The sequence below is a fragment of the Rhizobium sp. R339 genome (assembly GCF_002211395.1).
In the GTDB taxonomy this organism is placed as follows: domain Bacteria; phylum Pseudomonadota; class Alphaproteobacteria; order Rhizobiales; family Rhizobiaceae; genus Rhizobium.
On sequence record NZ_LOKV01000025.1, the window covers coordinates 338,775 to 392,601 of the forward strand.

General features: G+C 62.4%; 57 protein-coding genes, 1 tRNA gene and 1 pseudogene (2 of these 59 only partly in view). 25 read left to right on the forward strand and 34 right to left on the reverse strand.

All coding sequences use genetic code 11. From position 1 onward, the window contains the following. Together ATY76_RS26630 and rpmB are read right to left on the reverse strand one after the other, a co-directional pair. A protein-coding gene (locus ATY76_RS26630; RefSeq protein WP_088677642.1) for a VUT family protein crosses the window boundary here: on the reverse strand, positions 1–543 show its 5' portion. It extends 93 nt beyond the left edge of the window; the window shows 543 of its 636 coding nt (coding positions 1–543); it begins with the start codon at positions 541–543; the stop codon falls past the left edge of the window. A 112-nt stretch (positions 544–655) separates the two neighbouring features. Then, on the reverse strand, positions 656–955 hold the full coding sequence (gene rpmB / locus ATY76_RS26635; protein ID WP_004679586.1) for a 50S ribosomal protein L28: 300 nt from the start codon (positions 953–955) through the stop codon (positions 656–658). A 239-nt stretch (positions 956–1,194) separates the two neighbouring features. On the opposite strand from rpmB, the gene ATY76_RS26640 reads away from it, so the two are divergent. Together ATY76_RS26640 and ATY76_RS26645 are read left to right on the forward strand one after the other, a co-directional pair. After that, a complete protein-coding gene (locus tag ATY76_RS26640; protein WP_088677643.1) occupies positions 1,195–1,974 on the forward strand; it encodes a DUF3108 domain-containing protein in 780 nt (259 codons plus the stop codon). Positions 1,975–2,004: 30 nt separating this feature from the next. Beyond that, positions 2,005–2,895: an EamA family transporter gene (locus ATY76_RS26645; protein WP_088677644.1), complete on the forward strand. Its 891-nt coding sequence runs from the start codon at positions 2,005–2,007 to the stop codon at positions 2,893–2,895. Between the two features lie 2 nt (positions 2,896–2,897). Here ATY76_RS26645 and ATY76_RS26650 read toward each other — a convergent pair whose 3' ends face one another. Together ATY76_RS26650 and gloB are read right to left on the reverse strand one after the other, a co-directional pair. Further along, on the reverse strand, positions 2,898–3,320 hold the full coding sequence (locus ATY76_RS26650) for a cupin domain-containing protein (protein WP_088677645.1): 423 nt from the start codon (positions 3,318–3,320) through the stop codon (positions 2,898–2,900). Continuing rightward, entirely contained in the window at positions 3,320–4,090 is a 771-nt protein-coding gene (gene gloB / locus ATY76_RS26655; protein WP_088677723.1) for a hydroxyacylglutathione hydrolase, read from the reverse strand. Before gloB ends, ATY76_RS26650 begins: the two co-directional genes overlap by 1 nt. 53 nt (positions 4,091–4,143) lie before the next feature. On the opposite strand from gloB, the gene ATY76_RS26660 reads away from it, so the two are divergent. From ATY76_RS26660 to ATY76_RS26675, 4 genes are all read left to right on the forward strand, one after another. After that, entirely contained in the window at positions 4,144–4,920 is a 777-nt protein-coding gene (locus ATY76_RS26660; protein WP_088677646.1) for a class I SAM-dependent methyltransferase, read from the forward strand. 92 nt (positions 4,921–5,012) lie between these two features. Beyond that, complete coding sequence (gene hisC, locus ATY76_RS26665; protein WP_190233740.1) at positions 5,013–6,110, forward strand: histidinol-phosphate transaminase; 1,098 nt, start codon at positions 5,013–5,015, stop codon at positions 6,108–6,110. Continuing rightward, complete coding sequence (locus ATY76_RS26670; RefSeq protein WP_088677648.1) at positions 6,107–7,033, forward strand: prephenate/arogenate dehydrogenase family protein; 927 nt, start codon at positions 6,107–6,109, stop codon at positions 7,031–7,033. Before hisC ends, ATY76_RS26670 begins: the two co-directional genes overlap by 4 nt. Before the next feature lie 7 nt (positions 7,034–7,040). After that, a complete protein-coding gene (locus tag ATY76_RS26675) occupies positions 7,041–7,460 on the forward strand; it encodes a GNAT family N-acetyltransferase (RefSeq protein WP_088677649.1) in 420 nt (139 codons plus the stop codon). A gap of 12 nt (positions 7,461–7,472) precedes the next feature. Here the strand turns inward: ATY76_RS26675 and ATY76_RS26680 are convergent, their stop codons facing one another. Next, on the reverse strand, positions 7,473–8,489 hold the full coding sequence (locus tag ATY76_RS26680; protein ID WP_088677650.1) for a DUF2125 domain-containing protein: 1,017 nt from the start codon (positions 8,487–8,489) through the stop codon (positions 7,473–7,475). A gap of 49 nt (positions 8,490–8,538) precedes the next feature. On the opposite strand from ATY76_RS26680, the gene ATY76_RS26685 reads away from it, so the two are divergent. Then, positions 8,539–9,069, forward strand: a complete 531-nt coding sequence (locus ATY76_RS26685) for a gamma-glutamylcyclotransferase (protein WP_088677651.1) — start codon at positions 8,539–8,541, stop codon at positions 9,067–9,069. A 216-nt stretch (positions 9,070–9,285) separates the two neighbouring features. Here the strand turns inward: ATY76_RS26685 and ATY76_RS26690 are convergent, their stop codons facing one another. From ATY76_RS26690 to ftsE, 4 genes are all read right to left on the reverse strand, one after another. Then, positions 9,286–10,083 carry a 1-acyl-sn-glycerol-3-phosphate acyltransferase gene (locus tag ATY76_RS26690; protein ID WP_088677652.1) on the reverse strand — a complete coding sequence of 266 codons (798 nt, stop codon included), beginning with the start codon at positions 10,081–10,083 and terminating at the stop codon, positions 9,286–9,288. 87 nt (positions 10,084–10,170) lie between these two features. Beyond that, positions 10,171–10,887, reverse strand: coding sequence for a YdcF family protein (locus tag ATY76_RS26695; RefSeq protein ID WP_190233741.1), 717 nt, complete (start codon positions 10,885–10,887; stop codon positions 10,171–10,173). A 67-nt stretch (positions 10,888–10,954) separates the two neighbouring features. Continuing rightward, positions 10,955–11,968 carry an ABC transporter permease gene (locus ATY76_RS26700; protein WP_088677653.1) on the reverse strand — a complete coding sequence of 338 codons (1,014 nt, stop codon included), beginning with the start codon at positions 11,966–11,968 and terminating at the stop codon, positions 10,955–10,957. After that, complete coding sequence (gene ftsE, locus ATY76_RS26705; protein WP_088677654.1) at positions 11,961–12,620, reverse strand: cell division ATP-binding protein FtsE; 660 nt, start codon at positions 12,618–12,620, stop codon at positions 11,961–11,963. Before ftsE ends, ATY76_RS26700 begins: the two co-directional genes overlap by 8 nt. 205 nt (positions 12,621–12,825) lie before the next feature. Here ftsE and ATY76_RS26710 point away from each other — a divergent pair, with 205 nt between their 5' ends. From ATY76_RS26710 to ATY76_RS26720, 3 genes are all read left to right on the forward strand, one after another. Continuing rightward, a complete protein-coding gene (locus ATY76_RS26710) occupies positions 12,826–13,476 on the forward strand; it encodes a hypothetical protein (RefSeq protein ID WP_088677725.1) in 651 nt (216 codons plus the stop codon). Between the two features lie 133 nt (positions 13,477–13,609). Continuing rightward, positions 13,610–14,152, forward strand: coding sequence for a hypoxanthine phosphoribosyltransferase (gene hpt, locus ATY76_RS26715; RefSeq protein ID WP_038691597.1), 543 nt, complete (start codon positions 13,610–13,612; stop codon positions 14,150–14,152). Positions 14,153–14,321: 169 nt separating this feature from the next. Next, positions 14,322–14,681 carry a response regulator gene (locus ATY76_RS26720; RefSeq protein ID WP_010028815.1) on the forward strand — a complete coding sequence of 120 codons (360 nt, stop codon included), beginning with the start codon at positions 14,322–14,324 and terminating at the stop codon, positions 14,679–14,681. A 103-nt stretch (positions 14,682–14,784) separates the two neighbouring features. On the opposite strand, the gene ATY76_RS26725 is transcribed toward ATY76_RS26720, so the two are convergent. The 4 genes from ATY76_RS26725 to argH all read right to left on the reverse strand — a co-directional run bounded on the left by ATY76_RS26725 (position 14,785) and on the right by argH (position 20,636). Then, entirely contained in the window at positions 14,785–17,436 is a 2,652-nt protein-coding gene (locus ATY76_RS26725) for a TIGR02302 family protein (RefSeq protein WP_088677726.1), read from the reverse strand. Between the two features lie 166 nt (positions 17,437–17,602). Beyond that, entirely contained in the window at positions 17,603–18,871 is a 1,269-nt protein-coding gene (lysA, locus tag ATY76_RS26730; RefSeq protein WP_088677655.1) for a diaminopimelate decarboxylase, read from the reverse strand. A gap of 12 nt (positions 18,872–18,883) precedes the next feature. Further along, entirely contained in the window at positions 18,884–19,078 is a 195-nt protein-coding gene (locus ATY76_RS26735; protein ID WP_003582619.1) for a lipoprotein, read from the reverse strand. Positions 19,079–19,232: 154 nt separating this feature from the next. Continuing rightward, entirely contained in the window at positions 19,233–20,636 is a 1,404-nt protein-coding gene (gene argH / locus ATY76_RS26740; protein WP_088677656.1) for an argininosuccinate lyase, read from the reverse strand. A 26-nt stretch (positions 20,637–20,662) separates the two neighbouring features. Here argH and ATY76_RS26745 point away from each other — a divergent pair, with 26 nt between their 5' ends. Next, positions 20,663–21,325, forward strand: coding sequence for a TlpA disulfide reductase family protein (locus ATY76_RS26745; RefSeq protein WP_088677657.1), 663 nt, complete (start codon positions 20,663–20,665; stop codon positions 21,323–21,325). A gap of 211 nt (positions 21,326–21,536) precedes the next feature. On the opposite strand, the gene ATY76_RS26750 is transcribed toward ATY76_RS26745, so the two are convergent. From ATY76_RS26750 to ATY76_RS26785, 7 genes are all read right to left on the reverse strand, one after another. After that, positions 21,537–22,418: a 3-hydroxybutyryl-CoA dehydrogenase gene (locus ATY76_RS26750; protein ID WP_088677658.1), complete on the reverse strand. Its 882-nt coding sequence runs from the start codon at positions 22,416–22,418 to the stop codon at positions 21,537–21,539. 137 nt (positions 22,419–22,555) lie between these two features. Further along, a complete protein-coding gene (locus tag ATY76_RS26755) occupies positions 22,556–23,485 on the reverse strand; it encodes an electron transfer flavoprotein subunit alpha/FixB family protein (protein ID WP_088677659.1) in 930 nt (309 codons plus the stop codon). Between the two features lie 25 nt (positions 23,486–23,510). Next, entirely contained in the window at positions 23,511–24,260 is a 750-nt protein-coding gene (locus ATY76_RS26760) for an electron transfer flavoprotein subunit beta/FixA family protein (RefSeq protein WP_088677660.1), read from the reverse strand. 185 nt (positions 24,261–24,445) lie between these two features. Beyond that, positions 24,446–25,231 carry a rhomboid family intramembrane serine protease gene (locus ATY76_RS26765; RefSeq protein ID WP_088677661.1) on the reverse strand — a complete coding sequence of 262 codons (786 nt, stop codon included), beginning with the start codon at positions 25,229–25,231 and terminating at the stop codon, positions 24,446–24,448. A 36-nt stretch (positions 25,232–25,267) separates the two neighbouring features. Continuing rightward, positions 25,268–25,846, reverse strand: a complete 579-nt coding sequence (locus ATY76_RS26770; protein ID WP_088677662.1) for a cob(I)yrinic acid a,c-diamide adenosyltransferase — start codon at positions 25,844–25,846, stop codon at positions 25,268–25,270. Positions 25,847–26,254: 408 nt separating this feature from the next. Beyond that, entirely contained in the window at positions 26,255–26,458 is a 204-nt protein-coding gene (locus tag ATY76_RS26780) for a twin transmembrane helix small protein (RefSeq protein WP_088677727.1), read from the reverse strand. Between the two features lie 14 nt (positions 26,459–26,472). After that, positions 26,473–27,306 (reverse strand): SDR family oxidoreductase, encoded by an 834-nt coding sequence (locus ATY76_RS26785; RefSeq protein WP_088677664.1) that lies wholly within the window; start codon positions 27,304–27,306, stop codon positions 26,473–26,475. Positions 27,307–27,382: 76 nt separating this feature from the next. On the opposite strand from ATY76_RS26785, the gene ATY76_RS26790 reads away from it, so the two are divergent. Then, positions 27,383–28,306 carry a YihY/virulence factor BrkB family protein gene (locus ATY76_RS26790; protein ID WP_088677665.1) on the forward strand — a complete coding sequence of 308 codons (924 nt, stop codon included), beginning with the start codon at positions 27,383–27,385 and terminating at the stop codon, positions 28,304–28,306. Here the strand turns inward: ATY76_RS26790 and gluQRS are convergent. Next, positions 28,271–29,152: a tRNA glutamyl-Q(34) synthetase GluQRS gene (gene gluQRS, locus ATY76_RS26795; RefSeq protein ID WP_088677666.1), complete on the reverse strand. Its 882-nt coding sequence runs from the start codon at positions 29,150–29,152 to the stop codon at positions 28,271–28,273. The two genes, ATY76_RS26790 and gluQRS, sit on opposite strands and share 36 nt — an antisense overlap. Here gluQRS and ATY76_RS26800 point away from each other — a divergent pair. Together ATY76_RS26800 and ATY76_RS26805 are read left to right on the forward strand one after the other, a co-directional pair. After that, positions 29,151–29,843, forward strand: coding sequence for a DNA-3-methyladenine glycosylase (locus ATY76_RS26800; RefSeq protein ID WP_088677667.1), 693 nt, complete (start codon positions 29,151–29,153; stop codon positions 29,841–29,843). The genes gluQRS and ATY76_RS26800 overlap by 2 nt on opposite strands. Positions 29,844–29,954: 111 nt before the next feature. Further along, positions 29,955–30,512, forward strand: a complete 558-nt coding sequence (locus tag ATY76_RS26805; protein ID WP_004671754.1) for an HNH endonuclease — start codon at positions 29,955–29,957, stop codon at positions 30,510–30,512. A 10-nt stretch (positions 30,513–30,522) separates the two neighbouring features. Here ATY76_RS26805 and ATY76_RS26810 read toward each other — a convergent pair whose 3' ends face one another. Next, positions 30,523–31,038, reverse strand: coding sequence for a disulfide bond formation protein B (locus ATY76_RS26810; RefSeq protein WP_088677668.1), 516 nt, complete (start codon positions 31,036–31,038; stop codon positions 30,523–30,525). Between the two features lie 125 nt (positions 31,039–31,163). Further along, complete coding sequence (locus ATY76_RS26815; protein WP_088677669.1) at positions 31,164–31,754, reverse strand: YqaA family protein; 591 nt, start codon at positions 31,752–31,754, stop codon at positions 31,164–31,166. 200 nt (positions 31,755–31,954) lie between these two features. Here ATY76_RS26815 and ATY76_RS26820 point away from each other — a divergent pair, with 200 nt between their 5' ends. Next, positions 31,955–32,242 (forward strand): hypothetical protein, encoded by a 288-nt coding sequence (locus ATY76_RS26820; protein ID WP_245310086.1) that lies wholly within the window; start codon positions 31,955–31,957, stop codon positions 32,240–32,242. A gap of 43 nt (positions 32,243–32,285) precedes the next feature. Here ATY76_RS26820 and ATY76_RS26825 read toward each other — a convergent pair whose 3' ends face one another. Further along, positions 32,286–34,034: a cation:proton antiporter gene (locus ATY76_RS26825; RefSeq protein WP_088677671.1), complete on the reverse strand. Its 1,749-nt coding sequence runs from the start codon at positions 34,032–34,034 to the stop codon at positions 32,286–32,288. 214 nt (positions 34,035–34,248) lie between these two features. Between ATY76_RS26825 and ATY76_RS26830 the strand changes: the two genes are divergently transcribed. Further along, positions 34,249–34,533, forward strand: a complete 285-nt coding sequence (locus tag ATY76_RS26830) for a hypothetical protein (protein ID WP_088677672.1) — start codon at positions 34,249–34,251, stop codon at positions 34,531–34,533. 148 nt (positions 34,534–34,681) lie between these two features. After that, positions 34,682–34,969, forward strand: a complete 288-nt coding sequence (locus ATY76_RS26835) for a hypothetical protein (protein WP_088677728.1) — start codon at positions 34,682–34,684, stop codon at positions 34,967–34,969. 145 nt (positions 34,970–35,114) lie between these two features. Here the strand turns inward: ATY76_RS26835 and ATY76_RS26840 are convergent. Continuing rightward, positions 35,115–35,199 (reverse strand) — tRNA-Leu (locus ATY76_RS26840). A 126-nt stretch (positions 35,200–35,325) separates the two neighbouring features. After that, on the reverse strand, positions 35,326–36,621 hold the full coding sequence (locus tag ATY76_RS26845) for an MFS transporter (protein ID WP_088677673.1): 1,296 nt from the start codon (positions 36,619–36,621) through the stop codon (positions 35,326–35,328). Between the two features lie 129 nt (positions 36,622–36,750). Between ATY76_RS26845 and ATY76_RS26850 the strand changes: the two genes are divergently transcribed. Then, positions 36,751–37,335 (forward strand): TetR/AcrR family transcriptional regulator, encoded by a 585-nt coding sequence (locus ATY76_RS26850; RefSeq protein ID WP_088677674.1) that lies wholly within the window; start codon positions 36,751–36,753, stop codon positions 37,333–37,335. A 2-nt stretch (positions 37,336–37,337) separates the two neighbouring features. Here the strand turns inward: ATY76_RS26850 and ATY76_RS26855 are convergent. After that, positions 37,338–37,484: pseudogene (locus tag ATY76_RS26855) on the reverse strand (class I SAM-dependent methyltransferase); the annotation flags it as partial. A gap of 39 nt (positions 37,485–37,523) precedes the next feature. After that, positions 37,524–38,504, reverse strand: a complete 981-nt coding sequence (locus ATY76_RS26860; protein WP_088677675.1) for an aldo/keto reductase — start codon at positions 38,502–38,504, stop codon at positions 37,524–37,526. 223 nt (positions 38,505–38,727) lie between these two features. Between ATY76_RS26860 and ATY76_RS26865 the strand changes: the two genes are divergently transcribed. Continuing rightward, the gene (locus tag ATY76_RS26865) at positions 38,728–40,359 is read left to right on the forward strand and encodes an AMP-binding protein (protein ID WP_088677676.1); all 1,632 of its coding nucleotides are present in this window, start codon (positions 38,728–38,730) and stop codon (positions 40,357–40,359) included. Positions 40,360–40,363: 4 nt separating this feature from the next. On the opposite strand, the gene ATY76_RS26870 is transcribed toward ATY76_RS26865, so the two are convergent. The 3 genes from ATY76_RS26870 to secA form a co-directional block, all read right to left on the reverse strand. Beyond that, positions 40,364–41,641, reverse strand: coding sequence for a GNAT family N-acetyltransferase (locus ATY76_RS26870; protein ID WP_088677677.1), 1,278 nt, complete (start codon positions 41,639–41,641; stop codon positions 40,364–40,366). After that, positions 41,642–43,057, reverse strand: coding sequence for a lipopolysaccharide biosynthesis protein (locus tag ATY76_RS26875; RefSeq protein WP_088677729.1), 1,416 nt, complete (start codon positions 43,055–43,057; stop codon positions 41,642–41,644). Positions 43,058–43,235: 178 nt separating this feature from the next. Then, positions 43,236–45,950, reverse strand: coding sequence for a preprotein translocase subunit SecA (gene secA / locus ATY76_RS26880; protein WP_088677678.1), 2,715 nt, complete (start codon positions 45,948–45,950; stop codon positions 43,236–43,238). 243 nt (positions 45,951–46,193) lie between these two features. Here secA and ATY76_RS26885 point away from each other — a divergent pair, with 243 nt between their 5' ends. The 4 genes from ATY76_RS26885 to mutT all read left to right on the forward strand — a co-directional run bounded on the left by ATY76_RS26885 (position 46,194) and on the right by mutT (position 49,641). Next, positions 46,194–47,075: a peptidylprolyl isomerase gene (locus tag ATY76_RS26885; protein ID WP_088677679.1), complete on the forward strand. Its 882-nt coding sequence runs from the start codon at positions 46,194–46,196 to the stop codon at positions 47,073–47,075. A 112-nt stretch (positions 47,076–47,187) separates the two neighbouring features. Then, on the forward strand, positions 47,188–48,429 hold the full coding sequence (gene argJ / locus ATY76_RS26890) for a bifunctional glutamate N-acetyltransferase/amino-acid acetyltransferase ArgJ (RefSeq protein ID WP_088677730.1): 1,242 nt from the start codon (positions 47,188–47,190) through the stop codon (positions 48,427–48,429). Next, complete coding sequence (locus ATY76_RS26895; protein ID WP_088677680.1) at positions 48,410–49,216, forward strand: GNAT family N-acetyltransferase; 807 nt, start codon at positions 48,410–48,412, stop codon at positions 49,214–49,216. Before argJ ends, ATY76_RS26895 begins: the two co-directional genes overlap by 20 nt. 11 nt (positions 49,217–49,227) lie before the next feature. Then, positions 49,228–49,641: an 8-oxo-dGTP diphosphatase MutT gene (gene mutT / locus ATY76_RS26900; protein WP_088677731.1), complete on the forward strand. Its 414-nt coding sequence runs from the start codon at positions 49,228–49,230 to the stop codon at positions 49,639–49,641. Between the two features lie 145 nt (positions 49,642–49,786). Here the strand turns inward: mutT and ATY76_RS26905 are convergent, their stop codons facing one another. Together ATY76_RS26905 and ATY76_RS26910 are read right to left on the reverse strand one after the other, a co-directional pair. After that, on the reverse strand, positions 49,787–50,395 hold the full coding sequence (locus ATY76_RS26905) for an NAD(P)-dependent oxidoreductase (protein ID WP_088677681.1): 609 nt from the start codon (positions 50,393–50,395) through the stop codon (positions 49,787–49,789). Between the two features lie 28 nt (positions 50,396–50,423). Further along, positions 50,424–51,092: a protein-disulfide isomerase gene (locus tag ATY76_RS26910; protein ID WP_088677682.1), complete on the reverse strand. Its 669-nt coding sequence runs from the start codon at positions 51,090–51,092 to the stop codon at positions 50,424–50,426. A 94-nt stretch (positions 51,093–51,186) separates the two neighbouring features. Between ATY76_RS26910 and ATY76_RS26915 the strand changes: the two genes are divergently transcribed. Further along, complete coding sequence (locus ATY76_RS26915) at positions 51,187–52,068, forward strand: LysR family transcriptional regulator (RefSeq protein ID WP_088677683.1); 882 nt, start codon at positions 51,187–51,189, stop codon at positions 52,066–52,068. Between the two features lie 68 nt (positions 52,069–52,136). Here ATY76_RS26915 and ATY76_RS26920 read toward each other — a convergent pair whose 3' ends face one another. After that, positions 52,137–53,168: a carbon-nitrogen hydrolase family protein gene (locus ATY76_RS26920; protein ID WP_088677684.1), complete on the reverse strand. Its 1,032-nt coding sequence runs from the start codon at positions 53,166–53,168 to the stop codon at positions 52,137–52,139. Between the two features lie 202 nt (positions 53,169–53,370). Here ATY76_RS26920 and ATY76_RS26925 point away from each other — a divergent pair, with 202 nt between their 5' ends. Next, on the forward strand, positions 53,371–53,827 hold the 5' portion of the coding sequence (locus ATY76_RS26925; protein WP_088677685.1) for a helix-turn-helix domain-containing protein. Its footprint extends 440 nt past the window's final position; the window shows 457 of its 897 coding nt (coding positions 1–457); its start codon is at positions 53,371–53,373; its stop codon lies beyond the right edge, outside the window.

Consider the following 53,827-nt stretch of genomic DNA (forward strand, 5'->3'; position numbering starts at 1 on the left):
GAAATCGCCGATCGCCCAGGAGATCCAGCGCGGCGCTTCTGCTGCGAAGACGCCGAGGATAGGCGCCGATTCGAGCGCGAAAGGATCGTTCGGGCCAAGGACGACGAAAAACGCAGCGAAGGAAAGCGAGAAGAACATCACGGTATCGAGCGCCGAGCCGATCAGCGAGCCGACGAGCGGTGCGCGCCACCAGGCCTGGCGGCGAAGGCGGTTGAAGACGGCGATATCGAGCAGTTGGCCTGCGAGATAGGCCGAGCCGGAAGCGATGGCGATGCGCGGCACCGAAGTGAAAAAAGAGAGGCTGACGCCGACGACGAAACCGGCGAAGACGACCTTGCGGGCTGCCCGCGGGCCGAACTGGCGGTTGGTCAGGTCGGTGATCAGGAAGGCGATCGGATAGGAGAAGGCGCCCCAGGTTAGGATATCGGCGAGATTGATGCCGGCGACTTCGGCGTTCAGCGGAAACTGGACGAGGAAGTTGGAGGCGACGACGACAAGCGTCATCAACGCAACATAGGCAATGGTATAGCGGGTCTTCAGCATTTTTTTATCCTGGGTGATGCCACCAGTTGGAGAGACGGACCGGCAAAGCAAAAGGCTTGACCGGAGTTCATCCGTGCAAGCCTTTCGAAGCCGTATGAAGAAGCGCAGAAGCTTAGGCAGCAACAGCCGCTTCGGCAGTCTTCTTGACGATCTGACGGCGCAGCAGGCGTGCGCGCATCGACAGCTCGTTTTCGCTGGCCTTCAGCAGGAAGGCATCGAGGCCGCCGCGGTGCTCGACGGAACGAAGAGCAGCAGCCGAAACGCGAAGACGATAACGCTGGTTGAGAGCGTCGGAAATCAGCGTTACCTGGCACAGGTTCGGCAGGAACCGGCGCTTGGTCTTGTTGTTGGCATGGCTGACATTGTTACCAGTCAGGACGGCCTTGCCGGTCAATTCGCACACGCGGGACATGGAACACCTATTCTTGTTTTTCTCGGGCCATCGGACTGCCATCCCCGGCAAAACCGGGCTCGCAATCCAACAGGCATGATTGGAAAGTTGCGGTTCTATAGTCAGAGAGCCTGCTCGCGTCAAGCCAAACCTTGGCCTTTCCCGCAATTCTGTCAAAAAGCTGCTGTTTTCTTCCCTTTCGGGCAGGAGTATAGAGCGTGTCGGCAAAGGCTGCCGCGCGGTTGGACAAGGCTACACACATGGCTCATTCGGGCAGACGCATTTTCATTTCCGCCATTGCCGCGCTCCTTGCCATACCGGCATCGGCCGCCGAGATCCAGCACCGGACGGTCTACCGGGTGACGCTTGCCGGCCTGCCGATCGCGCGCGCCGCGTTCCTGACGCAGATCGAGGACGATCGCAGCTACAAGATCGCCGGCGACATCAAATCCTCAGGCCTTGCCGATCTCGTCACGACCATCTCGGCAAAGACCAGCGTCACCGGCGTCGTCCGTAACGACCGGCTGCAGGCGCTGAAATATTCGCTCTACTACAAGAAAGGCAAGAAAGCCCGCGTCTACGAGGTCAGCTATCGCAACGGCGATATCATCTCGGCGACGACGACCCCGCCGCCGAAGCGGCCGAAGAACTGGATCGACGTTACGCCGCGCGACATGCGCTCGGTGCTCGACCCGATCTCCGGCCTGGTCTTCACCGGCGATACCAAGGTCTGTTCGCAGACGCTGCCGATCTTCGACGGCGAGACGCGCATGGACCTGGTGCTCTCGCCGAAGGGCGACGAGGATTTCTCGACCGACGGCTTCAAGGGCAAGGCGGTCGTCTGCGGCGTGCGCTTCGTGCCGCGTTCCGGCTACAAGAAGGGCCGCAAGGACATCGACTATCTCAGCAAAAGCGACCGCATGGAGATCTGGTTTGCCAAGTCGGATGCGGCAAATGTATATGCTCCTGTCTATGTGCGCATTCCGACCGAATATGGAATGGTGACGATTACCGCCGTCAAATATGGCAGCGTCGGCTGACGGAGCTTTCGCCTCCGTGGAGGAGGACAGGTGAAGCTTCGTGCGACGGCGGTCGGTTTTACCGCAATTCTGATGTGGTCGTTCCTGGCGCTGCTCACAGCGGCCTCGGGAAAGATGCCGCCGTTCCAGCTCTCGGCCATCTGCTTTGCGATCGGCAGCGTTCCCGGCATTCTGGTGCTCATCCTCAATCCTTCGCGGCTGGCGCTGCTGAAGCAGCCGGCCAAGGTCTGGGTGACGGGCATCGCGGGGCTCTTCGGTTACCATTTCCTCTATTTCACCGCGCTCAGAAACGCGCCGGCGGTTGAGGCAGGGCTGATCGCCTATCTCTGGCCGCTCTTGATCGTCGTCGGCTCGGCGCTGCTGCCGGGAGAGCGGCTGCGCTGGTATCACGTGGCGGGCGCGCTTGCCGGGCTTTGCGGCACCTTCCTCATCGTCGGCCGCAACGGCATCGATTTCGACGGAGCCTATGCCCTCGGTTATGGCGCCGCCTTCCTCTGCGCCTTCACATGGTCCGGCTATTCGCTGCTGACGCGGCGTTTCGACGCCGTCTCCACCGACGTCGTCACCGGTTTCTGCCTTGCGACATCAATTCTGTCCTTGTTCTGCCACCTCGGCCTCGAGGTGACCGTCTGGCCGGAGACGGGCTTCGAATGGGTCGCCGTCATCGGGCTCGGGCTCCTGCCTGTCGGGGCTGCCTTCTATGCCTGGGATCACGGCGTCAAGAACGGCGATATTCAGATCCTCGGCGCGGCGAGCTATGCCGCGCCGCTGCTTTCGACGCTGATCCTGACGCTGTTCGGATTTGCCGAGCCGAGCTGGCGGATCGCGCTCGCCTGCCTGCTCGTCACCGGCGGTGCGGTGCTGGCCGCTCAAGAAATGTTCCGCCGCAAGACCCGGGTGCAGCCGGCTGCGGCGCAATAGCCTCAGCCGCCGGGTTTCCAGCCGGGCGGAGCCATCTCGAAGCTCGAAAATTCAAAGCCGGGCGAGACGGTGCAGCCGACCAGGGTGAAGTCGCCCAAGGTTTCGGCCGATTGCCACCAGTTGGCGGGAATGATCGCCTGCGGCCGCTCGCCGGCGGAAAGACCGGTTCCGAGCGTCAGGGTCTCGCTCGTCGTTCCGTCTTCCGAGCGGTGCAGCGCCAGCGGCGCGCCGGCATAGTAATGCCAGACCTCGGCCGCGTCATGGACGCGGTGCCAGTGCGAGCGCTGTCCCGCCGTCAGCAGATAATAGATTGCCGTCGAATGGCCGCGCGCGCCTCCCGAGGTATCGCGGAAGGTCTGCACGTACCAGCCGCCTTCCGGGTGCGGTTCCATGCCGAGCGCGCGGATGATCTCCTCAGGAGACATCAAAAATTGTCCTTGCGCTTGCGAATCTCGGCAAAGACTTCCTCGTTGGTCTTGCCTTCCATGATCAGATTGCGGCGGATTGCCGGATCGGCGGCGCGCAGGAAGGGGTTGGTTTCCTTTTCCAGCCCGAGCGTCGTCGGAATGGTGAATTTGCCTTCCGCGCGCAAGGCTTCGATCTCGGCGGCGCGGGTCTTCAGACGCTCATTGTCGGGATCGACCGTCAGCGCGAAGCGGGCATTGGAGAGCGTGTATTCGTGTCCGAAATAGATCGCGGTCTCATCCGGCAGCACGGCGAGCTTCTGCAGCGAATGCCACATGTCGGCGGCGGGGCGTTCAAACAGGCGGCCGCAGCCGAGCGCAAACAGCGTGTCGGCGGCAAAGAGCAGCTTGTCGTCGGCGAAGTGATAGCAGATGTGGCCGGCGGTGTGGCCGGGTGTTTCGATGACATTGACCGTATGGTCGCCGAAGAGAAACCTGTCGCCATCGGCCATCGTCCGGTCGAGGCCGGGAATGGCGACCGCCTCGTTGATCGGGCCGATGATCTCGCAGCCGAATTGCTGCTTCAGCGCCAAATTGCCGGCCACGTGATCGGTGTGGTGATGGGTAGTAAAGATATGGGTGATCTTCCAGCCGCGGCGCGTCGCCGCTTCCAGGATCGGGCCTTCCTCGGGGGCGTCGATCGCCGCGGTAAAGCCCGTCTCCACGTCGTGCACGAGAACGCCGAAATTGTCGGTGCGGCAGAGAAAAACGTCTAATTCCAAAGGTTTCATCTTCAAATAATCCTTTGTCATGCGAGTCTTGCGGGAATGTAGAGGGTCCGGCCTTGAAGTCCAACCGCCCGCTGATAACATTTATCGCAATGCACGCCGATATCGTCGACCTACGTCAGTTCTACCATTCCGACCTCGGCCGTCTTGCCGAGCAATCGATCGCCATGGCGCTCTCCTCGCTCTGGGTGCGGCTGCCGCAGGAGCGTCTGGTCGGCCTCGGTTATGCCGTGCCTTTCCTCGACCGGTTCCAGGCCGATACCGAGCGCACCTTCGCTTTCATGCCGGCCGGGCAGGGCGCGGTGAACTGGCCGATGGGCTCGCTGTCGTCGACGACGCTGGTCTTCGATGAGGAGTTGCCGCTGCCGGATTCCTCGATCGACCGGGTGCTGATGGTGCATTCGCTGGAATTTGCCGAAAGCCCGCGCGAGACGCTGAAGGAGCTCTGGCGGGTGCTGGCGCCGGGCGGCCGGCTGATCATCGTCGTGCCGAACCGGCGTGGGGTCTGGGCGCGCATGGAGCATACACCCTTCGGTTCGGGCCGGCCCTATTCGCGCGGCCAGCTGACGCATCTGCTGCGGGAGACGAATTTCACGCCTGGGGCGACGGCCGAGGCGCTATTCTTTCCGCCTTCCAAGCTCAGGACGATCCTGCGGCTTCGCCGCGCCTTCGAGCGGATCGGCCGGACGCTGTGGCCGGCCTTTTCGGGTGTCATCATCGTCGAGGCGCAGAAGCGGCTCTATCAGGGGCTGCCGGTGGCGGCGCGCGCGTCTCGCCGCGTCTTCGTGCCGGTTCTCGCACCGCATGGTGTGCCGACGACGCGCAGCCGGTGACCCCGCTCCCGGCTCTCGACAAGAACCACATTCCGCTTTAATGCCACTTGGTCATTTTCCGGAAAATCCAAGGTCGATCCATGAGCGTTGAGATGAGCAAGCCCGTTCCGCGTCCCGGTATTCTCGATATCGCATCCTATGTGCCGGGCAAGGAACATGCGCCGGGTGTTGCCCGCGTCTACAAGCTCTCCTCCAACGAAACGCCGCTCGGCGCCAGCCCGAAAGCGATCGAGGCGGTCAAGGCGGCTGCCGAAAATCTCGGCCGTTATCCCGACGGGCAGGCAGTCGAACTGCGCGAGGCGATCGCCGCCGTGCATGGCCTCAATCCGGCAAACATCCTCTGCGGCAACGGCTCGGACGAATTGCTCGGCCTGCTCTGCCATGTCTATCTCGGCCCGGGCGACGAAGGCATCATCACCGAGCACGGCTTCCTCGTCTATAAGATCCAGATCATGGGCACGGGTGCTGCGCCCGTCGTCGTCAAGGAGAAGGACTATACCGTCGATGTCGACGCGATCCTTGCCGCGGTGACGGAAAGGACGAAGATCGTCTTCATCGCCAATCCCGGCAATCCCACGGGCACCTATGTTCCCGTCAGCGAAATCCGCCGCCTGCAGGCTGGCCTGCCGAAACACGTCGTCCTCGTGCTCGATGCGGCCTATGCCGAATATGTGCGCCGCAACGATTACGAAGCCGGCATTGAGGTCGTCTCTTCGAGCCCCAACGTGGTGATGACCCGCACCTTCTCGAAAGCCTACGGCCTGGCGGCGCTGCGCGTCGGCTGGATGTATGCGCCCGCCGAGATCGTCGACGCCATCAACCGCGTCCGCGCCCCGTTCAACCTGAATGCAGCGGCGATCGCTGCCGGTGCCGCGGCCATCCGCGATCAGGCCTTCGTCCAGCAGGCCGTTTCCTTCAACCAGATGTGGGTGGAGACGCTCACCGAGGCGCTGGAAGCGATCGGACTGAAAGTGACGCCGTCGGTCGCCAATTTCGTTCTCATCCATTTCCCCGACATCGACGGCAAGCGCGCGGCCGATGCCGACGAACTGCTGACGAGCCGCGGTTACATCCTGCGCGCCGTGCGCAGCTACGGCTTTTCCAATGCGTTGCGCATGAGCATCGGCCCCGAAGAGGCCAATCGCGGCGTCATCGCAACGCTCCGCGAATTCATGGGACGGCAGGCATGAGCGTGCTGTTCGACCGGATCGCGCTGATCGGCATCGGCCTGATCGGCTCTTCGCTCGCCCATGACATCCGGCGGCTCGGGCTTACGAAGGAGATCGTCGTCGCCACGCGTAGCGCCGATACGCTGAAGCGTGCGGAAGAGCTTGGCCTCGGCGATCGCTATACGACCTCCTCGGCAGAGGCGGTGCGGGATGCCGACCTCATCATCGTGTCGGTGCCGGTCGGCGCTTCGGAAAGTGTCGCGAAGGAAATCGCCGGGAGCCTGAAGCCGGGCGCGATCGTCACCGATGTCGGCTCCACCAAGGCTTCCGTCATCGCGCAGATGCAGCCGCATATGCCTGATAACGTGCATTTCATCCCCGGCCATCCGCTGGCCGGCACGGAAAAGTCCGGTCCCGATGCCGGCTTCCCCGGCCTCTTCGAAGGCCGCTGGTGCATCTTCACGCCGGTCGCAGGCACCGACGAAATGGCGCTGAAGCGGTTGCGCGGCTTTTGGCAGGCGCTTGGCTCGAAGGTCGACGAGATGGATGCGGAACACCATGACAAGGTGCTGGCGATCGTCTCGCACCTGCCGCATATCATCGCCTACAACATCGTCGGCACCGCCGACGATCTGGAGACGGTGACGGAATCGGAAGTCATCAAGTATTCGGCCTCCGGTTTTCGCGATTTCACTCGTCTCGCCGCCTCCGATCCGACCATGTGGCGCGACGTCTGCCTGCACAATCGCGATGCGATCCTCGAAATGCTGGCGCGCTTCTCGGAAGATCTCGCCTATCTCCAGCGGGCGATCCGCTGGGGCGAGGGCGACAAGATTTTCGAACTCTTCACCCGCACCCGCGCCATCCGCCGCTCGATCGTCCAGGCCGGCCAGGACGTCGACGCACCGGATTTCGGCCGCCCCCACCCGCTGGACAAGAAGTAGCCGCGCGATGGTGGAGGTGGCGAGCGCGAGCCAGGCGGATATCGATTGGCTGGTGCGCGAAGATGCCAATGCGGGCAAGGCATGGATATCGCGATGCGTGGCGCTCGGCGAATATCTCGTGGCCAGGGAGGCCGGCGAGATCGTCGGCTTCCTGCGCTTCTCCCGTTTCTGGGGCAGGGTTCCCTATATGGAAATGATCCGCATCCAGCCTGCCTATCGCCGGTTGGGTGTCGGCACGGCGCTGTTTCTTGCCTGGGAAGAGGCGATGCGGGTCGAGGGCGCCCGCATGCTGATGACGTCGAGCGAATGCGACGAGAGCCGGCCTCAGGACTGGCATCGCCGCAACGGATTTACCGAAACCGGCGCCATCGAGCTGCCCGGTCTGCAATCGGTGCCCGAGGTTTTCTTCATCAAGCACATCGGCTGAAAGCGGAGCCTGTCAGATCGGCGGTATCCGGCCAAGCGGGATGAAGCCGCTGACGGTGGCGTTGCCATGATCGACGACGAGATCGACCGAGACCTTGTCCTTGCCGCCGGCAAGCGACTGCAGGAGCTTCGTCGCCGTGTTAACGGTCGATGCAATGTCGGGGAAGGCCTGTTTCAGGCTATCGCCCCAGGGCCCGAGCTGTTCGATCTCCAGCTTGAATTTTCCGGAGAGAAAACCCTGTTCATCAAAGGAGAAGGGGCCACTGAGCGTCATCACCTTGCCGTCGCCGATATTGGCGACGATGCGGCGCAGCTCGCCGGCGGAGCCGTTGAGGCCGTTCGGATCGCTGCCGTCGATCAGCCCGGCCTTGCCGGCGACGGTGAGATCGATGCTGGCGGAGAGTTTCGGGAAGATCTGCGGCCAGTCCTTGATCGCGGTGTTTGCATTCTCCACGGAGATCGCTCCGTCGAGATCGGCTCCGTTCTGGCGCAGATGAATTTCGGTGCGGGCCGCATCGAAGTTGACGGTCTGGCCGGTGAACGAGGAAACCGCCGTCGCCTTCAGGCCCTCGATGACCGTCGAGCTGCGGTCGATGCCTTTCAGCCTGGTTGCGAGGCTCGCCTGGAGGTTCGTCCATTGCGCCGAGATCGTCAGGCCGTTTGTCGTGCGGATTTCGGCCGGCGAATCGAGTTCCCAGACGATATTGCCGGGCGCATAGACTTGGGCTGCCGAGCGCAGTGCGCCGAAGGTCGCGGAGACGCCGTTGACATTATCGTCGACATCGACCTTGGAGCAGAACAAGCCGATGCGGAAGGGATAGCCGCGGAATTCGATATCGGCGCATTCGCCGCTGACGCCCGCCTGGTCGCGCGGCGCTATCGCTTGCAGCACCGTCGTCTTCAGCGCCGATGCGGCATAAAACCAGCCGCCGGTATAAATCGCGATCGCCAGGAGAATGGCGCCGCCCAGCAACCAGAATTTCTTGCTACTGCCAGATTCGCCGCTGCCGGATCGGCTTGACGCTGCCATGATGTTCTCCAATGGTGAATCGCAAAGTGATTCCGGTCTGGCGTGCGATATGGACGAATTTTGGGTGTTTGGCTACGGCTCGCTGATGTGGAATCCGGGCTTCGAGTTCCTGGAACGGGCAGAAGCTCTGGTGCATGGTTACAGGCGTTCACTTTGCGTGCGCTCCTTCGTCCATCGCGGCACGCGCGACAATCCGGGCCTCGTTCTCGGCCTCGACAGGGGCGGCGCCTGCCGTGGCATGGCATTCCGCATTGCGCCCGAGAAATGGGACGAGGTGATCGATTATCTGCGCGCCCGCGAGCTCGTCACCAACGTCTATCTGGAACGCCGGGTGCGATTGCAGTTTGCCGGCGGCCGCAGGGTGGAGGCGGTGACCTACATTGCCGATCGCGGCCATGAGCAATATGCCGGTACGCTCGACGCGCTTGCGGCGGCGCGGGTGGTGAACGAGGCCAAGGGGCAATCCGGCCCGAACGATGCCTATGTCTTCAATACGCTTGCTCATCTGAAGCAGATGGGCATCCGGGACCATTGGCTGGAGCAGGTCGTCGACGAAGTGGAGCGGCTGCGCGCCGCCTAGAGCATGTCGCGATCTCTCAGATTCGCTTCCCGCGCTTTAGGTCTTTATTTTCTCGCATGTCGTTATCGCAAAACCGCAGCACACTTTTGCGCAACATGCTTTAGAACAGGATGATTTTAGGCCCGTTGGTCCAAAATCTGAATCCTGTTCTAAATTAAAGAGTTAGAGCATGATGTCGTCCGAAAACCGGTTACACTTTTCGGCATCATGCTCTAGTCACGCCGTGGCGGCGTTCACCTTGCGCAGTTCGGCCAGCCTTTTGACTGCCGTCGGCGGCAAGGGCAGATGCGGATTGCGTTCGACGGTATCGATGAGAAGCTCGTCGCTCGCCCGTTCCGTGACTTCGATCAGGTGGGCGAAGAAGGCGTCCGGATCCATGCCCGGCATGATCGGCGGCAGGATCCTCACCTTGAAATGGCCGGGATAACGGCGGATACTCCGCCGCGGCCAGAAGAGGCCGGGATGCATGGCGATCGGCACCACGGGAATGCCAAGGTCGCGGTACATGCGGGCGATGCCGTATTTATAGACAGGCTCCGCGCCCGGCGGACGGCGGGTGCCCTCGGGATAGATGATGAGCTGGCGGCCGGTGGCAAGCTCTTCCTTCGTGCGTTTCAGCACTTCCACCATCACCTTGCCGCGGGCGCCGCGATCGACCGGGATCATGCGCTGCTTCTTGGCATACCAGCCGAAGAGCGGAATCCACATCAACTCGCGCTTCAGGATGTAGACCGGGTCCTTGAGCCGGGGCAGCAGCGCATAGGTATCCCAGAAGGATTGATGCTTCGGCGCCAGGATGTAGCTGCCGTCTGGCAGGTTCTCCAAGCCTTCGATCTCGAAGGTCGTGCCGACGATGACGCGCATCAGCCAGTGATTGGAGCGCGCCCAGTTTTTCGGGATTTCATAGGCGGTCAGACGCGGCACCAAGAAATAATAGGGCGACAGCACGATCATCCGGATGATGAGGTTGGCATAGAAGATCGTGTTGAAGAGGATGGAACGCAGGGCGATCATGAAATTTTCCCGAGGCATGCTCACGCGACCGGCCTACACGATATTGCCCGTTATAAAAAGCGTTTGATGATGCCCGGATGTAAAACCTCAGTCGGCGGCGGAGACGCTGGCCGAGCGCAGCCCGGTGTGACGGCCGAAGCCGGTGATATTCCGGGCGCCGGCCAGGAGCACCTTCACATATTCGGCGAGCATGACGCGCATCGCGTTCGGATCGGTAAACCAGTTGCGGGTCTTCAAATCCGAATTGACGACGGGATAGGGGATGAACTCGATGTCGGGATCGACATAGGAGAGTTCGGCGAGGCTGCGCGGCATGTGGTAATTGTTGGTGACGACGAGGACGCTTCTGTATCCCCTCGCATGGATCCAGTTGGAGGCTTCTTCGGCATTGCCGATCGTGTCGATGGCGTCGTGGCCGATATCGACGCAGCAGGAGAAAAGATCGGCCGAGCCCTGCGTCATCCTGCGGATCTGCGCCGGCGTCGTCGTCGGGTGGACCCCCGAGATCAGCAGCCGTTTGCCGGCGCCCTTCTGCAGCAATTCCACGGCTTGGTCGATGCGCTGATAGCCGCCGGTCAGCACCACGATCGCATCCGCCTTGGGTTCGGCGGGCGGCTTCAGCGTCGTCACCGAGTCGGCAAAACGCAGGAAGCCGCCGAACACCAGGGCGATCGCCAGCACGCAGGCAAAGCCGCCCCAGCGCAGCAGGCGGCGGATGGGGCCGCGCCGCGGCGGCAGACCAGCCGGGCGCTGAAGCTCCGGGTCCTGCCGAATCGGGTTGCGTGTCGTATGGCCCATGGTCATGAATCGTGATTATACGCTGATTGCGGCGCAGAACAGACGCTGACATGACAAAACGGCATGGTTGCGATCAACTTGCGATGCCGTCAGTCCGCGTCGGGTCCGAACGCAATGTATCGATTTCGTAGATCGTCCGCATGACGGTCAGCCGCGCGGTGAAGGTCGTGAGCAGCGCGATGACGATCATCGTCGCGAAGATGCCGGCATAACCGAGCACACCGACGGAGAAGGTGCCGAAAAGTGCCGTCGCCTGGTCGGTTTCAGGGGTCGCCAGCGTGCGGCTCTGCCAGAAGCCTGCGGTGGCGAAGAAGAGCGCGGCAAGCGCGCTGCCGATCGCTGAGCCCTTGAGGCTGATCTTCAGGAAATGCTTCTGGAATTCGGTGGCGACGAAGGAGCTTTCAGCGCCGACGAAATGCAGCACTTCGACGATGTGGCGGTTGCCCGAGAGCGCGCCGCGCGTGGCGAAGACGACGGTCAGCACCATTGCCGAGAAGACCAGCAGCAGGATGCCGGTGCCGATCAGCACCGTCGTATGCGCCATGGAGACCAGCCGGTCGACCCAGGTGCGGTGGTCGTCGAGGCTCGCCTGCGGGATGCTCTCCTTGAGCAGTCCCCTCATTGCATCGAAATCCGGCGGATTGCTCTCGTCGATGGTGATGACGACGAGGCGGGGAACGGGCAGATCCTTGAGATCGAGACCCGGGCCGAGCCAGGGTTCCAGCAGGCGGGCGGTCGCCGCCTCGTCGACGATCTGGCCGCTCTTGGTGCCGACAAAGGTCAAGGCCAGGTCGCGCGCCTGCGTCAGCGCCTTTTCCATGTCGAGATTGTCGTCCGGCTTGATCTGGATGGTGATCTCGCGGGAAATCTGGCTCTCCCAGCTTGCCGCGGTCGAGCGCACCATGCTGACGCCGCCGAGCGTCAGGCAGGCGAGGAAAGCCATGATCGATATGACCACCATCAGGGCGTTGCCCTGGATGTTGGAAGGCGGCAGGATCGGCGCCGTCGGGCGCACGCGCATTTCCGGCCGTTTCTGCTGGTTTTGCGCCGGCGCCTTGTCTCGGTCTCTGGATGGGGGCTCAGTCATAGATATCGAGGTGCCCTCCCGAAAGGATCATACGGCGGGCTTCCACCTGCTCCATTAGCGCCAGATCGTGAGTGGCGATCACCACGGCGGTGCCGAGCCGGTTCAGCTCGAGGAAAAGATTGAGCAGGCGCCGGGCCATGGGTGGGTCGACATTGCCGGTCGGCTCGTCGGCGAGCAGCACTTCCGGCCGGTCCATCAGCGCCCGGGCGATCGCGGCACGCTGCTTTTCCCCGCCGGAAAGCACGGGCGGCAGGACGTTGATGCGTTCGCCGAGACCGACCCATTTCAGGAGTTCGATGACGTCGGTCTTGTAGGAGCTTTCTTCCTTGCCCCGCACCCGTAAGGGCAAAGCGACATTCTCATAGGTGGTGAGATGGTCAAGCAGGCGGAAATCCTGGAAGACAATGCCGACGCGGCGGCGTAGCAGCGGCAGTTCAGGGCGGGGGATTTCGGAAATGTCGCGCCCGAACATGCGGATCAGGCCGCGCGTCGGCTGCAGCGACATGAAGAGCAGCCTGAGCAGCGACGTCTTGCCGGCGCCCGATGGGCCCGTCAGGAACTGAAAGGATTTCTTCGGAATGTCGAAGGTCAGGTCCCGGAGGATTTCCGGGCCCATGCCATAGCGCAAACCGACATTCTCGAAGTGGATCAACGGGTGCTCAGTCTATTCTTGGTTTCACCGCGCGACTTGTTAACCAACACCGTTAACAGCCGGTAAATTTTGCCGGAAAGACGCCCGTTTGATGGCAATCTTTGCGAAGCATTAACCATTAAAATTTACGACTGAGGAGGATTCGTTTCAATGCCAAGATTTCGACCGGCATCGAAACCATGTGGACATCTGCGAGGCAGCCACCATGGAAGCATCCTCCTTCAGCCGCCGGACACCGGGCCAGGCCTATGATTTCCTGCCGCCGGAACCCGCACGCCGCCAATACCGCACCGCACGCCCTGCCGATATTTCCGACGCCGAGTTCGTCACGGTCGGCAAAGTCCGGCCGAGGGAATTCAACGCAAGGACTTATAACGACAATCGCAGACGCACGGCCGCCGCAGCCGGTACGCAGCCGACGCTTCTACCAATAATGGCTTCGGCTCTGCGGGCGGTGGAATCCTGGCTGCAGCGCGCGTCGCTGCGCAGCTTCGCGGTCTTGGTGCTCGCGCTTGCCGCGCTCGTCTTCGGGCTTGCCGGCGGCTTTTCCGGCCTTTCCGCCGAGGGGGCCGCTTCCGGAGCGCCGCTGCATTTCACCCATGTGACCGTGACGCCGCGTGATGCCAACGGCATGCGCGTGCTTGATATAAACGGCATCATCGAAAACGAAAGCGGCACCACGCAGACGGTGCATCCGATCCGCGCCGATCTCGTGACCGACGAACGGCTGACGGCAAGCATCGTCATCGAACCGCCCGCCGACGTCGTCTATGCCGGCCAAAGCCGGGGTTTCTCGGCCCGCGTCCAGCATGCCGGCGGCAAGATGCCGGAGGTCAGGCTTTCCTTTCTGCCATAGCGCCGCGGGAGGCGTGACGGCCGGCTTACGGCCGCAAGTCTGCATGAATCGCGTTAATTTCATGCCGAGCGAGGCTGTTTCAGGCTCGCATATGTGCTAACGGCTTACCCTTCTTTTCATGGAGCAAGCCCTTATGCCTGTCGTGCGCGGAAAAAACATCGAGCCGCTCTTCACCGCCGAGCAGATCGCCGAGCGCAATCATTCGATGGCGCGGGAGATCGCCAACGGTCCGACCAAGGACCTGCTGGTCATCGCCGTACTCAAGGGCTCCTTCATCTTCGCCGCGGACCTGATCCGCGCCCTGCATGACACCGGGCTTGCCCCGGAGGTCGAGTTCATCACCCTGTCGAGCTACGGCAGCGGCACCGTTTCCCAGGGTGTGCGCATCGTCAAGGATATCGACAGCGACGTGCACGGCCGCGACGTGCTGCTGATCGACGATATCCTTGAATCCGGCCGGACGCTGCTTTTTGCCAAGGAATTGCTCTTCGAGCGCGGCGCACGCAACGTCACGATCGCCGTGCTGCTCGACAAGCGCGTCAAGCGCAAGGAAAAGCTGGAAGCCGATTATGTCGGCTTCGAATGCCCCGATTATTTCGTCGTCGGCTACGGCATGGATGTCGCTTATGCCTTTCGCGAATTGCCCTTCGTCGGCGTGGTTACCGGCGACGCCTGAATTATCGGGAGCACCGCAGCGTCTTCGCACGTCTGAAAAGACGCGTGGCGCTGTGCTGTCGCCCGAGACGGGTTATTAACCATTCCGTCCATCGCTTCGCCATCTTTACCGATCGAAAAGGAAAGTCTGGTGATTTCCGTCGCGGGGCTGAAGACGGAGCAATGCACATATGGCAAGAATTCTGATTACGGAAGACGAGGACTCCCTGCGGTCTTTCGTAGCCCGGGCCTTGCGGCTCGACGGTCACGAGACCGATGAAGCGGCCGACGGCGCCGAAGGGCTGGAGAAGCTGAAGGACGGGGTCTACGATCTGCTGCTGTCGGATATCCGCATGCCCGTGATGGACGGCATCGAGCTCGCTCATCAGGCAAAGGACGCGTTTCCTGCTTTGAAGATCCTGCTGATGACCGGCTATGCCGAACAGCGCGAGCGCGCCGATGACCTCGCGGAAAAGATCATCGACGTCGTCGCCAAACCCTTCGCGCTTCCCGATATACGCAAGGCTGTCGCCCGGGCGCTCGTCGCTTAACGCATTTTCATTTCTCGGAATTCACGCGTAACCCCGAAAATCGTCCAGGATTTTCGGGGTTACGCGCGTCAAAACTTGATATCCTTTGCTTGATGACGCAGGCCTACTGGATATCCAGAAGCCGTTCGAGATATCGCCGCTCCATCTCCTGCGGAGGATTGTTGCCGAGCTTTTCGCGAATCGCGTCGAGGATTTCGCGCGCCCGCTGGACGTCGATTTCGTCGGGCACCTTCACGCCGTCGTCGTCGATATAGCCCTTGCTCATGCGTGGCCGTCCAAGCGGGTCGCGGCCGTTCTGATCGCCCTGGCCGACCTGCCCGTTCGGGCCCTGTCCCTGCTGGCCCCGCTGCGCCTGCATCATCTGGTTCATCATGTCGCGGGCGCCCTGGCGAAGGGCTTCCAGCGCGCGGCCCTGGTTTTCGACGGCCGTGTCGCCGCGGCCCTGGCCGAGCTCGCGGCCGGCGCCGTCCATCTCGCGTTGGGCCTGGCCGAAGCCCGGGCCGGGCTTCATGCCCATTTCGCCGAGTTTCTTCTGCAATTCGCCTAGCTGCTTGCCGAGCGCATCCTGCTGGGCGCGCAGCTGTTTCAGCGCCTCCCTCAGCTGCTCGGCCGTCATCTGGTCGGAAGGCTGCTGGCCCTCGCCTTGCTGACCTTGCTGCTGGTCCTGCGGCTCGCCGTTCTCGCCCGGTGTCATCTGGTCGAGGAGCGGGTCGTTCTCGCCCATATCGGATTCGCCGCGCTGCATGCGATCCTTGAGCTGCTGATCAAGGCGGAAGGTCTCTTCCATCAGCTTCTGCTGATCGCGCAGGATCTCGCCGAGCTTGTCGATCTGCTTGCGGGCTTCGCTGTTTTCCTGGCCCTGCTGACCCCGCTGCGGGCGGCCGGCCTGCAGGTTGTTCATCATGCGCTGCAATTCGGAGAGCATCTGCTGGGCCGCGTCGCGATTGCCGGAGCGGGCGAGATTCTCGATCTGGTCCATCATCCGTTCCAGATCCTGCTGGCGCAGGATATTCTGCGCATTCTGGTTCGGCTGCATTGGGGCGTTCTGCATGCGCTGGGCAAGCTCGGTCATGTAATCCTGCATCGCCTTGCGCAGCTCGTCCATCAGCTTCTTGATCTCCTCGTCGGACGCGTTGCGGTTCAAGGCATCGGCAAGCTTCTGCTGGGCCTCGCGCAGCTTGCGTTCGGCCAGCGAAAGATCACCATCCTCCATACCAAGCGCGATTTCCCAGAGATATTGAGCCGTATCCTTCAGCGCATCCTCGGTTTTTGCGAGCTTCATGCGGGCCAAGGCGGATTCCAGCAGCAGATAATTGGTGAGCTTGGGAATGGTCTCCTCAGGGCGAATGGTCAGCGCCTCGTTCAGCGCGATTGCCTGCGGCATCTTGCGCGTGTCGAGCGCGAAGACCTGTCGTTCCTCTGCAACGGCCGCGGCAAGTGGCTCGTTAAAGGGCCGCGAGGGCAGGATCATCTCATGCGGCGGGCTGCGGCCGGTCTGGCCGGCGGCATCCTTGGCGACGAGGGTGATGCGCACGCGCTTGCCGGCAAGCGGATGTTCGGTCAGGTTTCGGCTGGTCACGCCCTTGGCGTCGCGGGCGTTGCGGCGGGGGATATCCAGCCGGTATTCCGGCAGCGGGTAGAGCGGCGTCGCCGTCGGATCGGCTTCGACCGGCACGATTTCCGCATGGGCCTCCTGAACGCCGTAATCGTCCTTGACGGTGAAGCCGATTTCGAGCGCGCCGTTGACGCTCGGCTTCGGCATGCCGTCGAAGGCAATTTCCGGCGCCTTGTCGGGCAGTACGTCGAAGCTCCAACGGCGGCCATTAACCTCGAGCGCGCCGTTTTCCTCGAGCTTCATCACATGCGTCTGCGCGACGAGGGCATTGTTGGCCGGTGCGCCGGTCGCCGGCTGCTCCACGGCGGGCGCCGCTGCCTGCGGCGGCTTTGTGTCCGCCTGCACGGGGATATCTCGCGCCTCGCCGTTCGCCCTGCGGAAAACAACTTTTTCGGCCGTCTTTCCGCCGCTGACGCGCACGGTGAGGCCCGAAAATTGCGGAATGCCGATCGCCGCCTGCTCGCTGCCGTCGGCTGTGAGATAAACCGGCGCACGGCCGGTATAGGAGGGCGGCGTCACCCAGGCGTCGATGCGCACCGCCGGATCGACCGTCACCTGTTCGGGGGCCGCCTGCAGGGCGTCGCCCACCGAGCCGCCGTTGATCGACAGTGAATAGCCGAAGGCCGTGACGACAAGCAGTGCCGGAATGGCGCGAAGGGCGAAGCGGTCATGCGCGGCGATATCGGGTCTCGGCATGCCGGCATCGAGGGCCACGATCTTCTCGGCCATGCGTGCCTGGTGCTCGCGCCAAAGCGCCCGGGCGAAGGGCGTATCGAAGGCCGGATCGTCTTCCTGGACGGTGACCGGCTGGTGCGGCAGGCCGTTGCGCTCTTCCAGCATGCGGTCCGCTTCGGCGACCCTCGGCCAGCGCATATTGCGGAAGGGGACGAGCGAGACGAGGAAAGCGGCGGCGAAAGCGATCAGCAGCAGGATGCGCATCCAGTCCGGCACGCTGCGGAAGAGGCCGAACCAGGAGGCGGAGAGATAAAAAGCGATGACCGAAAGGGCCGGCATCAGCGGCGGCAGCAGTTGCTCGAAGAAGAGCACGATGCGCGCCAGCAGGCGCTTCGTCGTTACCAGCCGGGCAAGCGAGGGGCGGAGCGCGAATGCACCTTTCTTCTGCCTCGTAGGGCTTGTCATCGGTCCGGTCTCCGCGATCTGGCGTTCTGATACAGAGGGCGCTTCCGGCGATTGCGGGGCAATACGCTCATGATTGACAAGGATAACACTCTTTGTGGCGAAGGCGAGGGCGAGCGGCCGGTAATACCGGCTTTTCACGTTTGTTCGCCAAAAAGTGATGGCCTTGTCAGTCGAGCCAGGCCGGAACCGAATCGAGACCGATCAGTTCGGCGTAGGTTCTGCGCGGGCGAATCGTATGGAAATCGCTGCCCTTGACCAGAACTTCGGGCACCAGCAGGCGGCTGTTATAGGTGCCTGCCTGCACCGCGCCATAGGCGCCGGCGGTGCTGACGGCGATCAGATCGCCGGGCTTCGGCATCGCCATTTCACGGTCGAGCGCCAGATAATCGCCGGTTTCGCAGACGGGGCCGACGACGTCGGCGCGGATGCGCGGTGCATTGGCCGCCGAGATCGTGACCGGACGGATCTCGTGATAGGCCTCATAGAGGGTCGGGCGAATGAGATCGTTCATCGCGCCGTCGACGATGACGAAGGTCTTCTCGCCGCCGTCCTTCACATAGAGGACCTCGGTCACGAGGATGCCGGCATTGCCGACGATCAGGCGGCCGGGCTCGGTGATGATCTTGCAGTTGAGGCCGCGCAGCTGGTTCTTGACGATCGCCGCATAGGCATCGGGCAGCGGCGGCGGGTTGTTGTCGTCCTTGTAGGGGACGCCGAGGCCGCCGCCGATATCGACGTGGTGGATGGTGTGGCCATCGGCGCGCAGCGTCGCGACGAGGTCGCTGAGCAGCTTGAAGGCGTCATCGAAGGGCTGCAGCTCGGTGATCTGGCTGCCGATATGCATGTCGATGCCGGTGACTTCGATGCCCGGCAGCTTGGCGGCATGGGCATAGATGGCGCGGGCGCGTTCCCAGGAGATGCCGAACTTGTTTTCCTTCTTGCCGGTCGAGATCTTCGAATGCGTCTTCGCGTCGACATCCGGGTTGATGCGGAACGAGACCGGCGCTTTCTTGCCCGCGCTGACGGCGCGCTGGTTGAGGATCTCGAGCTCGGGTTCGGATTCGACGTTGAAGCAGTAGATGCCGGCCTCAAGGGCGAAATCCATCTCCTGCGGCGTCTTGCCGACGCCGGAAAACATGATGCGGCCCGCAGGAATGCCGGCGGCAAGCGCGCGGCGCAGCTCGCCTTCCGAGACGACGTCGATGCCGGCGCCGAGGCGGCCCAGCGTCTTCAGCACCGCCTGGTTCGAATTCGCCTTCATCGCGTAGCAGACCATGGAGTCGACATCGGCGAAGGCTTCGGAGAAGACGCGGTAATGGCGCTCCAGCGTCGCGGTGGAATAGACGTAGAAGGGTGTGCCGACCGCCTTGGCGATCTCGGGAACGGGGACGTTCTCGGCGTGAAGGATGCCGTCGCGGTAATCAAAATGGTTCACGGGATGTGCGCCTTAAAGAAGAGGATCAAGAAGGAAGGGCTTGTCGACAGTGCCCGGCTGTTTCGTCGGTTTCGAAACGTCGCCTTCCTTCGTTGCCGCAGCACTCGGCGGATCGAGGTCGCCTTTGCGTCCGCATCCGGCAACGGCAAGGCCGATGACGGCGAGCACCGCCGTCAGGCGGATGAGGTGCGGCAAGCTCTTCTGCATGGATATCCTCTTATACGAGATATGGCGGACATCACTCATTTCGAATGATGGGGATCTTCATAGCGAAGTTTATCCGCCTTGTGCACCCTGATTGTTGGACGGTCCTGCCGGCCTTGCGGGAGGGGCGAGGCGCGCTCGCCCCGCCCGACATTTCTCAGTTGCGGGCGCGCCAGAAGGCGATCTGCTTGCGCACCTCGGAAGGCGCCGTGCCGCCGAAGCTCTTGCGGCTGGCGACGGATGCTTCCACCGTCAATACGTCATAGACCTTGTCGGTGATCGCGGAATGGATCGCCTGCAGGTCGGGCAGCGGCAGTTCGGCCAGGTCGCAGCCCTTGCTTTCGGCCAGCGCCACGGCGCGGCCGGTGACGTGATGGGCATCGCGGAAGGGCAGGCCCGCTTCGCGCACCAGCCAATCGGCAAGGTCGGTCGCCGTCGAGAAGCCGGAGCCGGCGGCAGCCTTCATGCGCGCGGTGTTGACGGTCATGTCGCGCACCATGCCGGTCATGGCGGCGATTGCCAGCTCCAGGCTCTCGGCCGCGTCGAAGACCTGTTCCTTGTCTTCCTGCATGTCCTTGGAATAGGCGAGCGGCAGGCCCTTCATGATTGTCAGCAGCGCGATCAGCGAGCCGTTGATGCGGCCGGTCTTGGCGCGCACCAGTTCAGCCGCATCAGGGTTCTTCTTCTGCGGCATGATCGAGGAGCCGGTCGAGAAGGCGTCGGAGAGACGCACGAAACCGAACTGCGGCGTCGACCAGATGACGATCTCTTCCGCCAGGCGCGACAGGTGCATGCCTGCAATCGCGGCGATCGACAGGAACTCGATGGCGAAGTCGCGGTCGGAGACCGTGTCGATGGAGTTGCGGGTCGGCTCGCGGAAGCCCAGAGCCCTGGCCGTCATATGGCGGTCGATCGGATAGCCGGTGCCGGCAAGGGCGGCAGCGCCGATCGGGCTTTCGTCCAGGTGCTCGATGGCGTGGCGTACACGCGAGCGGTCGCGCCCGAACATTTCGACATAGGCCATGCAGTGATGGCCGAAAGTGACCGGCTGGGCGGTCTGCAGGTGGGTGAAGCCAGGCATGACGCTTTCGGCATGTTCCTCGGCGCGGTCGAGGAAGGCGGCGATCAGGCCGGTGAGCATCCGCTCGGTTTTCTGCAGCTCTTCCTTCACCCAGAGGCGGAAGTCGAGCGCCACCTGGTCGTTGCGCGAGCGGGCGGTGTGCAGCCGGCCGGCCGCCGGTCCGATCAGCGTCGCCAGGCGCGCCTCGATGTTCATGTGGATGTCTTCGAGCCGGCGCGAGAATTCGAAATTGCCGCTTTCGATTTCTGACAGGATCGTGTTTAGCCCGTGAACGATCTTGTCCTTATCGTCCGACGAAATGATCCCCTGATGGGCGAGCATCGTCGCGTGGGCGACGGAACCGCGGATATCCTGTGCGAATAGCTTCTTGTCGAAACCGATCGAGGCATTTATCTCCTCCATGATCGCGTCCGGGCCGGAGGCGAAGCGCCCACCCCACATCTGGTTGGAGGATTTGGTGTCCGTGTTGCTCTCGGCCATGGAAGATGCCCGTCCTGGAGAATGAAATGACGACGAAAAAACCCTTCGGCCTACCGTCCGTAAAACTGATCGCAATCGCCGCCGTCGCAGGCGTCGTTGCGGGCGCGGCAGCGGTATACGTGAAGGAGACGGGGATTGGCAATGGCATCGGCAGTAGCGCTTCGGCCGAATGCCCGCTGGCGAAGGAGCGCGCCGCCAATCTGACGCCGCTGATGAAGGGGCAGGTTGCCGCCATGGTGGCGGCCAACGAGCCGCGCAAGCTGACGGCGGTATCCTTCAACGGCCCCGACGGCAAACCGATGACGCTCGATCATTTCGCAGGCAAGACCATGCTTCTCAATCTCTGGGCCACTTGGTGCGTGCCCTGCCGCGAGGAGATGCCGGCCTTGAACGCGCTGGAAAAGGAGATGGGAGGCGACAAGTTCCAGGTCGTGCCGGTCAACATCGACACCGGCGACGACGAGAAGCCCAAGACTTTCCTGAACGAAATCGGCGTCGATGCGCTGCAGCTTTATCGCGACAACACGATCGGGGTGTTCAACAGCCTGAAGAAGGAAGGTCTTGCCTTCGGCCTGCCGGTGACGCTGCTGCTCGACGACAAGGGTTGCCTGATATCCGCCATGAACGGTCCGGCCGCCTGGGACAGCGAGGACGCCAAGGCTTTGATCAAGGGCGCGATCGGCTCGTAAGGATATTGCTCAATCGCCGTCTCCTCTGATGAGGAAAACGCCCGCAATTCCGATAAGGACGCAGCATTGCAGCAGGAACATGGGTGTTTCGGTCGACATGGCGTTTCCTCCCGTTCCCGGCAAGGAAAGCATGTCACGGGCGTTCGGTCCACTCGCCCTTTCTAGTGATAATCCAAGCGCATCGCGATCTTTCAGAGTCGCTGCCCGCGCTTTAGCGGGTCGGGACCGGCACTTCACCGCGATAGTCGTAGAAGCCGCGGCCGGACTTGCGTCCGAGCCAGCCGGCTTCGACATATTTCACCAGCAGCGGACAGGGACGGTATTTCGAGTCCGCCAGGCCGTCATGCAGCACCTGCATGATCGAGAGGCAGGTGTCAAGCCCGATGAAATCGGCAAGCTGGAGCGGTCCCATCGGGTGGTTGGCGCCGAGTTTCATCGCCGTATCGATGGCATCGACCGTGCCGACGCCTTCGTAAAGCGTATAGATCGCCTCGTTGATCATCGGCAGCAGGATGCGGTTGACGATGAAGGCCGGGAAGTCTTCGGCGACGGTGACCGTCTTTTCCAGCGAGGCGACGAATTCCTTGGCTGCGCTAAAGGTCTTTTCGTCAGTGGCGATGCCGCGCACCAGCTCGACCAGCTTCATGACCGGAACCGGGTTCATGAAATGTATGCCCATGAAGCGTTCGGCGCGGTCGGTGGCGGCTGCCAGCCGGGTGATGGAAAGGGAAGATGTGTTGGTGGCGAGCAGCGCCTCCGGCTTCAGCACCGGGCAGACCTGCGTATAGATCTTGCGCTTGACGCTTTCGTCCTCGGTGGCGGCCTCGATGACGAGATCGGAGGGAGCGAGATCGTTGACATCGGAGGAGCCGCTGATGCGCGCCAGCGTCGCCTTGCGCTCCTCGTCAGTCATTTTGCCGTTCGTCACCAGCCGGGCGAGGTTGCCGTTTATGGTGGCGAGGCCGGATTCGATGCGGTCCTGGGAGAGATCATAGATGTGAACCCTGTAACCTGCGGCGGCCGAAACATGCGCGATGCCGCAACCCATCTGGCCGGCACCGATGATACCAATATTCTTCAACACCGCACTCATCTCCAAACCCCCGCTCGGCAATCGCCCCCGCGTTGCCGATTATTTTAGCATTACTGCCGGACGAAAGATCGCCCGGCAGCAGATAAAAGACAATTTTCCTGTCATTCGCAAGTGCGAAAGAAAAGCATGGAGCCCGCTCAGAGCGCCTTTTGCAATTCCGGCAGTGCGTCGAAGAGATCGGCGACGAGGCCGTAGTCGGCGACCTGGAAGATCGGCGCCTCCTCGTCCTTGTTGATGGCGACGATCACTTTCGAATCCTTCATGCCGGCCAGATGCTGGATGGCGCCTGAGATGCCGGCGGCAATGTAGAGATCAGGGGCGACCACCTTGCCGGTCTGGCCGACCTGCCAGTCGTTCGGGGCATAACCGGCATCGACGGCCGCACGGCTGGCGCCGACGGCGGCCCCCAGCTTGTCGGCAACCGGCAGGATGACCTCCTTGAACTTCTCCGCCGAGCCCAAGGCCCGGCCGCCTGAGATGATGATCTTCGCAGACGTCAGTTCCGGACGTTCCGAGGCCGACAAAGCATCGGAGACGAACCGCGACAGACCCGGATCGGAGATGGCCGGGATCGCCTCGACAGCGGCGGAGCCACCTTCAGCCGCCGAAGCGAACGAGGCGGTGCGCACGGTGATCACCTTTTTGGCATCGCTGGCCTGCACCGTCTGGATGGCGTTGCCGGCATAGATCGGTCGCTTGAAGGTGTCGGGGCTGACGACCTCGATGATCTCCGAGACCTGGGCGACGTCGAGCAGGGCGGCCACCCGCGGCAGCACGGTCTTGCCGACCGAGGTGGCGGCAGACAGGATCGTGTCGTAGGAACCGGCGAGCGAGACGATCAGATCGGCCAGCGGCTCGGCCAGATTGTTGGCAAGCGCGTCGCTTTCGGCGAGCAGCACCTTGGCCACACCGGAGAGTTTCGCCGCCTGATCGGCGGCGGCCTTGGCGGCCTTGCCGGCGACGAGGATGTGCACGTCGCCGCCGATCTGGGTTGCTGCCGTCAGCGCCTTGGCGGTCTGGTCGGAGAGATGATTGCCGTCATGGTCGGCCAGAAGAAGAATGGTCATGATAGTTGCTCCTGTTCCTGCCCGATTACAGCACGCCGGCTTCGTTCTTCAGTCTGTCGACCAGTTCGGCGACGCTCTTGACCTTGACGCCCGCCTTGCGGCCACTCGGCTCCTCGGTCTTCAAGACCTTCAGCCGCGGCGTCGTGGAGACGCCGAAATCAGCCGGGCTCTTCTTGTCGAGCGGCTTCTTCTTCGCCTTCATGATGTTCGGCAGCGAGGCGTAACGCGGCTCGTTCAGGCGCAGGTCGGTGGTGACGACCGCCGGCAGCTTGATCTCGATCGTCTGCAGGCCGCCATCAACCTCGCGGGTGACGGTGGCTTTGCCGTCAGCGATCTCGATCTTCGAGGCGAAGGTCGCCTGGGCCGAACCAAGCAGCGCCGCCAGCATCTGGCCGGTCTGGTTGGAATCGTCGTCGATCGCCTGCTTGCCGGTGATGATCAGGCCTGGCTTTTCAGCATCGGCAACCGCCTTGAGGATCTTGGCGACGGCGAGCGGCTCGACCTGATCGTCGGTCTCGACCAGGATCGCCCGGTCGGCGCCCATGGCGAGCGCGGTCCTCAGCGTCTCCTCGGCCTTGGCCGGGCCGATCGACACGACCACCACTTCCTCGGCCTTGCCGGCCTCCTTCAGCCGCAGCGCCTCTTCCACCGAGATCTCGTCGAACGGGTTCATCGACATCTTCACATTGGCAAGCTCGACACCCGTGCCATCCGGCTTCACCCGGATCTTCACGTTGTAGTCGACAACCCGTTTGACTGGGACGAGAATCTTCATGGGGTCCTTCCTTCAAGAGAGAACTGGCTTCAGCGAGCTGTAGGGAAAATGCGCGCTCGGGCGCCGCTCCGATTGTCGAATGGCGACATGGATACGCGTTTTTCCTCCAAATTCAACGGTTCCATGACGCCGACAGACAATTTGCCGGCAATATATGGACGTTTACGTTCACGTCAATATCGCAGTTAGCGACGGCCCCAGGGAAAGCGCTGTACCGTGCGCCCATCCGGGCCGGCAGCGACAGTCGGACCGGTTGCGGGCTCATTTCTCACGGCGCGGGGCGTCACGATCTGCCGGTCGAAGAGTGGCACCCCGGGCCGGCGCATGACGAGGATCAGAAGAGCGCCGGCAAGGATGCCGCCGACATGGGCGCCCCAGGAAACATCGCCGCCGGAAGCGATGACCAGCATGAGGAATTGCTGGCCAATCCATAAAAGTAGCGGGATGAAGGCCGGCAGCGGCAAGGGCACGCGGAAGAAGACCAGCACCCAGACCCTGACGCGCGGATGCAGCATGACATAGGCGGCAACGACGCCGGAGATCGCCCCCGATGCGCCGACCAGCGGCGCTTCCGACGTGGTGCCCAGCAGGCCGTGGCAGAGCGCGCCGGCGGCGGCGCAGGCGAGGTAGAAGATAAGGAAGCGTAGATGCCCCATCGCGTCCTCGACATTGTCGCCGAAGACCCAGAGGAAGATCATGTTGGAAGCCAGATGCCAGAAGCCGGAATGGACGAAGGCATAGGTGAGATAGGTCAGCGGCTCCGGCACGATTTCGAGGCCCTGCGCCAGCACCGCATGGCCGAAGGCGATTGCCGGGATGTAACCGAGCCCGACCGTCGTCGCCTGGGCAGCCTGTTCGCTTTCCAGGGCAGTCAGAAGCCAGACCGCGACATTCAGCGCGATCAATGAGAGCGTCACCCACTGAACCTTGATGTGTTTGAGCGTATTGGCATCGTGAAATGGTATGAACATGCAGGCGCCCCCCGGCGATCGTGATCGGGGGCGAGCCTATCTGTTTTTTCCCGGAACCCAAAGCACATCCGCGCGGCCATGATCATTGGCATGACGCGCGGCGACGAAGAGGAAGTCGGAGAGGCGATTGACGTATTTCATCGCAGACGCACCGACGATCTCGCCCTCGGTGCGGGCAAGCGCCACCATCAGACGCTCGGCGCGGCGAGCAATCGTGCGGGCAAGATGCAGATGCGCGGCGGCCGGGTTTCCGCCCGGCAGGATGAAGGATTTCAACGGCTCCAGACCGGCATTCAGCCGGTCGATATCCCGCTCGATGCGATCGACCTGCGTCTCGACGATCCGCAGGGGCTCATAGGCCGGCGGCTCACCGGTATCGGGCGTGGCGAGATCGGCGCCGAGATCGAAGAGATCGTTCTGGATCAGCATCAGCATGGCGTCGAGATCGGGCAGGTCGGCCGTGTGCAGCCGCGCGAGCCCGATCGCGGAATTGGCCTCATCGATGGTGCCGTAGGCCTCGACGCGCAGGTCGTCCTTCGTGCGGCGCGGGCCGGAAACCAGGCCGGTCGTGCCGTCATCGCCTGTTTTGGTGTAGATCTTGTTGAGTTTCACCATGCAGCACCGCCGATCCAGGGGAGGGCTGTCGCGTGTCCCCAACCTCCGACATGCTCGGGCTTGACCCGAGCATCCGCACCGTATCCGTCAGTGGTTAGGAGGATGGATCCTCGGGGCAAGCCCGAGGATGACGGAGGGTTTGGTTGGTCTTCTCGCCAAACTCGCCCCGGCATAATGACGCATACCGCGTCGGGGCGCTTCCTCAAGCCGGCGCTTGTCTCGCTTCCCTCATTTCTGTGCTCGTCACAGGAATCCAGTGCGCCCAAGTCTTTGGGCGCGGAATACGTTTTCAATGGCAGGCAGCGGTCATTCACGGCGCGGACGCGCCGTGGCTGGATTCCTGTGACAAGCACAGGAATGAGGGAGGATCTATTTGCGCGTATCATCAAATCCCCGCTCCATGCTTTCTCAAGTCGGACGGCCGCCGCCGGTCAGCCAGAGCGTCAGCATGATCAGGATGACGGCAATCGCCTGCAACAGGACGCGCAACTGCATCAGCTTGTTGGAAAGGTTGGCGTCGCCGCCCTTCATCATGTTGAAGAGGCCGCGGATCAGGACGAGGGCGACGACGCCCATGACGATGATCGCGAGGATATAGGTGACCGTGGACATGGCATTCAGCTTTCTCAGTCCGTCCATCGCATGAGGCGGTAGAAAAGGTCTGCCGGAAGCAGCCTCTTCAGGACCATGCCCTGTTTAGCCGGAGTCGTTACAGGATAATGTGGCCTTGGGTTTTTCGAGTTCAATGCGTGTTTCAATACCGAATAGACCGCATCCGGGCCAAGTTTGTGGCGGTTGGGCGGTCCCGCTCCTTCGAGCCTCGCCAACTGCCTGGCATAATCGGGCGCGTGCGGCGAGTTTACGAGGTCGATATGCTCCTTGATCTTGGCGAGCGCATTGGCGGTAAAGCGCGTCGTGATCGGTCCCGGCTCGATCAGGCTCACATGGATGCCGCTGCCCTGCAGCTCCATGCGCAGCGTGATGCTGAGGCCTTCGAGTGCAAATTTCGAGGCGGTGTAGGCGCCGCGGTAGCGATAGGGAACGATGCCGAGGATGGACGAGCATTGCACGATCCGCCCCTCGCCGCGCCTGCGCATCGCCGGGATAACCTGGCGCGTCAGCTCATGCCAACCGAAGAAGTTCGCCTCGAATTGGGCGCGCAGCGCCGAAGTCGAAAGGTCCTCGACGGCGCCCGGCTGACCGTAGGCGCCATTGTTGAAAAGTGCGTCGATGCGGCCGCCGCTGCGGTCGAGCACCGTGCCGACCAGTTCGAAGATCGTCTCGGTCCTGGCATAATCCATCAGAAAGGCTTCGATGCCGTCGGCTTCCAGGTCCGAGAGATCCTCCGCCTTGCGCACCGTTGCGAAGACGCGCCAGCCATCGGATTTCAGCGCCCGCGCGCAGTAAGCGCCGATGCCGGACGAACATCCGGTCACGACGATGGTGCGCTCTGCCGCCATGGAATGATTCCTGTACAAAATGGGACTCGTTTCCCATATTCGGCCAGATGATACAATCTGGAAAGCCGGAGACGGAATGCGGAAGGTGCTGCGCACGACTTATGACGTGGTCTATGACGCGATCTGTCACATGGTCGAGGACGACGGCTTTGCCATGGCGAGCCATGTGGCGCTCTCGAGCCTGCTTGCGGTTTTCCCCTTCCTGATCTTCGGCACCGCGCTTGCAAGCTTCCTCGGCGCCGATCAGTTTTCCTCCACCGCCATCCATCTTATCTTCGACACCTGGCCCGAAGCGATCGCCAAGCCGCTCGCCGATCAGGTGCTGCAGGTGCTGACCATTCCGCGCGGCGGGCTGCTGACGATCTCGGTGCTGGCGGCTGCCTATTTCGCCTCGAACGGCGTCGAGGCGCTGCGCATCTCGCTCAACCGCGCCTACCGGGTGCAGGAGACGCGGCCGTGGTATTTCACCCGGCTCGCCAGCCTCGGCTATGTGCTGATCGCGGTCATCATCTTCGCGGCGATCAGCATTCTCCTCGTCGCCCTACCGCTCGCCCTCGATTATGCGCGCGGCTGGTTTCCACTGTTTGCCGACACGCTCGACATCGTCTTCAGCTGGCGCGTCTACGGCACGCTCGTCGTGCTGACCGTCGGGCTGCTCGTGGTGCATCTCTGGCTACCGTCCGGCAAGCGGCGCGTTTTCGACGTCATCCCCGGCGTGCTGCTAACGCTGCTTCTGTGGCTCGCCGGCGCGCTGATCTTTGCCTATTATCTCGCGACCTTCGCCAACTATACGGCGACCTATGCCGGTCTCGCCTCGGTGATGATCGTGCTAATCTTTCTCTATATGGTCGGCGTCATCTTCATCATCGGCGCGGAGATCAACGCGGCGCTGATCAAGTTCCGCGTCTTCCGGATGTTCTCGCATACGCTCTCGATCGTCGGCAGAGAGCGCGTCGAAAGGCGGTCAGAGCCCGACAAGGCGGCGAATGTCGGCCCCTGACAGGCCCTGGGCGCGCAATTCGCCAAGCCCGCTGTCACCCTCGCTTTTCGAAAGCTTGCGGCCGTCTTCGTCGAGGATGAGGCGATGATGGTGATAGAGGGGCTGTGGCAGGTCGAGCAGCAGCTGCAGCAGCCGGTGCACCGATGTCGCATGGAAAAGGTCGAGCCCGCGCACGACATGGGTGACGCCCTGCAGCGCATCGTCGATGACCACGGAAAGATGATAGCTCGACGGGGCGTCGGAGCGCGACAGGATGACATCGCCCCAGACCCCGGGCTCGGCGGCGATTTCGCCGGTCCTGCCGTCGCCGGTCTCCGTCCAGAACAGGAGTTCGCCGATGAGGTCGAGCGCCTTGCGCATATCGAGCCGCCAGGCATGTTTCTTTCCCGAGGCGAGAATGTCTCGCCATTCGGTCTCAGGGCGCTCGCGGTCGATCGCCGGATAATGCGGGGTGCCGTCCGGATCGCGCGGCCAGGCTTGCCCCGCCGCCTCATAGGCAGCGACGCGCGCCTTCACTTCGCCGCGCGTCAGGAAGGCGGGATAGACCAGTCCGCGTTCGATCAGCGCGTGCAGCGCCGCCTGATATTCTGGAAAGTGCTCCGACTGGCGCCGCACGGGGCTTTCCCAGCGGATATCGAGCCAATCGAGATCCCTGAAGATTCCGGCCTCGAATTCCGGCGTGCAGCGTGCCTGGTCGATATCCTCGATGCGCAGCAGGAGGCGGCCGTGTTCGGCCTCAGCCATATCGCGGTTCAACAGCGCCGACAGGGCATGGCCGAGATGCAGCGGTCCGTTGGGACTCGGGGCAAAGCGAAAGACGGGCTTTTGACGCTCACTCGTGGTCATGCTTTCTTCTGCCATGGATTCGCGTTTGGAACCACTGCGAGGCGATGTGCAGATCATCCGCAATGAAGACGATGTCAGGCAAGGCTTGAAAGCGTTGCTTCGTATCGATCCGCGCCTTGCGTCGATCGCCGAGGATGCAGGCCCGCTTCCGCTGCGGCTGCGCGAGCCCGGATTTGCCGGCCTTGCCCATATCATCGTCTCGCAAATGGTGTCGCGCGCCAGCGCCGAGGCGATCTGGCGGCGCATGCTGCCGGCGGACGGTCTCCTGACTGCCGACGGTTACGTGCTGCTTCACCCCGAGGCCTGGCGGGAATTCGGCCTGTCCCGCGCCAAGGCCGAAACGCTGTCGCGGATCGCCGAGGCCGTTGCCGCCGGCCGCCTCGATCTTTCCGGGCTATGCCTCAAGCCGCCAGGCGAAGCGCTTGCCGAGCTCACTGCCTTGAAAGGTGTCGGCCCGTGGACGGCCGAGGTCTATCTGATGTTTTGCGGCGGCCATGCCGATGTCTTTCCGGCAGGCGATGTCGCGCTGCAGAATGCCGTCGGCACGGGTTTGCGGCTTGCGGCCCGGCCGCAGGCAAAGGCGCTGGCTCGCCTGGCGGAAGCCTGGTCGCCATGGCGTTCGGTCGCGGCCCGGCTTTTCTGGGCCTATTACGCCGCGAAAATGCGCCGCGACATGGTGCCGGTCGGCTGATCGGCAACACTCTTCAAATTGCCTTTATCCTCTGAATTTATTGGACTTCACAATCCTGTAACAACCGGCCTAATATACAGGTGCAGATGCCGAATCGATCAGGAGAGTCCCTTGACGATTGCAGTCTCCCCGCAGGCCCTGCCGGCGCTCGTTCTGAACGCTGACTACCGGCCGCTGAGTTATTACCCCTTGTCGCTGTGGTCCTGGCAGGACGCGATCAAGGCGGTATTTCTCGACCGTGTGAATATCATCGCAGAATATGAACATTCGGTTTCATCACCGAGCTTTTCGATGCGGCTCCCGAGTGTCGTGTGCCTGAAGACCTATGTTCAGCCGTCCCGCAATCCCGCTTTCACCCGGTTCAACGTCTTCCTGCGCGACCGGTTCGAATGCCAGTATTGCGGCGCCCATGACGACCTGACCTTCGATCACGTCATCCCGCGTGCCCATGGCGGCGAGACGACCTGGGAGAACGTCGTGGCGGCCTGCTCGCCCTGCAATTTGCGCAAGGGCAGCAAGCTTCCCAAGCAGGCGGGCATGTTTCCGGCGCAGAAGCCCTACCAGCCGACGGTGCAGGATCTGCACAATAACGGCCGGCTGTTTCCGCCGAACTACCTGCATGACAGCTGGCTCGACTATCTCTATTGGGATACCGAACTGCAGCCCTGACAGACCCTGGTCACGCGGCCTTGCGGACGCCGACAAAGGCGAAGGCCGCGAGCAGAATTCCTGCGATCACGTTCCAGCCTGCGAAAGACAGGCCGAGCACTCTCAGCGCCGCATCGGTGCAGGAGGGGCCCTTGATCGTATTGAGCTCGGTGAGCAGATCGCCGGCATTGCCTGTCATGCTGTTTGCCGTCGTCGAGCAGGTGGCCGGCCCCGGCCAGAAATGCCATTCGACGCCGGCGTGATAGACGCCCATGCCCGCGGTGACCAGCATCAGGATGCCGGCTGCGAGAATGAGGGCGCGGGTGATCCAGTTCGGCAGGCCGACCATTGCGGAGATGGTGCCGAGCAGGGCGATCGGGATAGCATAATAATAGGGCTGGCGCTGCAACAGGCAGAGCGCGCAGGGAATATAGCCGCCGATGTACTGGAAGCCGAGGGCGCCGCCGACCACCGCCGCCATGCCGATCGCGAGCACTATGGAATAGATAAAGCCCGGACGGGCGAGCGGCGAGGCGGTGACAGTCATGGCGGAACTCCGCAGGTTTGGCTTAGGGCAATTCCAGCAAAAGTGTGAAGCGGTTTTGCGTCCGGAATTGCGTAAAATTAGAGAGATAGAGCATCTTCGTCATTCTAAGAAAAAACGAAACTGCTCTAGTGAGCAAAAGAGCGGTAGCCGACATAGAGCAAGATCACCGCACCGGCACCGATGCCAACGATTTGGCCGAGGCGCTTCTCGATGAAGTCACGGATCGACTCGCCGTAGCGGCGCAGCAGCCAGGCGAGGAAGAGAAAACGCGCGCCGCGTGCAATAATCGCCGAAACGATGAAAAGCCCCAGATTGACGTTGATGACGCCGGACAGGATCGTCACGATCTTGATCGGCGGCAGATGCGCAAGACCTGATGTGACAAGAAGCAGCAGGATCCACTCGTATGTGACGTAGGCCTTCATCTGCTCGAAGGCATCGAGCTTGCCGTAGAATTCGAGAACCGGCCGCGCCACCGCCTCATAAGCGTAATGACCGAGCGCCCATCCGGCGATGCCGCCGAGCACGGAGGCGACAGTCGCAACCAGCGCGTAGCGATAGGAGCGTTCCGGCTTGGCGAGCGCCATCGGCAGGAAAAGCACATCGGCGGGCACGAGAAAGACGGAGCTTTCGACGAAGGCGATGACGGCGAGCCAGACTTCGGCCGATTTGCGTGCGGCCAGAGACATGGTCCAGTCGTAAAGTCTGCGGAGCATTCCATTCCCTTCCTGTTGCGGTGCAAAAAGCTTTAGGGGCCATGCGCGGCACTGTAAATGCTCGCCCGTGTCCTTCGCGCCACCGTCGTTTAAAAATTTCGTGAACCGTGGCGTCGGCGCGTCTCCCAAGATTTCATGAGATTGCGAATCGGCCATTCTGCGGCAAGCTGTTTCGAATGGACGCGCAGGATGGCGAGAGAATGTTCAAAGTGATCGAAGGCGGCCGTGGGCAGGCCGTGCAAATGGAAGTCCGGGCCGAGGGCAATTTCGGACCGAGCCGGGACGATGTACGCCGGGAGGCCGCGCGGCGGCTCAGCGAAAGCGGCTATCACGTTTCCCGCGTCCGGGAATTTGCCACCGGCGCGCAGATGCCGGTGGCGCTCAGATACCTGTCGCTGCAGCTCGATTTCGTCGCCGACGCGCTGTCGCGGCTCGATCCCATCCCCGTTGATTTTCGTTCCGACGCCTATTGGCCGGTCTCTTCCTGAGCGGACGATATGAGGAATCGCGCCGCAGCTTGAGGCTGCGGTTTCAGGACAGATCCATCGACTTTTCCCACTGCTGGCGCAGGACGTTCATTTCCGTGCGCTTCTGGGCCATCTCGCTGACGACGGCGCGCAGATTGGGATGGCGCGACATAAACATGTTGAAGTCGCGCCGTTCGAGCACTTCGAACTGGCAGAAATCGACGGCGATGACGTCGGCCGTGCGCCGTCCGCCGGTCAGCAGCGCCATCTCGCCGAAGAAGGCGCCAGGCTCGAGCCGGATGGCGCCGCTGGCGAGGCGGACTTCCACGGCTCCCGATGAGATGAAGTACATGCCGTCGCCCCGGTCGCCGCGGCGGATGACGCGTTGGCCGGGCGGGGCGGATTTCGCCTTGAAGAGCAGCAGCAGCTCCTCCTGCGCGTCCTCGTTGACCTGCGAGAACAGCGGGAAGGTTTCGATCAGCTGCTGGATCTTCAGCTGGTGCTGGCGCTCGCGCTCTTCGCCGAGCGCCCTGATCTTTTCCAGTTCGATGCCTAGCGCCTTCTGGCGGCCCCTGCCATAGTTTTCCCAGAGGGACGGCCAGCGCGAACGCATGTGTTTCTTCAGGCCGTCGGTCGCGAAGATCACCAGCGGGTTGAGCGTGATCGACAGGATCGCGGCGGCAAGGATCATGTCCCGGCCCTCTTGCGGCAGAAGGCCGAGCGAGACGCCGAGGCCGGCGAGGATGAAGGAAAATTCGCCGATCTGCGCAAGGCCGCCGGCCAATGTCAGCCCCATGCCGATCGGATAGCGCAGCAGCATGACGATCCCGAAGGTGATGATGCCCTTGCCGAGGATGATGAGCGCCAGCGCGCCGATCACGGCCACCGGCTGGCGCACTAGGATCGAGGGGTCGAAGAGCATGCCGACGGAGACGAAGAACAGCACGGAGAAGGCGTTCTGCAGCGGCAGTGAATCGGCGGCCGCCCTGTGGCTGAGCTGGGATTCGCTCATGACGACGCCGGCGAAAAACGCGCCGAGCGCGAAGGAGACGCCGAAGATCGCCGCCGAGCCGAAAGCGATGCCGAGCGCAATCGCCAGCACCGTCAGCGTGAAAAGTTCGCGCGAGCCGGTGCGGGCGATCATCGTCAGCAGCCAGGGCACGATGCGCGGGCCGAGGAAGATCGCCATGGCTGCGAACGCCGCCACCTTCAAGAGCGTCAGGCCGATCGTCAGTGCCAGTGGCAGGTCGCCGAGGCCGTGAGTGACTGCTTCGCCGGCGTGGCCGCCCAGGAGTTCGGCGAGCGCCGGCAGCATCACCAGCGCCAGCACCATCACCAGATCCTCGACGATCAGCCAGCCGACGGCGACGCGTCCGCTCGGCGCGTTGACGAGGTTTCGCTCTTCCAGTGCTTTCAGGAGAACGACGGTACTCGCCACCGACAGGCTGAGGCCGAAGACGAGGCCGGCGCCGAGGCTCCAGCCCCAGAGCTTGCAGAGACCGATGCCCAACAGAGTGGCGAGGATGATGCGCCCGATCGCGCCCGGCACGGCGAGGCCGCGCACGGCAAGCAGGTCGGAGGCGGAGAAATGCAGGCCGACGCCGAACATCAACAGAATGACGCCCATTTCGGCGAGCTGCCCGGCAAGGACGGTATCGGCGACGAAGCCCGGCGTGAACGGGCCCATCAGGATGCCGGCCATCAGGTAACCGACGAGCGGCGGCAGCCGCAGGCGATCGGCGCCGTAACCGAGGATCGCCGCGAAAACGAAGCTAACGGCGACCGTTGCTATGAGTCCTACTTCCTGATGCACGTCTGGCCCTTCCGGATGACAAGGGCCGCACTTTGGACGAAGTGCAAGCAAAATTAAACAGTTGATTCGCGAGATATGGCGACTGTTCGGCGCCTAAATTAATCTGGCGCAAGCGGGCGTTTCTCCCTTGCCCACCCATAATCCTGCCGTCGCCGATGTTGGAACCACTTGTAGCCTGTCTCGTTGCTCTTTCATCAGGAGAAGGAGAAACGATATGCGAAAGATCATCCTGAACTGTACTGTGACGGCTCTTGCCGTCTGCTCGTTTGCCGCGCCCGTTCTCGCCGACAGTGTCTATGTCAGGGAGCGTTCCTATGACGACGGCTATCGCCATGAGCGGGTGAGACCGGGCGTTACCATCAGCGAACGCGGCATCACCTTCGGCGCAGTGCGCGAACGCGAGCGCCGCCGCCATCGCGACGACGGCTGCGAAACCAGGAGCGTCACCCGCCAGACAGAGGACGGCGAGGTTACCAGGACGGTCCGGCGCTGCTATTGACGGTATGTGGCATGAAGACGAAGCCCGGTTTCAGCGAGCCGGGTTTTCGCCGGTCCGCTATCGCAATGTGGTGGTGGAAGTCGATGCTATGAGCGCGCCTTCGTTCAAAGCGCGTATCTCACGCCAACACCTCGCAGGATTTTTTAGTATGATTGAGCTTACCCCATCCCAGATCGCTGCACTCAAACTCGTCAGGGATGGAGATCTTTATCCTCAGCCAGCCAATAAATGGACGCATCAGAACGCGACCGTGACCTACGCCAAATCCGACCGGTGGAAAGAGCGGCCGCAGAAAGTTAAATCGGTCACGGCGAAGACGCTGGGGGAGTTGACGGAGTCGGGTTTCCTGGAGCGGCGGCATCTTAACGACGATGTCTCGAAAGACGTCTACGGCATCACCATGGCCGGCAAGATATGGCTGTTGAAGAATAAGTAATTTTATTGGGATGCCAATTCGTTCCGTATCCGGATCGGGGCGCGGGGTAGAAGCCAGTCCGCCTTCGTTCCTGACGGAACTACGGCGCGACAGCCTCCGCTCTGTGAGCTTCGGCTCGCCGAGCCGAAGCTCACAGAGCGGAGGCTGGTGCCCCATGCCGGGGTCGAACCAGCACTTCTTTCGAAACTCGATTTTGAGTCGAGCGCGTCTACCAATTCCGCCAATGGGGCAACGGATACAGACGGGCGGCTGTCTAACATGCGGGCGCCCGCGCGCGCAAGACGGTCGGGCGAAGTTATCGCGGTTCCCCGTGAGAGATCCGGCCTCGTCGTTTTCGAGGCCAGATGCCGTCATTATCAATGGGCGGCGGCGGGTACGGGGTTGGTCAGGCCGGACTTCTTCAGCGTGATCGCCAGGACCGAGGCCAGCAGGCAGAAGGCGCCGGCGACGAAGAAGGCGGGCAGGTAGGTCGAAAGCTCGGTGCGCGAGAGGCCGGCACCATACGCGGCGGTAGCGGCGCCCAGCTGATGGCCGGCGAAGACCCAACCGAAGACGAGGCCGGCCTTTTCGCGGCCGAAGCGATCGGCGGCGATCTTGACGGTCGGCGGTACGGTGGCGATCCAGTCGAGGCCATAGAAGATGGCAAAGAAGGAGAGGCCGTAAAAGCTGAAATCGCTGAAGGGCAGGTAGAGCAGCGAAAGGCCGCGCAGACCATAATACCAGAACAGCAGCCAGCGATTGTCGAACCGGTCGGAGAGCCAGCCGGAACCGATCGTGCCGAAGAAATCGAAGATGCCCATGACGGCAAGCACGCTGGCGGCGGCTACCGGCGCGATGCCGAAATCGCCGCAGAGGGTGACGAAATGCGTCTGGATCAGGCCGTTGGTGCTGAGGCCGCAGATGAAGAAGGTGGCAAAGAGGATCCAGAAGGTCGAGGTCGTCGAAATTTCCTTCAGCACGGTGATCGGAGTCGCAAGCGCTGCCCCAAGCGTGCCGCGTGCCGGGGCAGGGGCGACGTGGGTTTCCCCGAGCAGCGGCAGATTTACGTCAGAAGGACGGTCGCGCATGAGGAGAAGGACGAGCAGGGCCGCGACCATGATCATGGCGCAGACGAAGAAGACGGTGGCACGCCAGCCGTAGCGCTCCGTGAGCTCCGCCATCAGCGGCAGGAACACTAGCTGGCCGGTTGCAGAGCTTGCCGAGAGCATGCCGACGACGAGGCCGCGGTGCTTGACGAACCAGCGCGTGGAAACCGTTGCTGCCAGCACCATGGCCGTCAGGCCGGTGCCGAAGCCGACGACGATGCCCCAGAGCGCCAGCAGATGCCAGAGCTTGGTCATGAACAGCGAGCCGATGAAGCCTGCGCCGATCAGCGCCAGCGCGAAAACGATGACCTTGCGGACGCCGAAATAATTCATGAAGGCGGCGGCAAAGGGACCCATCAGGCCGAAGAGGATCAGGCGGATCGCAAGGGCGGAGGAAATCTGCGACGTTTCCCAGCCGAACTCGTCCTGCAGCGGCTTGATGAGCACGCCGGGGGCGCCCATGGCGCCGGCCGTGACCAGCATGGTGAGGAAGGTCGCGGCAACGACGACCCAGCCATAGTGGACGTTCCGCCGGGCAAGGGTGGAGGCAAGCGCTGTAGAAACCATGAGGAGATTCCGTTCGGATTCAGGGTCGGGAAGACGGAGGCGGGATTTACATGATGGCCATCATATTTCTTGCCTATTGATGATGGACGTCATATATTTTGTCAAGCAGCTATTTCCGGAGATGAAAAAATGCGGGTCACCCGCGAGAAATTCGCCGAAAACCGAGAGAAAATCCTGAGTGTTGCCGGCGTGCTCTTTCGCGAGAATGGTTTCGACGGGGTGGGCGTCGTCGACATCATGAAGGCGGCGGGGCTGACGCACGGCGGTTTTTACGGTCATTTCGCTTCGAAGGACGAACTGGCGCTGGAGGTCAGCCGCAAGCTGATCGACAAGGTCGAAACGCGCTGGAAGGAGCATATCGCGCAGTCTCCCGACCGGCCGCTGGAATCACTGCTCGACCATTATATCCACTGGCGCACGGTCGACGATCCGGGCGGCAGCTGCGTCTTCGCGACACTGATCCAAGAGGTAAGCCGCAGCCGCGGCGCGGTGCGCGCCGTCTTCAGCGACGGACTCTCGGTGCTGGTCGACACGCTCGCCGATATCGTTCCCGGCGAGAGCGAAGAGGAACGCCGCGCCAATGCCGCCACCACGCTCTCCTCGATGATGGGCGCCGTCATCCTGGCACGTGCGGTCGAGGACCGAGCGCTTGCCGAGCAATTTCTGGTGACGATGCGCCGCCAGCTCGATCCCAATCACGGCAATCAGAAATAAGCTCAGTCGCGGAAGGCGATGAGGGCGTTGCTCTCGACGATCTCGGTGAATTTTCCATCCGGCGAAAGAGCGGCCAGTTCGCTTCGCAGCGTCTGCTCGAATTCCATCGTCCTGCCGCCGAGCGCTCCCTTCGCGTCAACGGGGAGGGAGCTGTCCTGGTGGTTTGAAGGCTGAAAGCGGGCCGGCGATTATTTGAAGCCGGCGACGGCATGCGGGATATAAGGCGCTTCCAGCGCGGCGATTTCCTCGGCGGTGAGCTTGACCGACAGCGAGGCGACGGCGTCCTTCAGATGGTGCGGTTTGGAAGCGCCGATGATCGGGGCGGTCACCGCGCTTTTCTGCAGGATCCAGGCCGTAGCCACCTGGGCGCGGGAGATGCCGCGGGCCTTGGCGATCTCGGCCACGGCCTCGACGATCTTACGGTCGGAGTCGACCGATTGGGTGTAGAGCGTTTTGCCGAATTCGTCGGTTTCGCTGCGTGCCGTCGCCTCGTCCCAGTCACGGGTCAGGCGGCCGCGGGCAAGCGGGCTCCAGGGAATGACGGCGATCTTCTGATCCTCGCAGAGCGGCAGCATTTCGCGCTCTTCCTCGCGGTAGAGCAGGTTCAGGTGGTCCTGCATGCTGACGAATTCGGTCCAGCCGTTCAGCCGGGAGACGTAAAGCGCCTTGGCGAATTGCCAGGCATACATGGAGGAGGCGCCGATATAACGCGCCTTGCCTGATTTGACGACGTCGTGCAGCGCTTCCAGCGTTTCCTCGATCGGCGTCGTATAGTCGAAGCGATGGATCTGGTAGAGGTCGACATAATCGGTGCCGAGACGGCGCAGACTGTTGTCGATTTCATCGAAGATCGCCTTGCGCGACAGGCCGGCGCCGTTCGGGCCCGGCCGCATGCGGTTGAACACCTTGGTCGCCAGCACGATATCCTCGCGCTTGGTAAAATCCTTGATGGCGCGGCCGACGATCTCCTCGGAAGAGCCGTTGGAATAGGTGTTGGCGGTGTCGAGGAAATTGATACCAAGGTCGATCGCCTGCCGGATTATCGCCCGGCTTTCCTCCTCCGGCAGGCTCCAGGCATGGTTGCCGCGGCCGGGATCGCCGAAGGTCATGCAGCCCAGGCAGATCTTCGAGACTTCGAGGCCGGTCTTTCCGAATTTTGCGTACTCCATGAAACGACTCCGTGATGAATCTGACGGTGCTCCCCGGCGGCTTTCCATCATCTAGTGCGGAGCCGCCGAAGTCGCAGGGGAGCACAACGAAGAATTTGTGCTGCAGGTGCACAATCATCCGTGACCGCCTGAAGCCGTGTTTTCCGCGCTATTTCGCGCTCCTGCTTGCACATCGGCGCCGCAAGGTGTTAGCTGCTGCAGCATTTTTTACCGGAATCCGACGATGCAACTGCCCTCCCATGATCGTTATGACGATCTCTACCGTGATTTCTCCTGGCGGATTCCGGAGGATTTCAACATCGGCCGCGCCGTCAGCGACGATTGGGCGGCCCGGGCGCCGGAGCGCGTCTGCCTCGAGCATTTCAGCCCGGGCGGCCATCATCGCTCGATGACCTACCGCGCGCTCGCCGACCGTTCCTCGGCCTTTGCCAATGCGCTGGTTTCGCTTGGGATCGAACGTGGCGATCGCGTCGCGCTGCTGCTGCCGCAGTCCTTCGAGACGGTGATCGCGCATGTGGCGATCTACAAGGCCGGCGCGGTCGCGCTGCCGCTGGCGTTGCTCTTCGGTGTCGAGGCGCTGGAATACCGGCTGAAGGCGGCAGGGGCTGCGGCCGTCGTCACCAATGGTTTCGGTCTCGATCGTATCCGGCAGATCCGTGACCGCCTGCCGATGCTGAAACATGTGGTCAGCATCGAGGGGACAAATGACGACGCGCTGGGATTTGCCGAGCTGGTGGAGACTCACCCTTCGGTCTTCGCCGTCGCCGAGACGGGTCCGAACGATCCGGCGTTGATGATCTTCACCTCGGGCACGACAGGGCCTCCCAAGGGAGCGCTGCATGGCCACCGAGTTCTGCCCGGGCATATTCCCGGCATGCAGTTCGCCCATGAGGGTTTTCCGCGTGCCGGCGACAAGGTCTGGACGCCGTCCGACTGGGCCTGGGCCGGCGGCCTGCTCAACGCGCTGCTGCCGAGCCTTCTGCTCGGCGTTCCCGTCGTCTCCTCGCCGGCGCAGAAATTCGATGCCGACATGGCCTACCGGATCATGGCGGAGATGAAGGTGGGCAATGCCTTCATTCCGCCGACGGCGCTAAGGCTGATGCGATCCGTTGCCGATCCGCGCTCGAAATATGATCTGGTGCTGCGCACCATCGGCTCGGCCGGAGAAGCGCTCGGCCGCGAGACCTATGAATGGGCGCGGCGCGCGCTCGGCATCACCGTCAACGAGTTCTATGGCCAGACGGAGTGCAATTTCGTGCTTTCGTCGAGCGCTGCCTACGGCGTGACCAGAGCCGGCGCCATCGGCAGGGCGGTGCCGGGTCACCGGGTCGCGATCGTCAGCGAAGCGGGGGATGAACTGCCGGCCGGCGAGCCGGGCCAGATCGCCATCGCCAGTCCCGATCCCGTCATGTTCCTCGGTTATTGGAACGATGAGGCGGCGACCGAGAAAAAATTCGTCAAGGACTGGCTGCTCACCGGCGATATCGGCCGCCAGGACGACGAGGGCTACATTACCTTCGAAGGCCGCGACGACGACGTCATCACCTCTTCGGGATACCGCATCGGCCCGACCGAAATCGAGGACTGCCTGATCGGCCATCCCGCTGTGCAGCTTGCCGCCGCCGTCGGCAAGCCCGATGCCGTGCGCACCGAGATTGTCAAGGCCTACATCGTGCTGGCGCAGGGCCATGCGCCGAGCGAGGCGCTGGCCACGGACATCAGGGATTGGGTGAAGATGCGGCTTTCGATGCACGAATATCCGCGCGAAGTGGAATTCGTCGAGTCACTACCGCTGACCACGACGGGCAAGGTGATCCGCCGGCTGTTGCGCGAGAGGGCGGCAGCCGACGGCTGACGCCTCAACTCCGGCCGGCGAGCGACATGATCTTCTCGCGCAGCATCTTCGCCATATTGCGGGTGCTGCGGTACATGTGCAGCTGGGCGGCGACCTGGCGCATGTCGCGGTCGCCGTTTTGCGTCAGCCCGATCACCAGCGTTCCCATCTCTTCACGCTCCTGCCAGAAGCGGCTCATGATCGGATGGTCGGAGACGGCACAGGAATCGGAGCGCACGATATTGGCGTCGTCGAGATGCCATTCGGTGAGTTCGCTCATCAAAAGCTTACCCGGCGAATAGCGGGCATAATTCTCGTCGTAAGCGGTCTTCCAGGTATAGGCCTCGCCGCCCATCATCAGGACGACGATGGCGGCGATCGCCTTGCCGTTGAGATCGATCGTGTGGATGCGCACGGCGTCGACGGCGGCAAGGTTCGACACGGCCTCGCGGGCGAAGGCGGTGTGATAGCGGTCGGTGACGAGCGCGCTTCGCCGCTTGCCCTTCCAGCCCCCGGCTTCCATCGCCAGGAATTCCTCGAAGCGGACGTGGACTTCACGCGGCTGGCGGGCGACGGCGTAGACCGCCGTTCCCAGTTCCTCCAGCAGCCGCCACTGGCGGCGCATCTCGCGCATATGCGAGGAGGAAATGGTCTTGGCGAGATAGGCGGGCGCCTCTTCCTCGCTCTGCAGCATCGGGCGCAGATAGGGGTTGGTGACGGTGAGCGGCAGGTTGCGGCTGAGCGCCACGGCTTTGGCCATGCGCACGAAGATACCGTTCAGCCTGAGATCCGGCAGAACCAGCGTCGTCGGGAGGTTGAGGTCGGGGGCGGTCAATCCCTCGAAGAGATTGTCGAGGGTTTCGGCGGCATCCTCGCTATCGACGAGAGGCGTGCCGAGCGGGCCGAAGCTGTTCGACCAGCCGCGGATGATCGAGGGGCCGACGGCAAAGCCGGGCTTGTCGACCGAAAAGGGCATGAGGAAGCGCATGCGGCTGCGGCCGGCGCCGTGATCCCGGATCAGAGCGAAATTCACCTGCCGGTCTTCGAGCCGCGGCATGGCGGGCGCGAGGAAGCGGCCGGAGAAGAAGACGTTCGGTTCCATCGCCCGGTTGGAGAGGAAGTCGAGCTCTTCCTGCAGCTCGTAGCCGAGCTTGCCGGGATAGAGGCAAAGCTCGCGCCCCGGCCGGCCGATCTCTGCGCGGGCTTCGGCCTGCGGCGCTTCGAAATGCAGCGAGGCCAGATCATGCACCATGCGATTGGTGAGGCTGTTGGTGCTTTCGGTGACGGGGGGGAGGCGCACCATCTATCGAACTCTCATTTCTGGCGTTGCGGCGGAGGGGCTGGCGAAGGCGAAGAGGACGATGCCGAGCGTGCGGCGCACGGCGAAATGCAGCAGGAGCGCCTCGACCGCCATGGCCGAGGCTGTGGCAACGGCGGTGCCTTCGATGCCGTAATGGGGGATCAGAGCAAGGTTGAGACCGATATTGGCAGTCAATGCGCCGGCATAGAGCGCGACGCAAAGGTTCTGCTTGCCCGCCATCATCAGCAGCGTTTCGGCCGGGCCGACCAGCGACTTGGCAAGGATTCCGGCAAGCAGGATCGCCATGACGAGATAACCCGAGGTGAAGGCGCCGCCGAAGAGCGACAGCAGCAGATGGCCGGCCGCGAGCACCACGAGACCGACGCCGAGCGCCGGCCAGAAGGTCCAGCGGGCGGCATCCGTGGCGGCGATCGCCAACTGGGCGTGATCGCCTTCGGCGATGATCGAGGAAAAGCGCGGGCCGGAGGCGGCCTTGACGGAGAAATTGATGAAATGCACCAGGGCCATCGTCTTGGCGGCGGCGAAATAGATGGCGACGTCGTGCGGCTGAAGGAAAATGCCGACGACGACGACATCGGAATTGGTCAGCAGGAAGCTGACGCCCTCGATCAGGAAGATCGGGAAGGCAACGCTGAGCCAGGCGAGAAAATCGACCTTGCGCGGGCCTTCGTCATAATGCCGGCGAAGGCGGTAGAGCGTGGCGCCATACTGGCCGAGCGCGGTGACGAAGGTGGCGGCGAGCGCTGCCTGCATGGCGGTGACCGCCGTATGCGCCGCGCCCATCGCAATCGCGGCGAGCATGAAGGCGATGATCAGAATCGGCCGAATGATATAGACGGGGCTCAGCGCCATGACCGGCCAGTGGTTGGCCCGCGAGGTGCCTTCGAGGATATCGCCGAGCGCGATCATCGGCATGGCGAGCAGGCCGATGAAGATCGGGACGAGATAATAGGTCTCGATCATATCGCCGAAGAAATGCAGTCCGAGCATGCCGGCGACGAGCATCGCCGTTCCGGATAGCAACGCGAAGATGCGCGCCGTGCCGGTGAGGCCGCGGATTTCCTCGAAGGCGCCGGCAGCCTTGTATTGCGGCAGAAAGCGGACGATCGCGGTATGGAAGCCGAGGCAAGAGAGATCGCCGAAGACGACGACCAGCACCCAGACGAAGACGAAGATGCCATATTCATATTCGCCCATCAGCCGGGCGAGCACGATCTGGGACAGAAAGGCGAGGGCGGCGCTCAAGATGCGGATCGAAAAGGCCGTCAGCGCCATGCGCTGGGCGGCCGCCTTCTCACCGCGTTCGGTGAGCACGGCGGCAAACATGCGCAGCGTCCGGCTGCCGATCGGGCGCAGGCCCGCGGGCAGCATCTTCTCCGCTGTTTCTATGACCGCCATGATGAACACGCAAAACTCTGAGTCAGGCAAATCGTCCGCGAAGTCTTGACAGAACAGGGTTAAGAAACGGTTCCGGATCGGGATCGTCATCCGGCCCGGACATGCCGGCTTTCGACGCTGCCGCAGAAACAGAAAATGCCGCCCGAAGGCGGCATTCCGAAGTTTCTTGCGACTAACCTCAGACCTGTTCGAAGGCGCCGTGGCAATGCTTGTATTTCTTGCCGGAGCCGCAAGGGCAGGTCTCGTTGCGGCCGACCTTGCCCCAGGTGGCGGGATCGTCGGGATTGCGGTTCTCGGGCGAGACGATGACTTCGGAGGCCTGGTAGATCGGGGCGAAATCGTCCTCGCCGGTCGTCGGATCCAGGTGATGGGCCTGCATCACCGGCGGTTCCGGTTCAGCGGGCGCCTGCTGCACCAGTTCGACGCGCATCAGCTGGGCGGTGACGGCCTCGCGCAGGTTGTTGAGCAGGGCGGTGAAGAGCTCGAAGGCTTCCGACTTGTATTCCTGCAGCGGATCGCGCTGGGCATAGCCGCGGAAACCGATGACGGAGCGCAGATGGTCGAGATTGACGATATGCTCGCGCCAGAGGTGGTCGAGCGTCTGCATGACGATCGAGCGTTCGACATAATGCATGATGTCGTCGCCGAAACGCTCGGCCTTCTCCGTGAAGGCGGCATTGGTGGCTTGCGTCAGGCGCTCGCGGATATCGTCCTCGCCGATACCTTCCTCCTTCACCCAGTCCTCGATCGGCAGATCGAGGTTGAGGATGTTGGTGACGCCGGTCTTCAGGCCGACGGCATCCCATTGCTCGGCATAGGCGCGCTCGGGGATGTGCTTTTCGACCAAGTCCTCGATCACTTCGCGGCGCATGTCGGAGACGGTTTCGGAGATATTGGTCGATTCCATCAGTTCGAGGCGCTGCTCGAAGATCACCTTGCGCTGGTCGTTGAGAACGTCGTCATATTTCAGAAGGTTCTTGCGGATGTCGAAGTTGCGGGCTTCGACCTTCTTTTGCGCGCGCTCCAGCGCCTTGTTGATCCAGGGATGGACGATCGCCTCGCCTTCCTTCAGGCCGAGCTTGGTCAGCATGCTGTCCATGCGGTCGGAGCCGAAGATACGCATCAGGTCGTCCTGAAGCGAAAGGTAGAATTTCGAACGGCCCGGGTCACCCTGACGGCCGGAGCGGCCGCGCAGCTGGTTGTCGATACGCCGGCTTTCGTGGCGTTCGGTGGCGATGACGTAGAGGCCGCCGGCAGCGAGCGCCTTCTGCTTGAGTTCCTTGATCTCCTCGACGATCGCCTGGATCCGGGCATCCCGCTCCGGACCGGCTTCGACTTCGCCGAGTTCGCGCTCGATGCGCATATCGAGGTTTCCGCCGAGCTGAATGTCGGTGCCGCGGCCGGCCATGTTGGTGGCGATGGTGACGGCGCCGGGCACGCCGGCCTGGGCGACGATGTAGGCTTCCTGCTCGTGGTAGCGGGCGTTCAGCACCTGGAAGTCGTTGAAGCCTTGCTTGCGCAGGCGATCGGCGAGCAGCTCCGACTTCTCGATCGAGGTCGTGCCGACGAGCACCGGCTGGCCGCGCTTATGGGCGTCGAGGATCTCCTCGATGATCGCCTTGAACTTCTCGTCGAAGGTCCGGTAGACCTCGTCGTCCTCGTCGATACGCTTGATCGGCAGGTTGGTCGGAACCTCGATGACATCAAGATTGTAGATGTTGCCGAATTCTTCCGCTTCCGTCTGCGCCGTGCCGGTCATGCCGGCGAGCTTGGCGTACATGCGGAAATAATTCTGGAAGGTGATCGAAGCCAGCGTCTGGTTTTCCGGCTGGATCTGCACCTTTTCCTTGGCTTCGAGCGCCTGATGCTGGCCTTCCGAATAACGCCGGCCCGGCATCATGCGGCCGGTGAACTCGTCGATGATGACGACTTCGTCGTTGCGGACGATATAGTCCTTGTCGCGCTGGAAGAGCTTGTGGGCCTTCAGCGCATTGTTGACGTGGTGGACGATCGCGACGTTTTCGATGTCGTAGAGCGCATTGCCCTTCAAGAGGCCGGCCTGGCGGAGCAGGTTTTCCAGCTTCTCGGTGCCCTCTTCGGAGAAGTTGGCCGAGCGCTGCTTCTCGTCGATCTCGTAATCGCTGGCTACGAGCAGCGGAATGAAGGCGTCGATCGTATTATAAAGTTCGGAGCGGTCGTCGAGCGGTCCGGAGATGATCAGCGGCGTGCGCGCTTCGTCGACGAGGATCGAGTCCACTTCGTCGACAATCGCGAAATTGTGGCCGCGCTGGACCATCTGGTTCTTCTCGTACTTCATGTTATCGCGCAGATAATCGAAGCCGAGTTCGTTGTTGGTGGCGTAGGTGATGTCGCAGGCATAGGCCGCGCGGCGCTCCTCGTCGGACAGGCCGTGGACGATGACGCCGGTGGTCATGCCGAGGAAGCCGTAGACGCGGCCCATGGTCGCGGCATCGCGCTGGGCGAGATAATCGTTGACGGTGACGACGTGCACGCCCTTGCCGGAAAGCGCGTTCAGATAGACCGGCAGGGTGGCGACGAGGGTCTTGCCTTCGCCGGTCTTCATCTCGGCGATCGCATTCGAATGCAGGATCATGCCGCCGATCAGCTGTACGTCAAAAGGTCGCAGGCCGAGAACGCGGCGCGAGGCCTCGCGCACGACGGCAAAGGCGGGGATCAGGATATCGTCGAGCGTCTTGCCCTCGGCGAGAAGCGCGCGGAATTCCGCCGTCTTCGCCGCGAGTTGCTCGTCCGTCAGCGCCTTCGTCTTCTCTTCGATGGAGTTGATCGCGGCGACGTTCGGCTGGTAGGACCGCACGCGGCGATCATTGGACGATCCAAATAACTTGCGGGCTATACCGCCAAAGCTGACCATGTGACTGGCCCTTTCTCAATATTAATCCCTGGCGTTTCTTTTTCGCAGCCCAGCCGAAAATCAGGCGCACGTTGAAACGCCCGGAAACTGTTCTGGACGCGAGGTTGCGTGACAGATAAGAGGGGGGTCGAATGATGTCAACGGATTTGGCGGATACAGAAAGGCCACAATCCGGTGTTGATGGCTTTTTGGGCTGGATTCAGGGATGCTGAAACCGGCGATGGAACTGTGAAGGGTTATTTGATGTTGAGCACCAATAAATTCGCCGTTTTGGCATTTGCGACTTTTGTTGCGCTCCAGGCTCCGGCCCATGCCGACGACGCCGTCGTCGCCAAGGTCGGCAATCTGGAGATCCACCAGTCGGAACTCGATCTTGCCGTCGCCAATCTCGATCCGCAGCTGGCACAGCTCCCTGACGACCAGAAGAAGGTCGCAGCTCTCTCCGCCGCCATCGACGTGAAGCTGCTCGCCGCCGACGCCATCACCGAGAAGCTCGACCAGACGGACGAATTCAAGAAGCGCATGCAGTATCTCTCCGATCGCGAGCTGCACAACGCCTATTTCAAGAAGCATGTCGTCGACACGGTGACGCCGGAGGAAATCAAGGCGCGCTACGACAAGGAAGTCGCCGCCCTGCCGAAGCAGGAGGAAGTCCACGCCCGCCACATCCTGGTCAAGACCGAGGATGAAGCCAAGGAGATCATCAAGCAGCTCGACGCCGGCAAGGATTTCGCCGAACTCGCCAAGGAGAAGTCCACCGATCCGAACAAGTCGGAAGGCGGCGATCTCGGCTATTTCACGCGCGGCCGTATGGTCAAGGAATTCGAGGACGCGGCCTTCGCGCTCGAAAAGGGCACCTATTCCAAAACGCCCGTGAAGACCGATTTCGGCTATCACGTCATCAAGGTCGAGGACAAGCGCGACGCCGCGCCGCCGCCGTTCGAGCAGGTGCAGGATCAGGTTCGTCAGCTCGTCATGCGCGACAAGTATCTTGCGCTTCTCGCCCAGGCGAAGTCGTCCGCCAAGATCGAGATTTCGGACGAGACGCTGCGCAAGGGCTACGACGAGGCCAACAAGCAGCCGGAGCCGGGCAGCGAGCCTGCCCAGCCGGCGCCGAAGCAGTAATATCCGCATCAGGGCCCGGTTCTTCCGGGCCCTTCCTTATCGTTGTTGTCGCATTTCCGGATGGCGAACCGGTTTTCATTTCGCCGGGAAATGCTCATTGGCAGGTTTCATCATGTCCGGTTCCGTTTCTCCGCTCGCACCGAAATCCTTCGTCCCGATGCCTTCGCTGCGCGGCGTGCGCATGGCGACGGCTTCCGCCGGCATCAAGTACAAGAACCGCACCGATGTGCTGATGATGGTGTTCGACAAGCCGGCCGCCGTCGCGGGTGTCTTCACCCGCTCCAAGTGCCCCTCGGCGCCGGTTGATTTCTGCCGCGCAAACCTGCCGCACGGCATTGCGCGCGCCGTCGTCGTCAATTCCGGAAACGCCAATGCTTTTACCGGCCTGAAGGGCCGCCAAGCGACCGAGCTGACGGCGAAGTCGGCGGCCGCCGCTGTCGGATGTGACGAAAACGAGGTCTACCTGGCTTCCACCGGCGTCATCGGCGAACCGCTCGATGCCACAAAATTCGCCGGTGTGCTGGACAAGATGCAGGCCGAGGCGATCGGCGATTTCTGGTTCGAGGCCGCCAAGGCGATCATGACGACCGACACCTATCCGAAGGTTTCGACCCGCAACGCCGAGATCGGCGGCGTTGCCGTGACGATCAACGGCATTGCCAAGGGCGCAGGCATGATCGCGCCGGATATGGCGACCATGCTCTCCTTCGTCGTCACCGATGCCGATATCGCGCCCGCCGCCCTGCAGGCGCTGCTGTCCGATGGCGTCGGCCCGACCTTCAATTCCATGACCGTCGACAGCGATACCTCCACCTCCGACACGTTGATGCTGTTTGCGACGGGTGCGGCCGCCGAGGACGGCCAGGCCCGCATCGAACGCGCCGACGATCCGCGTCTTGCCGCTTTCCGCGTCGCGCTCAACGAAGTGCTGAAAGATCTTTCGCTGCAGGTGGTGCGCGACGGCGAGGGTGCCACGAAAATGCTCGAAATCACCGTGACCGGCGCCGAGAGCGATGCCGCCGCCAAGCGCATCGGGCTGTCGATCGCCAATTCGCCGCTGGTCAAGACGGCGGCTGCCGGCGAAGACGCCAATTGGGGCCGCATCGTCATGGCCGTCGGCAAATCGGGCGAGATGGCCGATCGCGACCGGCTCGCCATCTGGTTCGGCGACGTCAGGGTCGCCGTCAACGGCGAGCGCGATCCCGATTATTCCGAAGAGGCCGCCTCGAACGTGATGAAGGCGCAGGATATCCCCGTGAAAGTCGATATCGGCCTCGGCGCAGGCACGGCAACCGTCTGGACCTGCGACCTCACCAAGGAATATGTTGCGATCAATGGCGACTATCGGAGCTGATCGTTCATTGCCGCAGATATCCATTTCCCAACACAATCTGCCGCTGGTCCGCAGGCTGGAGGCCGTCGGTTTCCGCGCCTGGCCGGCGGCGTCCGTGCAATATGACGGCAGCTGGCAGGTGCGGCTGACGGCCGGCCACCCGTCCAACCGGCTGAATTCGATCGTGCCGCTCGATCCTTCCGATCATCGCGACGTCGAAATCCGCCTGGAAAAGGCAAGCCGGAAGTTCGAGGCCTATGGCCGCCCCGCCGTGGTTCGCCAGACGCCGCTCGCCTCGCCTGTCTTGATCGAGCTTCTGCGGGCGCAGAACTGGACGCAGTTCGACGAGACGGTGGTGATGACCTGCGATCTGGCCGAGGCGGAACTGCCGGATACACTCGATCATCTGCCGACCCATGACGTCGGCCGCTTCGTCGACGCCAACCTTGCCGTCGATGGGGCGCCGCCATCGTTGAAGCCGGCGCTTGCCGAAATCATTTCGGCGATCAAGCCGCCATCGGGTCTGTTCATGATCGAGAATGCGGTCGAGGGTCCGCTTGCGACGGTGCTTTGCGTGCAGGACAACGACCTTGCCGGCATCATGTCGCTTTCGGTCTCCGAGGCGCATCGGCGCGAGGGGCTCGGCACCGAGATCCTGACCTCGGCGCTGCGCTGGGCGCGGATGCGCAGCGCCCGCTCGGCCTGGCTGCAGGTCAAGCTTTCCAACCGCCCGGCCATCGCGCTTTATGAGCGCCTCGGCTTTCGCGACGCCTATCACTATTGCTATTGGCAGCAGGAGACGCGATGAGCGAGCCTCTCATGCAATGCAATGGCCGGAAGATATTGCTGGTTGCGGCTTGTGCGCTGATCGACGCCGACGGGCGTATCCTGTTGGCACAGCGGCCCGAGGGAAAATCGCTTGCCGGGCTCTGGGAATTTCCCGGCGGCAAGGTCGAACCGGGCGAGACGCCGGAGGAAACGCTGGTGCGCGAACTCGAGGAAGAGCTCGGCATCAAGACCAAGATTGCCTGCCTCGCGCCGCTCACTTTCGCCAGCCATTCCTACGAGACCTTCCACCTTCTGATGCCGCTTTATATCTGCCGGCGCTACGAGGGCATTCCGCAGGGCCGCGAAGGTCAGGCGCTGAAATGGGTGCGGCCGCAGGCGCTGCGCGACTACCCGATGCCGCCGGCCGACGAGCCGCTCATCCCGATGCTGCAGGATCTGCTTTAACAGGCTGCCGAAAACCCGCCGGGGCGGTGATTTCGCGGCTCGGATAGCCGCGAATTTTGTCGTTCTTCTCACTGGCCCCCCGGCAGCCGGCACCCGAATGGCGTCGACGGCGCTGCAATGAAACATCGAGATTGGGCAGATCCAGTTAATAGCCGACGGTGAACCGCTGCCTGACGTGGGTCGGCGCTTCGATCTCGTCCACGAGTGCGACGGCAAAGTCCTCGAAGGAAATGCTGCTGCCGTTTTCGTTCGTCAGGAGTTCGTCCTTGCCGAGGCGGAAGGTGCCGGTCCGCTCGCCGGGCACGAACACGGCCGAAGGCGACAAGAAGGTCCAGTCGAGGTCGTTTTGAGCCTTGAGCTTGTTGAGGTAATCGACGCCGCCCTGTGCTTCAGATTTGTAGATCGCCGGGAAATCGGGCGTGTTCACGAGGAGGACGCCCGGAGCGACTTCGAGGCTGCCTGCCCCGCCCACCACATAGTAGCGGCGAACGCCTGAGGCCTTCACCGCACCAATCAGCTTGTCCGGGTCGCTGGCGGCGAAATGCACCGAGCTGATGACCGCGTCATGGCCTCTCAGGATCTCTGCCAGAGATTCAGGCGCAGCGATATCGCCAGCGGCGGCGGTGACGTTCGGCAGGGATGCGACCTTGGAGGGGTCTCGGGCAATCGCGGTAACGGTATGGCCGCGCGCTGACAATTCGGCCAGGATGCGGGAGCCGGCGTGACCGGAAGCTCCGATAAGAGCGATTTTCATAATGATACTCCTTATTGGGATGGATGATTCATGCGTCTGCGCGCAGCGCGTCGAGCGCTGCAGTGAGACCAGCCGGACCTTGATACAGGGCCTCGCCGCTGAGGACGTGGGCCTTGCCGTTGATGAGGGCGACGAGCTGCGGAACGCCGCGAATACCGAGGATGTTCATCTTGCGTTGCGTATTTTCTATCCGCTCCAGCGTGCGCTCTCTGAGATCGGTATCGCTCCGGAGCCTCTCGCCGAACGCCTCAGCAGTCAGCTCGATGCCATGCTCGGCGGCGACTTGGACGGCGACGATCGCCACCTCCTGGATGCCGGACGTGTCGCGCCCGGCGACATAGCGGGCGATTTGGATCGCATGCAGGAAACCAGGCTCCAGCCTCGTATCGTGTTCCCCGAGTGCGGTGAGCGCAAGCGTTGCCGGTCCCGAGTCGAAAATGCCGTTCGGCGCCAATAGGACGTTCTGGTGGTACTCTTCGGAGAAAGGCTGCCCTGTCAGCGTCTGAATCCTCTGGTCGTTGCGCCAGGCATGCTCGGCGATTGACGAGATCGGCCTGCCTCCGACGAACAGGCCGGAGGGAAGCATCTTGAGCTGGCGCGAAAAATTCTCGGCAAGATCAGCGAGCGCAGGGGCGCTTGCGTAGCACCAGCCGCAGAAGGGATCGAAATAGTACTGAAGCTCGATGTCGGTGTTCATGTCACCTCCTTTTGTCAAAGCGAAAGTAATGTTGCGAAGATCGGAGATAAAGGCCAATGTGATCCACAGAATGTTGCATGGATCGAGCGAATAGATGGATCGGGTAATCGCAGCGCAAGTCCTGCTGAAAACGGTTGAGCGGGGTAGCGCCTCCGCCGCGGCTCAAGAACTGGGCATGTCCAGGGCGATGGCATCGCGCTATATCGCTTCCATGGAGGACTGGTCCGGCACGCGGTTGCTGCACCGAACGACGCGGCAACTCAGCTTGACGTCTGCCGGAGAGCGCGTCCTCGAATTGTGCAGGGAAATCGTGCGTGTCGCCGACGCGGTGACGGAAGTCGCAAGCCGCGCCGACACGCCTCATGGCCTGTTGCGGGTGACAGCTCCAAGCATCCTCGCGGAGGCACAGCTTATCCCGCTACTTTCAAAATTTGCGGACCTTTATCCGCGCATCAAGATCGATCTTCAGATTTCAGACCGCGCGGTCGACCTTGTGCAAGATCGCATCGACGTGGCGATCCGGATTGCCAATCATCTAGACCCGTCATTGATCGCAAGACGCCTGGGACAATGTCCGTCGCGGCTCTACGCTTCGCCGCGCTATCTCAGGGAATACGGAGCCCCGGCCAGGCCGGAGGATCTGAGCGCCCACAGGTGTCTCACCTATACGCATCTTGGTGGGACAGAATGGACCCTGAAAAATCATGAAGCGCAGCTTGTCGTTCCGGTGCTGGGAGGCTTCCAAACCAACGACGCTGTCGCCCTGAAGCGCGCGGCGCTATCCGATCTCGGCATCGCAATGCTGCCGCGGTTTGCCGCCGATCCGGAAGTGCAGGCGAATAAGCTCGCAGTGGTCTTGCCGGATTGGGAGCCGATCATGCTCGGCATCCATGCGTTATACGTGTCCCGAAAGCATCTTCCAATGGCCGCTCGTGCGCTGATTGATTTCCTGGCCACGCGGCTACGGGACAAGTAACGCGAACTTGTGCCGGAGGACTTTAGGTGCCGGCGCCCGACGCTATGAGCCTCGGGCGCACAATTCTCCTACGCCGGTTCGGCAGGCGTTTCGGCGTTATCCAGAAGCGGGATCGGCGTGAAGCGTGTCGTCGGTGAGACATTGACTTCGGTCATTACGCGGCGTCTTTCGCGGTTTACCACGAGGCGCACCGCATCCGCTCGGGAATAGTGCCCAGCAGGATCGGCTGCGGCCTTCGCAATGGCGATCATCGCCGGATCGAGATCGGCATAGAGAATACCCTCCTCGTCGTCCCGCAGGGGATCGCACAGGGCCCGTCCATCCGGACCATAGATCATTGAGTAGCCGCCGCCCGGTTTGGACGTGCGCGGGTTGAGGAGATAAGCCTTTCGTTCCGTATCGGCCAAGACGTTGAACATTTCCTGGCTGATGACCGCGCATGAGGCGAGCACATAGGCGCTTCCCTCCACGGCGTAGAGCTGCGTGGCCGCGGAATTCACTTCCGGTCCCAGCGCATAGGCGACATCGCGGTACAGGCAGAAGCTCGGCCAGGCTGCGACATGCACTTCTTCATGCTGCGCATACATGGCCATCTTGACGAGCGGCTGGATATGTTCCCAGCAATTCAGCGCGCCGAGGCGTCCGAACGCGGCATCGACAACCGCGAGATCGGAGCCATCGCCTTCGCCAAACACAGTGCGCTCGACGTGAGTGGGCTTGAGCTTGCGGCGAACGAGCAGAAGATCCCCGTCTTCGCCGATGATTGCCTGAGACATGTAACGGCTTCCGCCGTCTCGCTCGGAGAAGCCCATGACTACGGTGATCTCGTGCTTGCGAGCGATCTTCTGCAGCCTGCGCATCTGCGGCGAATCAACCGCCATGCTGTTCTCGTGATAACGAGGTATGAACGGCATGGCCTCGATCGGAGCGCCGAGCCAGATGAACAAAGGATAACCCGGCAGCCAGGTTTCCGGGAATGCGATCAGCTTGGCGCCATTGGCTGCTGCCTCGGCAATCAGCCTTTCTGCCTTGTCGATTGAAGCTTCGAGATCGAGAAATACCGGCGCGGCCTGCACCACCGCTGCTTTGATGGGTTTCATGTCATACCTCCACAGTGCCCAGTCAATCCGTCAACGCCGCGAGCCGACTCTCCTCTCTTGTTCAGGAGGCTTTCAGGCGGGCGCGAAGTTAGAATGGCCATGCGGCCGTTGCGCCGCTAGGACTGACGCGCCATAGTGTGCAGACTGGGGCGACAAAGTTTAGAGAACGACGGTGGGAACGGGATCCGCAGCAATCCTTGGGATGTGGCGTGACCAACTCTGGTCGAACTACGTGCGACTGGAGAGCCGTTCGGACTCATCGGAATTTTACGGTTCGGTGGCACAGATCGTTCCCGGATCGCCACGTTTCACGCTCGTAAATTCGACGGCGCAGATCACGGAGCGGACACCGGCACTGGTTCGAACCGACCGCAGCGAATATTTGCTTTTGTCATTCATGCGCGTTGGACGCTGGTATCTGGAGCAGGACGATCGCAGGACCGAACTCCTTCCCGGCCAGTTCACGATTTACGATTCAACCCGCCCATATCGCCTTCACGCCGATGGCCCGTTCGAACAAATGGTCTTCCGCATGCCGCGCGCGCTGATGGAATGCAGGATGCCGCGGTTATCGCACATGACGGCTCGCGCGTATGACTCCGGCAGTGGGCCTGGTGCGCTCGTGGCCGGCTTTGTGAATTTGCTGGCTGGACAGGCTC

Bases quoted from the DNA above. Each gene is read 5' to 3' on its own strand.
- ATY76_RS26780 (WP_088677727.1), bottom strand. From the start codon at position 26,458: ATGTCCACGGTCACCTATATCCTCGCGATCATCGTCATGGGCGTCGTC.
- argJ (WP_088677730.1), top strand. From the start codon at position 47,188: ATGTCCGGTTCCGTTTCTCCGCTCGCACCGAAATCCTTCGTCCCGATG.
- ATY76_RS26710 (WP_088677725.1), top strand. From the start codon at position 12,826: ATGGAAGCATCCTCCTTCAGCCGCCGGACACCGGGCCAGGCCTATGAT.
- ATY76_RS26790 (WP_088677665.1), top strand. From the start codon at position 27,383: ATGCGGAAGGTGCTGCGCACGACTTATGACGTGGTCTATGACGCGATC.
- ATY76_RS26695 (WP_190233741.1), bottom strand. From the start codon at position 10,887: ATGACCATGGGCCATACGACACGCAACCCGATTCGGCAGGACCCGGAG.
- ATY76_RS26735 (WP_003582619.1), bottom strand. From the start codon at position 19,078: ATGCAGAAGAGCTTGCCGCACCTCATCCGCCTGACGGCGGTGCTCGCC.
- ATY76_RS26830 (WP_088677672.1), top strand. From the start codon at position 34,249: ATGCGAAAGATCATCCTGAACTGTACTGTGACGGCTCTTGCCGTCTGC.
- ATY76_RS26875 (WP_088677729.1), bottom strand. From the start codon at position 43,057: ATGGCGGTCATAGAAACAGCGGAGAAGATGCTGCCCGCGGGCCTGCGC.
- ATY76_RS26885 (WP_088677679.1), top strand. From the start codon at position 46,194: ATGTTGAGCACCAATAAATTCGCCGTTTTGGCATTTGCGACTTTTGTT.
- ATY76_RS26815 (WP_088677669.1), bottom strand. From the start codon at position 31,754: ATGCTCCGCAGACTTTACGACTGGACCATGTCTCTGGCCGCACGCAAA.
- ATY76_RS26670 (WP_088677648.1), top strand. From the start codon at position 6,107: ATGAGCGTGCTGTTCGACCGGATCGCGCTGATCGGCATCGGCCTGATC.
- ATY76_RS26720 (WP_010028815.1), top strand. From the start codon at position 14,322: ATGGCAAGAATTCTGATTACGGAAGACGAGGACTCCCTGCGGTCTTTC.
- ATY76_RS26800 (WP_088677667.1), top strand. From the start codon at position 29,151: ATGCTTTCTTCTGCCATGGATTCGCGTTTGGAACCACTGCGAGGCGAT.
- ATY76_RS26760 (WP_088677660.1), bottom strand. From the start codon at position 24,260: ATGAAGATTCTCGTCCCAGTCAAACGGGTTGTCGACTACAACGTGAAG.
- ATY76_RS26920 (WP_088677684.1), bottom strand. From the start codon at position 53,168: ATGAAACCCATCAAAGCAGCGGTGGTGCAGGCCGCGCCGGTATTTCTC.
- ATY76_RS26905 (WP_088677681.1), bottom strand. From the start codon at position 50,395: ATGAAAATCGCTCTTATCGGAGCTTCCGGTCACGCCGGCTCCCGCATC.
- ATY76_RS26685 (WP_088677651.1), top strand. From the start codon at position 8,539: ATGGACGAATTTTGGGTGTTTGGCTACGGCTCGCTGATGTGGAATCCG.
- ATY76_RS26850 (WP_088677674.1), top strand. From the start codon at position 36,751: ATGCGGGTCACCCGCGAGAAATTCGCCGAAAACCGAGAGAAAATCCTG.
- gloB (WP_088677723.1), bottom strand. From the start codon at position 4,090: ATGAAACCTTTGGAATTAGACGTTTTTCTCTGCCGCACCGACAATTTC.
- ATY76_RS26770 (WP_088677662.1), bottom strand. From the start codon at position 25,846: ATGGTGAAACTCAACAAGATCTACACCAAAACAGGCGATGACGGCACG.
- ATY76_RS26725 (WP_088677726.1), bottom strand. From the start codon at position 17,436: ATGACAAGCCCTACGAGGCAGAAGAAAGGTGCATTCGCGCTCCGCCCC.
- ATY76_RS26810 (WP_088677668.1), bottom strand. From the start codon at position 31,038: ATGACTGTCACCGCCTCGCCGCTCGCCCGTCCGGGCTTTATCTATTCC.
- ATY76_RS26765 (WP_088677661.1), bottom strand. From the start codon at position 25,231: ATGTTCATACCATTTCACGATGCCAATACGCTCAAACACATCAAGGTT.
- ATY76_RS26865 (WP_088677676.1), top strand. From the start codon at position 38,728: ATGCAACTGCCCTCCCATGATCGTTATGACGATCTCTACCGTGATTTC.
- ATY76_RS26915 (WP_088677683.1), top strand. From the start codon at position 51,187: ATGGATCGGGTAATCGCAGCGCAAGTCCTGCTGAAAACGGTTGAGCGG.
- ATY76_RS26745 (WP_088677657.1), top strand. From the start codon at position 20,663: ATGACGACGAAAAAACCCTTCGGCCTACCGTCCGTAAAACTGATCGCA.
- ATY76_RS26845 (WP_088677673.1), bottom strand. From the start codon at position 36,621: ATGGTTTCTACAGCGCTTGCCTCCACCCTTGCCCGGCGGAACGTCCAC.
- ATY76_RS26680 (WP_088677650.1), bottom strand. From the start codon at position 8,489: ATGGCAGCGTCAAGCCGATCCGGCAGCGGCGAATCTGGCAGTAGCAAG.
- argH (WP_088677656.1), bottom strand. From the start codon at position 20,636: ATGGCCGAGAGCAACACGGACACCAAATCCTCCAACCAGATGTGGGGT.
- ATY76_RS26910 (WP_088677682.1), bottom strand. From the start codon at position 51,092: ATGAACACCGACATCGAGCTTCAGTACTATTTCGATCCCTTCTGCGGC.
- ATY76_RS26690 (WP_088677652.1), bottom strand. From the start codon at position 10,083: ATGATCGCCCTGCGTTCCATCCTCTTCAACACGATCTTCTATGCCAAC.
- mutT (WP_088677731.1), top strand. From the start codon at position 49,228: ATGCAATGCAATGGCCGGAAGATATTGCTGGTTGCGGCTTGTGCGCTG.
- ATY76_RS26835 (WP_088677728.1), top strand. From the start codon at position 34,682: ATGATTGAGCTTACCCCATCCCAGATCGCTGCACTCAAACTCGTCAGG.
- ATY76_RS26640 (WP_088677643.1), top strand. From the start codon at position 1,195: ATGGCTCATTCGGGCAGACGCATTTTCATTTCCGCCATTGCCGCGCTC.
- ATY76_RS26755 (WP_088677659.1), bottom strand. From the start codon at position 23,485: ATGACCATTCTTCTTCTGGCCGACCATGACGGCAATCATCTCTCCGAC.
- rpmB (WP_004679586.1), bottom strand. From the start codon at position 955: ATGTCCCGCGTGTGCGAATTGACCGGCAAGGCCGTCCTGACTGGTAAC.
- ATY76_RS26860 (WP_088677675.1), bottom strand. From the start codon at position 38,504: ATGGAGTACGCAAAATTCGGAAAGACCGGCCTCGAAGTCTCGAAGATC.
- ATY76_RS26820 (WP_245310086.1), top strand. From the start codon at position 31,955: ATGTTCAAAGTGATCGAAGGCGGCCGTGGGCAGGCCGTGCAAATGGAA.
- ATY76_RS26895 (WP_088677680.1), top strand. From the start codon at position 48,410: ATGGCGACTATCGGAGCTGATCGTTCATTGCCGCAGATATCCATTTCC.
- gluQRS (WP_088677666.1), bottom strand. From the start codon at position 29,152: ATGACCACGAGTGAGCGTCAAAAGCCCGTCTTTCGCTTTGCCCCGAGT.
- ATY76_RS26870 (WP_088677677.1), bottom strand. From the start codon at position 41,641: ATGGTGCGCCTCCCCCCCGTCACCGAAAGCACCAACAGCCTCACCAAT.
- ATY76_RS26785 (WP_088677664.1), bottom strand. From the start codon at position 27,306: ATGGCGGCAGAGCGCACCATCGTCGTGACCGGATGTTCGTCCGGCATC.
- ATY76_RS26675 (WP_088677649.1), top strand. From the start codon at position 7,041: ATGGTGGAGGTGGCGAGCGCGAGCCAGGCGGATATCGATTGGCTGGTG.
- ATY76_RS26650 (WP_088677645.1), bottom strand. From the start codon at position 3,320: ATGTCTCCTGAGGAGATCATCCGCGCGCTCGGCATGGAACCGCACCCG.
- hisC (WP_190233740.1), top strand. From the start codon at position 5,013: ATGAGCAAGCCCGTTCCGCGTCCCGGTATTCTCGATATCGCATCCTAT.
- hpt (WP_038691597.1), top strand. From the start codon at position 13,610: ATGCCTGTCGTGCGCGGAAAAAACATCGAGCCGCTCTTCACCGCCGAG.
- ATY76_RS26750 (WP_088677658.1), bottom strand. From the start codon at position 22,418: ATGAGTGCGGTGTTGAAGAATATTGGTATCATCGGTGCCGGCCAGATG.
- secA (WP_088677678.1), bottom strand. From the start codon at position 45,950: ATGGTCAGCTTTGGCGGTATAGCCCGCAAGTTATTTGGATCGTCCAAT.
- ATY76_RS26700 (WP_088677653.1), bottom strand. From the start codon at position 11,968: ATGACTGAGCCCCCATCCAGAGACCGAGACAAGGCGCCGGCGCAAAAC.